This is a genomic window from Methylobacterium sp. BE186 (assembly GCF_031457035.1).
Classification (GTDB): Bacteria; Pseudomonadota; Alphaproteobacteria; order Rhizobiales; family Beijerinckiaceae; genus Methylobacterium; species Methylobacterium segetis.
Map to the genome: position 1 here is coordinate 1 of NZ_JAVDVV010000012.1, position 57,671 is coordinate 57,671.

Below are 57,671 nucleotides of genomic sequence, written 5' to 3' on the forward strand. Positions count from 1 at the left end.
CGTGCTCGAGGGTTGCGATGCCGGCCGAGTCGTAGCCGCGGTATTCGAGGCGGCGCAGCGCCTCGATGACCTGGCCTGCCACCGCGTCGCGCCCGGCGATGCCGACGATGCCGCACATCTCCCCACCCTCCCTGTTTTGACACGCAAGTTCGGTGACCGGACGGCGCCTTGCCGTCCGGTATCCTCTGATGGCCGCTCGCCGATCTCAGACGAGGTGCCAGCCCGTCTCAATGAAGGACATGAGGTGCTGGTGCGCCTCGTCGCTCTGGGCGATTCCCACCGCGATCGCCGCGCGGGTGTTGCCCTGTGCCAGCAGGCCCGTCCAGTAATCGTGCCCGCCGGTATCGGCCTGCCGCCCAAGGGCGTTCTGGTAGAGCGTGTCGACGAAGGCGGCGTCGGTCAGGCTCGCATATTTCTGCTGGTACTCGTTCGAGGTCAGCATGCCCTGCGCGGCGTCCCCATCGGCAAGGCCGCCCTTCAGCGCGCCCGTCCAGTATTCCAGGCCACCAGCATCCGGCGCCCGGTTGAGGATCCCGTAATAGAGCCGGGCCGCGTCGCCTGCATCCGCATCGGCCATGAAGATGCCGGCCGTATAGGCGGGTTGCAGGCCGGCCAGGTTCTCATCGGAGAAGGCGAAGCTGACGACCGCGTCCGCCCGCGACAGGCCCTGGTCGAGGGCGCTTGTCCACCATTGCACACCGGTCGCCTCGCCCTCGCGGTCGAGGGCCGTCCGGTACAGGGATTGGATGAAGGACAGGTTGTCGCCGGTGCCGAGATGCGACTGCCCCTCGGCGGAGTCGAGGAAACCCTGGGCGAGGTCGTGAAGCGACAGACCTGCGCTGTGCAAGCCGGTCCAGTAATTCTGGCCTCCGACGTCGGAGGGTCGGTGCAGCACCGCGTCGTAGAGGGCGTAGACCTCGCCGGCCGCGCTGTGCGGATCGTGGATCACGTCCCCGAAGTAATGCGCGTTCTGAGGCTGCGGGCCGCTGACGGTGCCGCCGCTGGTATTGCCCGTGAGAGTCAGGATGTTGCTCGCCAGCCCGCCGTTGCCGGTCGCATCGGCCCACGCGGACGTGCCGGTTCCGCTCGCCGCGACTTGGATCGAGGCCGACAAGCTGGCGGTCACAACCGGCGTGAACAGGGCGGTGTAGTGCGTGGCGTCGATCGAGGTGATCGCGCCCAGCGAGCCGCCGCTCAAGCTCAGGTCCTGCGCGTCGAAGCCGGTCACGCCCTCGCTGAACGTGAAGGCGATGTTCGCCGTCTGCCCAGCCGTCAGGGTCGATGCGTCGGCGGACAGCGTCACGGTCGGCGCCTTTGTATCCCCGGCGAGGCTCAGGACGGAACTGGCCGAACCGTTGTTGCCGGCCGCATCGACCCACGACGCCGTGCCCGTTCCGCTCGCCCCGACCTGGATCGAGGCTGACAGGGCGTCGGCTGCAACCGGCGTGAACAAGGCGGTGTAGTGGGTGGCGTCGATCGCCGTGAGCGCGCCCAGTGATCCGCCGGTCACGCTCAAATCCTGCGCGTCGAAGCCCGTCACGGCTTCGCTGAAGGTGAAGGCGACGGCTGCCGTCTGACCAGCCTTCAGGCTCGTCGGGTCGGCGGATAGCGTCACGGTCGGCGGCACGATATCCGCCGCCGGCGGCGTACCCAGTTTGACGACGACATCATGCGTGGTGAGGCCGGCGAGGCTCAGCACGAGGCGAGCCCCCGCCGTGTCCTGCGTTTGACTGACGATCGTCGCGCCGGTGACCGTGACCGGCTGACCGTTGGGATCCGCCAGATCGAGGGTGACCTGTCCATCACCCGTCACCTGGAACGAGAGATTGCGGCCGTCCCCGCTCAGAGACACCAAGTCTGCGCGCATCGGCAGCGAGGTGATGTGCGTGACGCGGCTGGCACTCGTTCCAAGCTGGATGTTGTAGCTCATATTGGTCGCAGACGCCGGCAGGAACACGCTGTCGTCGTCGTAGGCGTACCATTGCCCGGTATTCGTCGACACGCTCGCGATGTGGGAGCCGGCGTCGAGATCGAGAGCAAAGTTTCCGAGATTGCTTCCGTTGATGTTCGCCGTGACAGTATTGGTGGCGCTGTTGTAATTGTAGTCGAAGGTGGCCTTCTCCGACGCGGCGACGCGTTCGGCCAAGTCGGCCAACGTGACGAACTCACCGCCTTTGCTATACGCATAGTTGATGAAGCTCGTGTACATGTCGGTTGTGTAGGGCGACGTGGTGCCGGGTCCATTCGTGGGCCACATCGCCGCTCCGTAATCGTGCCAGGTCCAGATCGCGACAGGGAGATCGGAGTGGGAGCTGAGGTCGTCGAATTCCTTCTGCCACTCCGCTGTTGCCTGTAGCGCACTCATCCCGCCGCCGAACTCGGGCGCTGCCTCCACGAGGCTGAAATCCGCCTTCATGTTCGGTGCGAGGAAGATGTGCTGCGTGTCTGTCTGAGACGGCGTCAGATATCCGATGGCGCCGGGGTAATTCGAGCCGACGCCGGTGTATCGGCCCGTGATGTAGGAATAGCCGGGGGCCGCTGCGTAGATGTTCTCGTCCGTGCTCAGCGTTTCGGGAGCCCCGGGGAGTGCCGCCCCAACCACCGTATAGCCAGAGAGGTATTTCTCGATCAAAGTCTTGGAGGCGCCGAACTGATAGGCGAGATCGACAGTGGTGGCGTTCGTATCCTCCGGGTGCGTCATCGTGTGGCTGCCGATCTCGCCACCGAGCGCGATCAGCTGCTTATAAAACTCAGCCGACTTATTCAGCGACGCCGACGTCCCCGCGATCGTGTCGCTGGCATAGGTATCGGTTTGCCCATTACCGATATCGACGTAGTAAGATCCCGCGAAGTTGTAAGCCTGCTTCCATTGCTGAACGATCGGCAGAAATTTGTCATAGATGCCAGGCCCGGCAGTGGGTTCGACGTCTTCCGGATACATGGCCTGATCCATGTCGACGCGCGTGGCCACGATCGACGCGAAGCGGCTCATCTGCAGGCTCAGTTCGGGGCCGGCCGGCTTCTGGCTCTGGATGGTGTAGTCCAGCGCATGGGCGAGCATGTTGCTGTCGGCCAGCATGCCTTCCGTCGAGAAAAAGACGTTGTTGCTGCCCGTATGCGTGGCGAGAACGGCGTTGAAGGGGCCGGACGCCGCTCCGCCCGTCGTCGTTTGGGTCGCGACAACTTGAGCTGAGGGATCCACGCCGGAGAAATACGCAGTCCCGACCTTGGAGGTCGCGTTCTCAGTATAGGTGTGAATAGGGGTGCCGGCCGCGTAGCCGATGATTCCGGCACTATTCCCGGCCGCTGTCACTTGATCCGTCGATACGTTGTCGCCGCCGTCCCGCTGTACGCCCAGCAACAGCTTCATCCGGGCGTAGGAATCTCCGGCGAAAGCGGTATTGTTCTCATCATTGGTCATGAAATTGCCGGCCGCGATCAAGCTCACGCCGTATTTGTAGACGGCGTCCGACAACGTGTTCTGGATCGTGGAAAGTTCGGCCTGCTTGACGTTGGCAAACGACGGAAAAATCAAGGTGTCGTATTTCTTGAGCTTGTCGATGTTCGTAAGGTCGGCCTCGGAGAGGACATCATAGGGGATGCCCGCCATCGTCGCTTGGTTCTGAGCCGACATGAAGAGATCGGAATAGGCCGTCGTATTGAAATATTTCGCCGCGCTCGTCTCCGAATAGACGATGCCGACTCGCAGCTGACCATCGTTGATGTGCGCCGCCGGCGCTCGGATCGTGTATTGCTGGGCGAAACTGCTGGGAAGGAAGACGTTGCTGTCGTTGACGTCGAGAGCGATGCCCAGTCCCGGCAGAGTGCCCGGCGCAGAGGTCGTTCCGGGCGGCACGAGATTGCTTTGCGGGACGGCGAGTTCAACGGTTTGCTTGTTCGCAGAAAAAGCAAACTGAACTCCATTCTGGATCGGCGTTCCATTGCCCGTGGCCGGGTCGAGCGCGAAGAGGCTTGGATTGCCGTCCGCGCCGAACTCGATCTTGTACTCTGCTCCGACAGAATTGCCGAAAACCTGGTATCCGGTGGTCACGTTGCGATCGGCGTTCAGCCAAATCGTCGTATTCGGGCCAAACGACGTTTGCTGCGCTCCAGCGGCGGTACTCAGTTGGAGAGCGAGGAAGTAGATGTTCGTGCTCGCGTCGAATTTTCCGTAAACGCTGTAGCCAGCGACGGGAGCCGTCGTGTCAATGAGGTCGGAAGCCGTCCAGTCTTGCTGCAGGCTTCCATCAAGGGTGATGGTTGACACGGCGGTTTCTCCAATATTCTTTCATGAGCGGGATTGCGACGTGCTTGGATGGTAGCTGTCTTGACTATTGGCCGTGATTTTTGGTTCTCAGTTTTCGAGCTCTAGATATTTCTAAAATTAATTATCGGTTTTCAATGAAGTTTTGGCAGCAAATTTAATGTCACTATACTATATCTACGATTAATACGCATGCGCAGGAAAACAAGATTTACTTACAGACAAGACTAAATTGAGTTTTTTCGTATGAACTCACGACGTACTGAGATCGGCGAGTGGTAATTCACTCGGTGATCTCATCGAGACGGCTTCCATCACTCACGGGGGCATCTCGTTCTCCCTGAGCGGCGCCGGTTGCCAGGTCGCATTCGCTCGAGTGGGCAAAGAAGATCGTGCGCGCTGCTCTAAGAGAGCGCGTGAACGGTATTGTCGGGGACAAAGTGCGCCTCCGACCGGGCCGATTTGCCTATTTCTCGATCAAACCATAGTTTGATGACAACATTCCGCCTGAACCTCCGGCGTTATGTTTCTGCGCCTTAAATGGAATGCAAATTGAAGGAAACTTCAATCTAGCTCAAAGGTAGTAACTTATACTAACCACTATGAGCCCTGGCTTTGGATCCGGCGGCGGCTCTATCCAGAAATTGCAAAGGCGACGCTGCCCTGTGTTCGTCACGAGGGTCGACCGGACGGTGTCGACGTTCCCGCCGTGGGGCGAGAACTTCTCTAGCAAGGCGACCGGCACGTGGGATCGAGGCGCGGAGCGGCCCTGTCTGTTCTTCGGCGTAGGGTTGCGATCGCGTGCGCGGTCGCGGTGGCGGGCTTCGGCTGTGCCGTGCCACAGGTGCCGGCAGCGGCCGGACCGGAGGCCGGCCCCGTCGTTCCCCGCGAGATCCTGGCTCTCTACGACGGCGCCCTGGAACGGGCGGCCGCAGAGACGCGGATCCATCGCTACGCGGAGCTGCCGCTCAATCACCTCGGCTTCACCGTCACCTATCGCGATATCCGCGGGCCGCTGCCGGATCCGAGAGAGACCCGGCGCTATGCGGGCGTCCTGACTTGGTTTGCCGCGCCGCCCGCCTCCCGCGAGGCCTACCTGTCATGGTCGCGCTCCGCAGTGCGGACGGCCAGGCGCTGGGTCATTCTCGGGACGACCGGTGCCCCCTTCTGGACCGACGATGCCGAGACGGGCGACGCGCTGCTGGGCGAGATCGGGCTCAGGCACCGCCGCAAGGCGATCGACCTGACACTCGGCACCCAGATCGAATCGCGTGCGCCCGCTCTGACCGCCTTCGAGGGCGTGCCCGACCCCGTCTTGCCGACCTACGAGGTCGTGGAAGCCGCCGGACCCGATCTGGAGACGTGGCAGGAACTGCGCCTGCCTCAGCGCGACGGCGGTGGCCGCAGCGTGACCGTGGCGGTGAGCCCGCGCGGCGGCTACGCGGCAGGCGGCTTCGAGATCGTCGAGGATGCGGGTCAGGGCCTCGCCCGCTGGCTGATCGATCCCTTCGCCTTCTTCGCGCGCGCGTTCCGCGACGGGCCCGCGCCGATGCCCGATGTGACGACCCTGTCCGGGCGGCGGATCTACTTCAGCCACGTCGAGAGCGAGGGCCTCAACAACGTCGTCCTCACGCGCGAGAAGGAGCAGGTGCTCGTGGCACGGCTCTTCCTCGAGCGGGTCGTCGACGCTTTTCCGGACCTGCCCGTCACCTTCGCTCTGACACCGGGCGATCTCGACCCGACGATCGGTGGCAATGAGACGCCGCGCGACATCGTGCGGGAGATCTGGGCGCTTCCGCAGGTCGAGCCGAGCGTCTCGTCCTACACGCGGCCGTTCACGTGGCGCTTCTTCGACGGGTACAGCCGGGCCCGGGAAGAGGAACTCGTCGCCGCGACCCGCCCGCCCGGACGCTTCGGGCTCCGACGCCTGACCGACCTCGTCAGCAGCGCAGCGCGCGTCGACCGCTTCGTCGCCAAGGCCCGCGAGTTTCCCCGCACCTACCTGCTGACGCCCTTCGACCTCGGCCAGGAAACCACCACCGCGCTATCGGTCGCGAAGGATCTCGCGCCGCGCGCCAAGGGCGTGCACCTCTTCCAGTGGACGGGCGATGCGCAGCCTTCCGAAGAAGCCATTGCAGCGACGCGCAGCCTCGGGCTCCTCAACATCAACGGCGGGGAGGCGCGCTTCGATGCGACCTACCGGTCGGTCGCGCATCTGCCGCCGCTCACGCGCCCTGTCGGCGCGCAACGGCAGGTCTACGCTGTATCCGGCGACGACCTGCCCGTCAGCAAGCTCTGGCGCTCGTCCGTCGCGAGCCTGCGCGGCTTGCGGACGACACTTGCTGCGACCGAGACGCCGCGGCGTCTGACAGCCTTCAATCTGCATTACCGGCTGGCAGCCGTCGGAAACGCCGACGCGCTGGAGGTGATCGAGGGCTATCTGCGCGAGGCCGAGGGTTCAGACCTCATCCCGATCCGGACGGGCGCCTATGCGGCGCTCGCGGACGATTTCTCGCGCGTCGAAATCGCGCGCGCCGGGGCCCGGCGCTGGGAGGTGCGGAACCGGGGCAGCGTGCAGACGCTCCGGTTCGACGAAGCCGAGGCGATCGAGGCCGATCTCGCCGCCTCTCGCGGCGTGATCGGGCAGACACGCCGCGGCGGCGCCCTCTATCTGACCCTCGATTCGAGCGTCGAACCCGTGCTTGTGGCCCTGCGGGACGGTGCCGACGCCTCGCGCGTCGTCGGCCTCTCGGAAAGCCGCTGGCAGGTATCGAGCCTGTCGCGGGACGAGGCGGGGTGGCGCTTCGCGGCATCCGGGTTCGGCCCGGGCGTGTTCCGGTGGTCCGACGCGCCGCCTGGTCGGTACGCCGTCACGGTCCACCGCGCCGAACGGCTCCTGTGGTCGGGCATCGCCGAGGCGGACTCGGTGGGGCGCCTTGCCTTCACGGTACCGGCCGCGGGTGCCGAGGCAGTCCGGATCAGCGTCGAATCGCTCAACGACGAGGGAGGCGGCGGTGTCCATCGCTAGGCTCCTCGTCGGCGTCGCTCTCGTGATCTGCGCCGTCACCGCCTACCTGCTGCAATCGGGGCCGGAGGAGCGCATCGCCATGCTCGTCCGGGACGGCCGCAATGCGGAGGCCGTGACCGAGATCCAGCGCCTCCTGGCCACGGGGACAGCCAAGCCCCGCGTCCTCATGACCCTGGCGATGCTTGAGGATTCCGCCGGAGAGCGTTCCCGCGCCTCGGAGCTGATGGAGCTCTACATCCTCTCCCGGCCGCGGGATCGGGACGCCCTCGCCTGGCTGGTTCGGGCCTATGAGGGCGCGGACGACGTCGATGGCCTCTTGGAGGCGCAGGCCCGGCTCGCGGCCCTCGACCCGAGCCCGCAGCAGGTCGGCCGCCTAGTCGGGCTCTACCGCTACCACGGCCGCTATGCCGACGAATGCGCGGCCCTGGAGCGCTTCGCAGAATTAGGTGTCCTGACCGCCGACCAACTCGAGCGGCTCGGGCAGCTTCTCGCCGCCGAAGGCCGCGTCCCGCGCGCCGTCGAGGTCCTGCGTGGGCTCGACGAGCGGCTCGGTGACGCGGGGGAGCGGCCGCGCCGTCTCCTGTTCGAGTTGCTGATCGATTCGGGACGCTACGACGAGGCCGCCGAGCGGGCGGAGCGCTGGCTGAGCGCCTGGCGCAAGCCCTGGCTCGCCGCCCAACTCACCCTCCGACTCGCGGTGAAGGCGCCCCTTGCCGAGGCGCGCAAGCTTGCCGAGACGAGCGCCGCGCTCCACCCCGAAGCGCGGCTCTATCTCGCCAAGAGCCTCGCGGAGCAGGGCAACCGGCGCCTCGCGGTGTCGATGCTCCTCGGCTGGCCCTATGACGGCATGCCGCTGACGAAACCCAACATCGACGGCTACGTCGTCGCCTCGGCCGCGACCGGCATCCCGACTCTGATCTGGTCCCGATTCGCAATGCTGCGCGGCCGCCCGGCGGAGGGAGAGGCACAGGCGCTGTTCGCGGAGGCCATCGCGGCGGAGTACGGGCTCCCGGCGATCGCCATGCTGCAGCCGGCGCTGCCGGACGAGGTGCTTCGGCGGCGCCCGATCTTCGGCGCCCGCCTCGCGCTGCATCTCGGGCAGCAGATGCGGGCCCGCCACATCCTGGCGGAGGCCGATCTTGAGCTGCTGACCCCGGCCGAGCGCGGGCAATGGCTCGATCTCCTTCTACGCCTGAACACGCCGCAGGAGGCTTTCGCGACGCTCTCTCGCCTGGAGGCGCGCTCGCAGCTGCCGGGCAATCTGCACGCGGCCTGTCGCGCCATGGCGATCCGCCTCGGACTCACTGCGGGACCGGCGGTCACGGTCGCCGCGAACCGGCATTTGGCGGGGATCCCACGGTGATCGCAGCACGGACCACACGGGACCCTCTGACGGCCGCCGCACCGGAACGGGCTCCGGATGATGCGAGCTGGCTCACCCGCCGCCTGTCGGGCATGCGCGGCAAGTACGAGGCGTGCTTCCTCTTCCTGCTCCTGATGATCATCGAGTGGATCATCCCGGGGCCGGCCTCGCTCGCGCAGATCGCACCGCACCCGTTCTGGATCCCCGTGGTGCTGCTCAGCGTGCAGTACGGCAGCGGTACGGGCCTCGCGGTGGCCGCTTTGGCCGCCGGGCTGAGCTGGATGGCGGGATGGCCGCCCCAGACCTCGCAGGAGGATTTCTACACCTACTCCCTGCGGGTCTGGCGCGAGCCCGTCCTCTGGATCCTCTGCGCCATCGTGATCGGCGGCCTGCGCAACCGGCAGATCCGTGAGCGCCTCGCGCTGGAGGAGCGCCTCCGGATCACCGAGGAGCAGCGCGACACGATCGCGGGCTTCTGCCACGAATTGCAGGAGCATGCCGCGGTCAACGAGCGCCGGGCGGCCACCGCCCGCGCCGGATCGCTGGAAGCCGGGCTGGCGAGCCTCGAGCGGCTGCGCTCGGCGGGCGGGCGGGAGATCACGAGCGCGCTTCAGGGCGCGGTCGAAGCGTGGCTCGGGAACGCCCGCTGGACCTATTATCCGATCCAGGACGGCGAGCTGCGCCACGCCCATGCCGAGCGCGCCCGGCTCGACGCCTGCTTCCCGGTGCGCGCGGCCCTGGTCTACGCGGTCGCCTGCCATCGCCTGCGTGTCCTCAGCGTGTTCGACGAGACCGAGGCGAACCTCCTCGACGGGGTCGGCATCTTCGCCACGGCGGTGCGGACGGGTGACGCGGCCACGGGGCTCGGACTTCTCGTTCTGGAGACGGTGCCGCCCGAGCGGCTCGATGCGGCCAGCGCCGCCGCGGTGGCGGTGATCGCCGACGCCCTCGGCGAGGCGGCCGGCCGGGCGCGCGGGCGCGGCCCTTGCCACGATGTCCGGCATCCGGTTGGTCCGGATCCGGACACGCTCGAATTCCGGTTCCCGCATCCCGCCGCGGCGCACTCGATCTCCGCGGGAGACGCGCCATGAGCTCCCAGAGCTTCGCAGCGCGCCTGTCGGCCGGGCCTGTCCTCGCCCTTCTTTCCCTCCTCGCGGCAGAATCCGCATTGCTGACCGCATGGCTCCAGGAAGCCCTTTCGGAGGCGGCCGCACTCGCCGCGCACGGCGTGGTGCTGCTCGCCTTTCTCGCGCGGCGGGCCGTCTTCGCGGAGGACCTGACGATCCACGTCGTCGCATTGCTGCTCGCGGCGTGCAGCGGTCCGGCCGGCGCGGCGGCGGCCCTCGTCCTCTACGTCGTCCTCGCGCGGACGCCGGTCAGCCATCATGAATTGGAGAGCTGGTACCGGCAGATCTCAGGCGTCGGCGAGGCGAACCCGGCCGTCGCGCTCCATGCCCAGATCGTCGACGGTCGAGCCCGGCGGGCGGGCCGCGTCTCCATCGACCATTTTCCCAGCGTCCTCGAAGGTGCGCTCACCCAGCAACAGGCGCTCCTCGGGCTGATCGGCCTCGCCTACCACCCCGATTACCGGCCCCTTCTGGGCCAGGCCCTCCGCAGCGCCGAGCCGAGCATCCGGGTCCACGCGGCCGCGGTCTCGGTCAAGCTGCGCGCCCGCGCCCGGCTGGAATTCCAGAAGGCCCGGGGGCGCGATCACCGCGCGGAGCCGCCAGCCAGCTTGTTCTCCCGGGCCACGGAACTCGCTCGCCTCGCGGCGGGCGGCTTTCTCGACGAGGCCGACGCCCGGAACGCCCGAGAGGTCGCGGCCGGGCTCTGTGAGGAAACCCTGACGCTGATCCCGGAGCACCGCCCGGCACACGTGCTCCTCTGCACCCTGCTCGCACAGCTCGGCCGCTGGGAGGACGTGATCGCCCGATCCGCCGCGACACCCTTCCGTCGGGGCGATCCCCAGGCCGAGGCCCTGACGCAGAGCCTGATGCAACTGGGCCGGACGAAGGAGCTTCACGCAATCCTCGCCCGCACAGCGGGTGCGGAAGCCCTGGGAGGCGGCCATGCGCTTCCTGTCTAGGCCGCTGCCCGAGCCGCCGGAAGCGGATGTCTGCCTCGTGGTCGAGGGCTGCTATCCCTATGTGCGTGGCGGCGTCTCGACCTGGATCGACTGGCTGATCCGCGGCAATCCGAACCTCACCTTCTCCATCGTCGCGATCGTGGCCGGCGCCGGACCGCGCGAGATCCGCTTCAAGCTGCCGGAGAACGTCGTCGCGTTCTGCGATCTGCACCTGCACGCGGATTTTCGCGCCGAGCCCTGGCAGGAGGGCGTGCGCACGGCCGAGACCGAGGAGGCCCTCGCCGAGCAGCTGATCTCCCTCGTGCGAGGCGGCGGATTGGAGGCCTTCGATCGGCTGGTGCGTCTCGTGAACGACCCCGACCACGGGCTGTCGCACGCGAGCCTGATGGCCTCGCCGCTCTCCTGGCGCGTGACATGCCAGATGTACGAGCGGCTGATGCCGCACGCCTCGTTCCTGCACTTCTTCTGGGCGTGGCGTGCGCTGTTCGGCGGCCTCTTCGCCGTTCTCAAGGCCCCGCTTCCCCGGGCCCGGGTCTACCACACGATCTCCACGGGCTATGCGGGATTGCTGGCGGCGCGGGCCGCCCTGGAGACCGGCAGGCCGGCCATCATCACCGAGCACGGCATCTACACGAACGAGCGCCGCGTCGAGATCCTGATGGCCGAGTGGATCTGCGACACGGTCGACAAGGGGATTTCGCTCAGCGACGACCGCGTGGACCTTCGTGACATCTGGATGCAGATCTTCGATGCGCACGCGTTGATCTGCTATCAGGCCTGCCGCCGGATCATCACGCTCTACGAGGACAACCAGCGTCTTCAGATGGCGCTCGGCGCGTCACCCTCGCGGCTCGCCATCATTGCCAACGGCATCGATGTCGCGGGCTTCGCCGCGCTGCTTCCGGCGGCCGCGGAGAGCCGGCCGACGATGGCTCTGATCGGCCGCGTGGTCCCGATCAAGGACGTGAAGTCCTACATCGAGGCGGCCGGGATCCTGCGGCGGCGCCTGCCGGGCCTGCGTGCCCTGGTTTTGGGGCCCACCGACGAGGATCAGGTCTATTTCGAGGAATGCCTCGACCTCGTGCGCGAGCTTGAGCTCGGCGACACGGTCGAGTTCACCGGGGCTGTGAAGCTCGTCGAGTTTCTCTCCCAGATCCACGTCGTCGTTCTCACGAGCCTCAGCGAGGCGCAGCCGCTCGTCATCCTGGAAGCGGGGGCCGCCGGGATACCCTGCGTCGCCACCGACGTCGGATCCTGTCGCGAGATCCTGGAGGGACGCTCCTCCGAGGAACCCCGCCTCGGCCCCGGAGGCGCGGTCACGCCCCTCGTCAGCCCCACGGACACGGCAGGGGCCGTCGAGCGCCTGCTGCGCAACGAGACCCTTCGACGGCAGCAGGGCGAGACCCTGCGCACCCGGGTCCGCCGCTATTACGCCTCGGAGGACGCGCTCGCGGCCTATCGGGAGACTTACGCCCACTATCTCGCGCCCGCCCGGGCCGAAGATGCGCGTTCCGGGAGCTAGGGCACATGGCCGGGATCGGATTCGAGCTGAGGCGTCTGGGCAGCCGCGACGAGATCCTGGGGCCGGTGGCCGCCGTCGCGCATGCCGCGATCGTGGCGGCGGGGCCTTGGCTCTACACAGTCATGGCGATTCTCGTGATCGGAGAGGCGGCTGCGCCGCTGATCGGCGAGGACGCGATGGCGACCTTCCGCGTGCTGGTCGTCTATGTGTTCTCCCTCTCCCTCGTCGGTACGTCGCCGGTGGCGATGGTCGGCACCCGTGTGCTCGCGGATGCGCTCTACCGGCGCCAGTACGACGACGTGCGCTCCGTCTTCGTCCTCACGCTGCTCGCCGCGAGCGCCGCGACCGCCATCCTCTCAGTCCTCGCCTTCGTGCTGCTTCTGCGGGTTCCCTTCGACGTGGCTGTCACGGGGATCGCGGGCGCGCAGATCGTCAGCATGGTCTGGGTCGGGCTCGCCTTCTGCGGGGCCGTGCGCGACTATCTTCAGGTGACGCTCGCATTCGTCACGGGGCTTCTCGCGGGCGCGGGCCTCGCCGTCGTCGCCGCGGGACACGGCTACGGGCCGGTTCCGATGGTCTGGGGCCTCTCGGCTGGCTTCATGATCGTCTTTCTGTGGCTCACGGCGCGTTTCTCGGCGACCTTCCCCGCTCCCTGCCGAAGCCTCGCTTCGGTCCAGACCGCTTTCGTCTCGCGCCTGCGTTGCACCCCCTGGCTGGCGGTGGGCGCGACGGCCGGCGCGGTCAGCGTCTGGATCGACAAATGGATCATCTGGACGAGCGACTACGGTGAGCGCGTCGAGGCCGGCCTGATCCACGCGCCGATCTATGACGGCCCCATGTTCATCGCGAGCCTGACGGTGGTGCCGGCGCTCGCGCTCTTCGTCACCAGCCTCGAGACGACGTTCTTCGATCGCTACCGAGCCTACTTCCTCGCGATCGACACGCACGCGACCCTCAAGACGATCCGCGCGCAGGGACGCATCCTGGAGCGGGAGACGATCCGCACCCTCGCCAACATCATGGTGGTGCAGACGGCCCTGTGCGTGATCGTGGTGCTCACGGCGCCGGCCATCGTCGAGGCGGTGGGCCTCCAGTTCCGGCAGATCGGAATCCTGCGCATGGGCACGGTCGGCGCCCTGTTCCAGTACCTGTTCATGTCCTGCTCGGCGCTGCTGATCTTCTTCGACGCGACCCGCGTCTACGCCGCGCTTCAGATCCTCTTCCTGACGAGCCTCGCCATCCTCACGGCCGTCGTCTCGCAGTTCGGGCCGGGCAGCCTCGGCACCGGGTACATGCTGGCCTGCATCGTCTCCGGCTTCGCCTCGCTCTTCGCGCTCATCCGGGTGCTCGGGTCGATCGATTATCGCGTGTTCGTGGGCAGCGCGACGCAGGCGCGTCCGGTCTGACGGATCTTTGGGCAGGGAGGGGACGATGGGATTGCACCGGCCATTCGACGGACGCCGCGCCGGGTCTCGCGGATCGTGGCTGCTGCTGATCGCGGGGCTTCTCGCCCTGCTCGCCGCCCCCGCACGGGCCGCCGGTGACACCGTGCTGCGTGCCGGCGACCGGCTCAAGGTGATGATCTTCGAGACGATGGAGGTTCCGGAGCCACCCGAGGTCGACAAGCCGCGCAGCGGCGACGCGACCGCCGTCATGCAGACGGTCTACCCGCGGGTCGATCTCTCGGGCGAGTACGGCGTCGAGCCGGGCGGCTCCGTGGTGCTGCCCCTGTTCGGGGGCATCGAGGCGGCGGGGCGCACGACCGCGGCCTTCAGGGCCGATCTCGGTGACGCCTTCGACCGCATGTTCCACCGCCGCTGCAACATCACGGTCTCGATCCTGCAGCGGGCGCCCGTCTACGTCGTGGGCGCGGTGCGCAACCCGGGATCCTTCGCCTACGTGCCGGGGCTTATGGTCCTGCAGGCCGTGGCGCTCGCGGGCGGCGACAACCAGAATGGCCTGCCGGCCCAGGCGATCGAGGCGAGCCGCGAGCAGGAGCGGCGCGATGTGGCGCGCGACCGCCTCAAGCAACTCCTGCTGCGCAAGGCGGCGCTGGTCGCCGAGCGGGATGGGGCGCCGGTCGCCAAGGCCGCCGACGGACTGCGCCAGCTCGTCGGTGCGGACGGCTCGGCCTCGCTGATCGCGGGCGAGCAGCGCATGGCTCAGCTGCGCCTGCAGAATCTCGCGAGCGCGCGGGCGACGCGCGAGCGTGCGATCACCGCCACCCAGGATGAGATCGAACTCCTGAAGCAGCGGATGGCGAATTTCGACGCGCAGATCAGGGTGCGCGGCGAGAGGCTCAAGATGATGGAGGCCCTGTTCGCCCGTCAGGTGGTGGAGAACGAGCGGGTCGCCGACGTGCGCCGCGACTACGTCGACATGGAGGGCCGCCGCCGCGACATCGAGATCAGCCTCCTCCAGGCCGAGCAGCGGCTCGAGACCGCCCGCAAGGCCCTGGTCCAGGCAGACCTCGAGCGCCGCCTGACCCTGGAGCGGGATCTCGCGACCGTGGAGAGCGAGGCGGACGCCGCGGAGCGGGCCTATCACGCTCTCGCCGCGACGGCGACGCTGATGGCGCGGTCGAGCCCGACGGCCGGCCGGGAAGGGGGCGTGCTGACCTTCGAGATCGTGCGCCGCACGATCGAGACGACCGACACGCTGCGCGCCGGCGAACTCGACGCTCTGGAGCCCGGCGACGTGCTGCGCGTGCGGCTCTCGCCGCCCGAGACGAGCCGCCCCGCAACCGCGTCCGTCGAGAAGGAGGCGGCTCTCGGGGGAGCGCCATGAGCATCGCCATGAGCCGCCGCACGCTCCTGACCTCGGGTCTCTTCGGCTTCGCGGCGCTGGCCGGTCTCGGCGCAGCGCCCCTGATCGGGCGGCGCGTGTCGGCCCGCCTCGACGGCGTCGAGGTCTCGCGCTGGGGCTGCCAATATCAGCAGATCGATCTCGACCGTGTCGCGGCCTCCGCCCTCGACCTGATCGTCCTCGATCCGGTCGTGGATGGCGCGCGGATCAACATCGCCGAGAGCCCGAACCTGCGCGTCAGGCCCGATGGCGGCCGGCGCTTGGTGCTGGCCTATCTCAGCGTCGGAGAGGCCGAGAGCTACCGCTCCTACTGGCAGGCCTCGTGGCGCGAGGCGCCGCCGGACTGGCTCGGGCCGGAGAACCCGCGCTGGCCCGGCAGTTTCGCCGTGCGCTACTGGCACCCCTCCTGGCAATCGATGATCACGGGGGAGGGGGGTGCAATCGAGGCCCTCTGTGCCGCCGGCTTCGATGGCGTCTTCCTCGACCGCGTCGACGCCTACGGCGATTGGCGCGAGCGCGAGACCGCAGCTCGCCGCGAGATGATCGACCTGATCGCTCGGCTCTCGGCCCGCGCAAAGGCGCTCAGGCCCGGATTCGTCGTCGTCGCGCAGAACGCGGAGCCACTCCTGACGAACGACGCCTATTGCGGCGCGATCGACGCCGTCAGCAAGGAGAGCCTTCTCTACAACCTGCACGGGGCCGGCGTGGAGAACACGGACGACGATATCCGCTGGAGCCTGACCTACCTCGAGCGCGCGCGCGGCTACGGTCTGCCCATCCTGGCGATCGAGTATCTCGACGATGCGGTGACGCGGCTGCGTGCGCGGGCGCGCCTCAGCCGCCTCGGCTTCGTACCCTTCTTCGGGAACCGATTGCTCGACCGCCTCCCGTCTTGAGCCGCATCCGTCCGGCAGGGCGGTTACCCCGCCGGACGGCCCGCGGAGCTTATTTCGGGTAGATGCCGTGCTCGCGCGCCCAGATCGCGGCCTGCGTGCGGTTCTGGGTCTTGAGCTTGCGGAGGATGTTCTTGACGTGGATCTTCACGGTCGCCTCGGCGAGGTCGAACTTGAGGGCGATCACCTTGTTCGAGGCCCCGTCCGCGAGGCAGCGCAACACGTTGAGCTCGCGGCTCGAGAGCGGGTGGCAGGGCGCCGCCTCGGCCTCGTCCGCGCCCGCGACGATGATCTGCTGCCCGGGCAAGGACTCGGGGCCGATGCGCGCGCGATCGACCATCCACGAGAACAGGTTGGCCGACTGGACCGTCACGCCGGACATCACGGCGTCGAGCGCCTTAATCAGCGTCTCGCGCCCGATGTCCCGGTCGAGGACCGCCTGCGCGGTCAGGCAGAGGTCCCTTGGCAGTGAGGCCGGGGCATCGGGACGCCCGAAGATCACGAGGAGCGCGTCCGCGCGCGCGGCGCGAAGGGCCCGCGCCGTGTCGACGCTGGCGCCGTCATCGAGCGAGGCGAGAACCAGGAGGGGCTCGCCCTCCGGTCCGGACGCCGCATCGCTCGGGTGGATGGTCGTGACTTGAAAGCGTGTCCCGTTCAGGAAGGAGGTCAGACCCTCCCGCACGAACGAACTCGACGCCACGAGAGCCGTCGGAACAACATCACCGGATGACATGTCGGTGCTCCCCTCGCCAACGAGGTGTGGACGTTACTGGACGGTGCATCAGCACGAGCCTGTCTCGCCCTGGCTCGCGGGCGATCAGCGCACATGGAAAGCCCTTCTGTTCTTGCCGCTGCGAGACTTCATGCCGAAAAAGTCGGCGTCGCGGGAATAACGTTCTTCTCTAATCGAGCCGGATGTTTCATTCTTGCGCGCCATAGCGCGAGTGATCGATTGTCTCACGCCGTACATATCCAGGTACTAATCATTAACATTTGCAGGAATTAGTACCTTTTTGTCAACTAACTTACTGGATATCAACGAATAGTTAACCTTCTATACGAAATTCCTAGCGCTCAATATTGAGCGTTGCAACATCTTATTAGGATCGTGCGCTTTCGCGCGTTGCGGTGGGCGGAGATGAGACGTCTCGCCGGCAAGGCTTCTCCTGCGGCGCCGCTTCCCTCGCCGCGCCCTATCTGTGGCGGATCCTGATGCGCCGGATCTACTTCGATCTCACGGACGGGTTCACGGTGCTCTCGGACGAGACCGGCGTCGTCGTCGGCGATCTGGACGAGGCCCTTCGCCAAGCGATGACGGCCATCGAGGAGATGCGGCTCAGCGGTCAGCTACGGGGCGGGAACCGCTGGCGCATCGTGGTGCGGGATGCGAACCGCACCGTCCTGCATCTCCTGCCCCTGCGGTGAGCCGCTCAGCTGCGGCCCAGGATGACGAGCCACGCCAGGGTGGTCAGCGGCGCAGCGAGCGTGGAGACGAGGATGGAGGCTGCGACCAAGCCCGTCTCGGTCTTGTAGCGCGCCGCGAGCAGGTAGGCGTTGATGCCGACGGGCATCGCCGCGAACAGGGTGGCGACGCCGGCATAGGCCGCGGGCATGGAGAATACGTGGAAGGCGAGGAGCCACACCGCCAAGGGGTGTAGGATGAGCTTCAGACCGGCGATGACCGCCGCGCCGGGCAGGTCGAACAGCACGCGGTAGCGCGTCAAGCCAGCTCCGAGGGCGATCAGGGCACAGGTCGAAGCGGTGGCGGCAAGGGCATCGATGAGGGATTTCACGACGCCGACCGGGACGATCCCGCCGCTCTTCATGGCGAGCCCGACCAGGAGAGCGATGAAGATCGGGTTCTTGAGGAGGACGAGCGCCAGACTGCGAAGGCGGTGCAGGAGCGGTCGATCGCCCTCCGCCTCGATCAGGAAAGTGGCGCAACTCATCATCAGGGGCAAATGGACCGCGAGCAGGAGGAACAGCGGGAACGCGCCTTCCTCGCCGTAGGCCTGCAGGATCGTCGGGACGCCCACGAAGACCGTGTTCGATTGGCTCGCCGCGAACCCGTGCAGCACGGCGCCCTGTCGGCCGATACCGTGGCGGCGGATGGCGATCAGAGATCCGGCCGCCCAGGACAGGGCCGCTCCGCCGAAATAGGCGAACCAGTAGGACCAGGCGAGTTCGCCGCTGAGGCCCGGCCGCGTCAGCGTTCCGATGATGAGGGCCGGCACCGCGATGGCGAAGACGTATTCGGACAACCCGTCGCTGACCCGGTCCGAGAGCAGCCCGGCCACCGAAGCCGCCCAGCCGATCAGGATGACGCCGAAGATCGGGACGATGATCGTGACCGCGTTCATCGCACTCCTTCCGACCCTCGCGTCGGGAGGCCGCAGGGCTTGCAGGATCCGGTAACAGGATGAGCCGGAAATGGGAGACCCCGAACGCGGGGGCGGAGTTATCCCCAGCCTGCCGGTCCGCCCGACCCCGAATCACAAAACGGCCACATGCCGGGCGCCGACTGCCCGGATGGGGGGGCGTCAGGAGGGATTGATGGCGATCGTCATTCTCGACCCCGTATCCGGCAAGCCCGTGATCATCACGCTTCCGCCGCGCGACGAACAGGCGTGCTGACGAATCGGGCTACCGGTCGAAGACAGCTTGCAATGCTCCCGCGTCCTTCGACTGGGGCAGCGCGACGAGCCCGAGGATGCGGGCCTTGTCCGGCGTCAGGTCGCCGGCGAAGACCGCGCCCGCCTTCCGCAGGGTGCTGCCGCCACCCTTGAACCCGTAGACGGGCAGCGCGCGCCCGTCATAGACCTTCGTCGCGATGATGACGGGAACGCCCCGCTCGACCGCGGCCTTGATCGCGTCGTGCATCGGCGCATTGACGTTGCCCCAGCCATAGGCCTCGACGACGATGGCCTCCGCGCCGCTCTCGGCGGCGTGGCGAACCTGACTCCCGTCCGCGCCCGCGTACATCGCGACGAGGTCGATCCGCGGCATGCGCTCGGGCAGGGGCAGGGTCTGCCGGCGCAGCGACTTGCGGCTGAACACCACCCGATCCTCGTCCACGTAGCCGAGGATGCCCGCATCGCCCGAGTCGAAGGTCTCCACATTGCTCGTGTGCGTCTTGCGCACCTCGCGGGCCGCATTGATCCGATGGTTCAGCGTCACCGTGACCCCCATGCCGGTCGCGCCCTCCGCGAGGATCTGGCGGACGGCATTCAGGAGATTGCGTGGCCCGTCCGCGTCGTGGTCCGAGGCGTTGCGCTGGGCGCCGACGAGGACGACGGGCTTCTCGGTCTTGAGCGTGAGGTCGAGAAAATAGGCGGTCTGATCGAGGGTGTCGGTGCCGTGGAGGACGACTGCGCCGCGCGTTTCGGGATCGGCGAGCACCGATTCGACGCGACGGACGAGATCCGGCCAGCGATCCGGGCCCATATAGTCGCTCGGCACGTTGCTGAACTCGGTCACGGAGATCGAGGCAATGTCCTTGAGCTTCGGAACGGCCGCGACGAGATCCTCGCCCGAGAGAGCCGGCACAGGCGCCTGCGTCACGGGATCGAGCTTCATGGCGATGGTGCCGCCGGTCGCAATGATCGCGACCTTCGGTAGGTCGGCCGCAGCGGCAGGTATTGCGAGGAGAGCGAGACCGGCGAGGCCGAGCGTTCCTCCGCGGAGCAGCCGACGCGTTCCGTGCATGTTCATGGTGCCTCCGCCTTCCGGATCGTCGAGATCGCAGAACGGGAATCGCCCGGTGGCGGACCGGTTCCAGGACGAGGACCGGCCTCTCAGCGCGACCTGCCGGTTCGAACGTCCGGGCGGGATGCGCGCATCGCACGCGCTGCCTCTGCCGCGCTCGGCGGTAACTCGCCGCTGCCGTTGGACGGGCGGCCGGAAGCGGCATTCGGTGCTGAAGCGTCGATCTCCCGGTCCCGCCCGAAGGCGTAACCCGCATTCACGCCGGCGTAGAAGCCGGTGAAGTCCTCGGCTCGCGCTGCGGCGGAGAGAGCGAGGAGGATGAGCAGGACGGTGGCGAGGCGCATGACGCTCCTGCGAAACGAGAACGGCGGCCCCAGGGGGCCGCCGTCAAAGCGAGCGTCGTGAAGGCGGCAATCCTGTGGCCGCCTCCCTGACCGCGTCAGCGATCAGTCGTCGACGTTGATGCTCTGGGCCTCGCGACCCTTCTGGCCCTCGACCACGCCGAGCGTGACCTGCTGGCCCTCGGCCAGCGAATCGAGGCCGGCACGAGACAGGGCGGAGCGATGCACGAACACGTCCTTGCCGCCGTCATTGACGGAGACGAAGCCGAAGCCCTTGGCCGGATCGTACCACTTCACCGTGCCGGTCATCTCGACCGAGGGGCCGGAAGCGAAACGACCGCCACCGCCGCCGCCACCCCCGCCGAACCGATCGCCGCCGCCGCCGAAGCGGTCGCCGCCACCGAACCGCTCACCCCCGCCGAAGCCGGAGCGCGGCGGGCGCGCGTCGCGCCGGGGCGGAGCCGCCTCGGCCGTGGAGGTGTCGACGCTGGTCACATTCGTCACCTGCGGACCCTTCTGGCCCTGGGCCGTCTGGACCGTCAGCCGGGTGCCGGGCAGCAGGTCGGCATGACCGGCAGCCTCGACGGCGCGGATGTGGAGGAAGGCATCGCCCGAACCGTCGCCGAGTTCGACGAAGCCGAAGCCCTTCTCCTTGTTGAACCACTTCACCGTGGCATCACGCTCCGGTCCCGTAGGGACCGCTGCAGCACGCGACGGACCACGGTCGAAGCCGCCGCCACCGCCATATCCGCCGCCGAAACCGCCACCGAAGCCGCCGCTCGGCGGCGCCTGATCCGGCCACCGCGGCTCGCCACTCTCATCGAAGCCGCGCTTCTGCGGCCCCCTGAAATCACGACCACGTCCCATTAGAAAGCTCGCAAACCCGTCCCGCCGACCATCGTCTCGAATACCGCGTGCGCGCCATCCCAGACAGCCCACGCTCCGCACTATCATTACTCCTGGTCGCGGTAACCAAGAATAACGCCTCAGTCCTGACGCAAACCCGGCCGTACCGCAAGAACCTTCTGCCGCGCAGAGGGCCGGTTCCATCACTTTCCGGTGGCGAACTACCGAGACCCGGCGCCCGGGCGGTGCGGCGATCGTCAATTGTGAAGGCCGGAAGGTACGCAACGGAACCGGCACCCTGCAACCGCCGGTACCCAGATCGGGATGCGGGTCCGCGTTAGGGAACGGGAAAAGATGGTGGCGCTATCCTGTCTGCCGGCCGCTGCGCGCGGCCGTGTTCCGGCCCGATGATCGCGACCCCGACTTTCCCCGATCTCTCAGCCCTTGTCGTCGACGAGAGCCTCTACATTCGCCGCATCGTGCGGGACATGCTGATGCGTGTCGGCATCAAGCGCGTGCTGGAGGCGCCGGACGGCGCGGAGGCGCTGGGCGTGCTGGCCGAGAGCAAGCCGGACCTCACCATCATCGACTGGGACCTCGCGATCCTCTCCGGAGAGGAGTTCATCCGCCTCGCCCGGACACCCGCCACCTCGCCGTGCCCCACCGTCCCGATCATCCTCATGCTGGCACAGCCGCGCCGCAACGTGGTCGACAGGGCGATCTCGCTCGGCGTCAACGAGATCATCGCCAAGCCCTTCTCTCCCAAGACCCTGTGGTCGCGCCTCGACGAGGTGATCAATCGCCCGCGCCCCTACAGCCAGGTGAAGAGCCTGCTGCGCCCGACCCCTCGCATGGCCGGAACCGTCAAGGCCGTGGCCTGAGGGCATCCGGCGGGGGTCGAACTGCATTCGAGGCTTTGCAGTTCTCAGGCGAGCTTGTAGGTTCCTTGAGAATGATGGCCGGGCTTTCCGCCCGGGCCACGCGTTGAGGATCTCGGCACCGCCGATGAGGGACGAGAGTGCCGCCGCCGTGCCGGCCCGCCCTGCCGCGGCCGGCCCATCGGCAACCCGCGACGGGGCGCCGGTGACACGTTTCGCGGGCGACCCGCCGCGTGCTGCCGGCGCGGGCGCCGCGCCGCTGCGCCACGCCGGGCCGGCCCGACAGGGCCGCCGCAACGCCTACGCGGCCCTCGATCTCGGCACCAACAATTGCCGCCTCCTCATCGCGGAGCCCGCCTCGCATGGGTTCCGTGTCATCGACGCCTTCTCGCGGATCGTCCGCCTCGGTGAGGGATTGGGCAATTCCGACCGGCTCAGCGAGGCCGCGGTGGAGCGAACCGTCGAGGCCCTGCGCATCTGCCGCGCCAAGATGCAGTCCCGCGGTGTCGTGCGGGCCAAGATCATCGCCACGGAAGCCTGCCGGCTCGCCACCAACGGCGCCGACTTCGTCGAGCGCGTGCGCAGCGATGTCGGACTCGATCTCGAGATCGTTGATCGGCAGACGGAAGCCTACCTCGCCGTCACGGGCTGCGCCGCGCTGGCCGACCCGCGGGCGGAATCGGTCGTGATCTTCGACATCGGAGGCGGCTCGACCGAGATCGCGTGGCTCGACGGCGCGGCGACGAACCCGTCCGCCGATCCGACCCTGCGCATCCGGGCCTGGGACTCGCTGCCCGTCGGCGTCGTCACCCTCGCCGAGCGCCACGGCGGCGCCGAGGTCACGCGGATGATGTTCGAGGGCATGGTCGAGGAGGTGGCGGACCTTCTGGCGCGCTTCGCGATCCGCGCGGCAGCCGCGGCCACGGCGGCGAATTTCCACCTGCTCGGGACATCCGGGACGGTCACGACGCTCGCCGCCATGCATCTGCGCCTGGTGCGCTACGAGCGGCGCCGGGTCGACGGACTCTGGATGAGCGACGCCGAGGTGACGGACGCGATCGAGGATCTTCTCGATACACGGCTCGAGCAGCGAGCCGACAACCCTTGCATCGGCCGCGACCGTGCCGATCTGGTACTGGCGGGCTGCGCGATCCTGGAGGCGATCCGGCGCGCTTTCCCGTCGGAGCGCCTGCGCATCGCCGATCGCGGCCTGCGCGAGGGGCTCCTGATGAACATGATGCGCGAAGACGGCGTGTGGCGCCGTGGAGGCTACCGGTGAGCGACAGGCGTGGTGCCGGGGGAGGGGGAGGCGGCGTTCGGGGCGAGCTGAAGCAGCGGGTGAAGACCGGGCGCGGGCGCACCCTGTCCCAGAAGCGCTGGCTCGAGCGGCAGCTGAACGACCCCTACGTCGCCCGCGCCAAGCGCGAGGGTTACCGCTCCCGCGCAGCCTTCAAGCTCCTGGAGATCGACGAGCGCTTCGGCATCCTGAAGCCGGGCCAGCGGGTGGTCGATCTCGGCGCGGCTCCAGGCGGCTGGTCGCAGGTGGCGGCGAAGGTGGCCGGCCCCGAGGGGCGGGTCGTCGGTATCGACCTCCTCGAGATCGAGCCGATGCCCGGTGTCGAGTTCATCACCCTCGACTTCCTCGATCCGAGCGCGCCGCACCGCCTCACCGAACTACTCGGCGGACCGGCCGACCTCGTCATGTCGGACATGGCGGCCAATACGACGGGCCATAAGAAGACGGACCACCTGCGCATCATCGGGCTTGCCGAGACGGCCGCCGAGTTCGCGCGCGAGATCCTCGCCCCCGGCGGCAGCTACGTCGCCAAGGTCTTCCAGGGCGGGACGGAGGGGAGCTTGCTCGCGGACCTGAAGCGCGATTTCGCCGTGGTGCGCCACGTCAAGCCGCCCGCGAGCCGGGCGGATTCGAGCGAGCTCTACGTCCTGGCGACCGGCTATCGCGGCGCGGAGCGCGCGGACTAGATCCGGCAGGCGCCGGCGAGCGCCTCGTTCTCGGCAGCCGAGAACAGGCGCGAGCGGATGTGAAAGCGCTTCTCTCGGCCGTTCTCGAGCGAGAACATGCCGCCGCGGCCGGGCACCACGTCGAGCATGATGTGGGTGTGCTTCCAGACCTCGAATTGCGAGCGGCTGATGAAGAAGTCGGCGCCGCCGACTTGGCCGAGATGCACGTCGCCGTCGCTCGTGATGAAATCGCCGACGGGATAGCACATCGGCGAGGAGCCGTCGCAGCAGCCTCCGGATTGGTGGAACATGACCGGGCCGTGGTCGGCGCGCAGTTCCTCGATCAGCTCCAGCGCGGCGGGCGTGGCGGTGACGCGCAGGGGCGTGCCGTCGACGCCGGCTCGCTCTGCGGTGTTGGCCTGAAGGGTCTCGGGCTCGGACATGGGCGCATCCTCTCTGATCAGGTCCCGTCGCCGATGGTCGGCGGGGGCGCTCCCGTCCCATGTGGCGCGCGGCGGCGCGATCGGCAGGGGCCGGCACGGGGGGCTCGATACGAAAACGCCCCGGCCTGACGGCCGGGGCGCTCTCCTCGTGCGGGGCGAGGCTCTCAGAAGAAGCCGAGCTTCTTCGGGGAGTAGCTCACCAGCATGTTCTTGGTCTGCTGGTAGTGATCGAGCATCATCTTGTGGGTCTCGCGGCCGATGCCGGACTGCTTGTAGCCGCCGAAGGCCGCGTGGGCCGGGTAGGCGTGGTAGCAGTTCGTCCAGACGCGGCCGGCCTGGATCGCCCGGCCGAAGCGGTAGGCGCGGGTTCCGTCACGGGTCCACACGCCCGCGCCCAGGCCATAGAGCGTATCGTTGGCGATCGAGAGCGCCTCCGCGTCGTCCTTGAAGGTCGTCACCGAGAGCACGGGCCCGAAGATCTCCTCCTGGAAGATCCGCATCTTGTTGTGGCCCTTGAACACGGTCGGCTTCACGTAGAAGCCCTCCGCGAGGTCGCCGTCCTGCCGCTTGCGCTCGCCGCCGGTGAGCACCTGGGCGCCCTCCTGCCGGCCGATGTCGATGTAGCTGAGGATCTTCTCGAGCTGCTCGCCCGATGCCTGGGCACCGATCATGGTGGCGGGATCGAGCGGGGAGCCCTGCACGATCGCCTCGACGCGCTTGATCGCCTTCTCGATGAAGCGGTCGTAGATCGACTCGTGGACGAGCGCGCGGCTCGGGCAGGTGCAGACCTCGCCCTGGTTGAGGGCGAACATCGTGAAGCCCTCGAGCGCCTTGTCGAGGAAATCGTCGTCCTCGTTGGCGACGTCGGCGAAGAAAATGTTCGGCGACTTGCCGCCGAGCTCCAGCGTCACCGGGATCAGGTTCTGCGAGGCGTACTGCATGATCAGCCGGCCCGTCGTCGTCTCGCCGGTGAAGGCGATCTTGGCGATGCGCGGCGAGGAGGCCAGCGGCTTGCCCGCCTCGAGGCCGAAGCCGTTGACGACGTTGAGGACACCCGGCGGCAGAAGATCGCCGATCAACTCGAGCACAACGAGGATCGAGGCCGGGGTCTGCTCGGCCGGCTTGAGCACCACGCAATTGCCCGCGGCGAGGGCGGGGGCGAGCTTCCAGACCGCCATCAGGATCGGGAAGTTCCACGGAATGATCTGGCCGACGACGCCGAGCGGCTCGTGGAAATGGTAGGCCACGGTGTCGTGGTCGATCTCCGAGATCGAGCCTTCCTGCGACCGCACGCAGCCGGCGAAGTACCGGAAATGGTCGATGGCGAGGGGGATGTCGGCGTGGGTCGTCTCGCGGATCGGCTTGCCGTTGTCCCAGGTCTCGGCCAGGGCGATCAGATCGAGGTTCTCCTCCATCCGGTCGGCCATCTTGTTGAGGATGCGGGCGCGCTCGGCCGGGGAGGTGCGGCCCCAGGCGTCCTTCGCCGCGTGCGCGGCGTCCAGCGCCTTCTCGATGTCCTGAGCGTCGGAGCGCGCGACCTCGCAGACGACGCGGCCGGTGATCGGGGAGGTGTTCTCGAAATAGCGGCCGTTGGCGGGCGCGACCCACTGGCCGCCGATGAAGTTGTCATAGCGCGCCGCGAAGGGCGACTTCGTGGTCGAGCCCAGAAATTCCGGCTTGTTCATGGGGATCTCCTCCGGGTGGCGTTTCTTGTGCGGTGTTGATTTTCTCGGCCGCAGCCAATGGCAGATGGCCCCCCAAATCAAGTTGGACTTTTGGCCATAAGAATCTCGTACACAGGGCGTGGGCGGCTCGGGCCGGCCCGCTTCGTACGGGATCACAGCCTCGCGTCCATCCGGCGCCGCCGCTGAAGCCGTCCGCGGCGCATCTTAGCCTCGAACGGCCGGGATGGCGACTGCGGCCCACCCGCCGTCAGTGCTGCGCCGGCTCCTCGATCCGCTCGGCCATCCGGTCGGTCGTGCCCCGGCTCAGGATGAGGCCGGTGGGTCTTCCGTCGGGCTCCGTGTCCATCGTGATGCGGGTGTCCCGCTCCCGGGACAGGAAGGTCCGATCGCCTTCCGGCGCGAACGGGACGGCGGACTCGCCGGAGAGCGCGACCATGAGATGATCGCCCTCGCGCACGAGCGTCAGGATGGCCCCGTCTGACAGCCGGTAGCGCCCCGCATAGCGGTCCATGATCTCCGGCTCGAGCACGATATCGGATTTCGGCTCGAGATCGCCGAACCAGAGGGCCGCGATCTCGCGGGCCAAGGTCTGAACGGGAGCCGTCTCGGTGTTCGCGAGGACGAGAACGACCAAGTCGTCGTCGGGGTAGTTGTCCTTGATGGTCAGGAAGCCGTTGATGTTGCCGCCATGCGACCAGAGCCGGTGGCCATGAGCCGTTCCGAGGAACCAGCCGAGCCCGTAGCCGTAGCCGCCATCCGTGAACATCGCCCGGCGCGACGGCGCCGAGATCACCCGATCCGAGAACAGGGCGCGGTCCCAGGCGAGGAGATCGTCGAGGGTCGAGTAATGCGCGCCCGCGGCGTAGGGTATGCTGGAGGCGATCGGAAAGGCGTTGCGCCAGCGGCCGTTGGCGTGTCGGTAGCCTGCGGCCCGCCGGGGCAAGATCGTGGTCGCGTCGTCGTATCCGGTGTCGTTCAGGCCGAGCGGATCGAAGAACGTCTCGCGCAGGTAGCGCTCGTAGGGGAGGCCGGATGCCGCCTCGATCACGAGGCCCAGCAGGATGTAGCCGGTATTGTTGTAGTCGAAGCCGCGACCGGGCTCGAACAGGAGCGGCTTGTCCGCTGTCAGCGCGACGATCGCCTGCGGACTCAATTCGAGCCGCTGGATGCGCGCGTAATAGTCCGGCAGGTTCGTGTAGCTCGGGATGCCGGACGTGTGGTTCAGGAGCATCCGGATCGTGACGCCTGCCCAGGCTTCCGGTGCCTGCGGATAGAAGAGCCGGATCGGATCCTCCAGCGTGAGCCGCCCCGTCTCGGCAAGTTTCAGGATCGCGGCTGCCGTGAACTGCTTGGTGATCGAACCGACCCGGAACCGCGTCTCGGGTGTGTTGAGAACCTCCCATTCCCTGTTCGCGTAGCCGTAAGCGCGGCGGAAGACGGGCACGCCGCGATGCGCCACGAGGATCGCGCCGGAGAACAGACCGCTCCGCGCCAGCGGGCGGACGAGGGATTCCGCCCGGTCTGCGAAGTCCGGCGGCGCTTCGCCCCTCGCGGATCCGATCGAGAGACCCGTCCAGCCGAGAAGAATGAACGCGAGGAGGCGGACTCCGTGCATGCTGGCCCTCCGGAACGGGAGCGACGATCCCGAAGCTTGGCAGGTTGAGGGTTCATTGCGGCGTGAACGCGTCGGTGTGCGTCCACACATCGGCAGCCCGCCGCGCCGCCTAACCGGGCGGATTCCCGGCGGCGCCCAACCGGCCGCCCGCGCGTTCTCCGATCTCCAATCCCCAGCGAAGGCCGTCCGTGACCGCACCGCTCCGTCATTCAGAGGCTGCACCGCTGCGCGAGGCCCCAGCCTGGAGCGGGCCGGGCTTCGCCGAGTTCGTCGCCATCGTCGCGCTGATGATGGCCGTCACCGCGATATCGATCGACAATCTGCTCCCCGCCTTCCCGGCGATCCAGGCCCGGTTCGGCATCGATGATCCGAACAGCCTGCAACTTCTCGTCTATGTCTACATGATCGGGTTCGGGCTCGCGCAGATCGTCTACGGACCGCTGTCCGACGCGCTCGGCCGGAGGCCGGTGCTGCTCGCAAGCCTCGCGATCTACGTGGCCGGCTGCTTCCTCGCCATGGCGGCACCGTCTTTCGGCTGGCTGCTCGCCGCCCGCGTCATCCAGGGGCTCGGCGCGGCGGGCGGGCGGGTGCTCTCGACGGCGATCGTCCGCGATCGCTTCGCCGGGCGCGAGATGGCGAGCGTGATGTCGCTCATCATGATGGTCTTCCTGATCGTGCCGATGATCGCGCCCGCGATCGGGGGCATGATGCTGGCGCTCGGTTCCTGGACCTACGTCTTCGTCTCGATGCTGGTGCTCGCCGGCATTCTCGTCGTCTGGTTCACGGCGCGGATGCCCGAGACGCTGCACCCGGAGTTTCGCCGCCCGCTCTCCCTGAGGGCGACGGGGCAGGCGCTGCTTCTCACCCTGCGAAACCGGACCGCTGTCGGCTATGCCACGGCGCTCGGGCTCCTGACCGGGTGCATCATGGGCTATGTCGGCTCGGCCCAGCAGGTGTTCGATACGGGGCTCTATCACCTCGGCAGCCTGTTCCCGCTGGCCTTCGGCGCCGTCGCGGGCGCCATGGGCGCGGCGACCCTGGTCAACGCCCGCGCGGTGCGCCGGCTCGGCATGCGCCCGCTGTCGCATGCCGGCCTCATCGCCTTCGTCGTCGTCGGCATCGCTCAGGTCTGCACCAGCCTCGCCTATCACGGGCAGCCCCCGCTCGCCCTGTTCCTCGGCGTGCTGGCGCTCAACCAGTTCCTGATCAGCTTCGCGATGCCGAACTTCAACGCGCTGGCGCTGCAGCCCCTCGGCGCCATCGCCGGGACCGCTTCGTCCGTCCTCGGGTTCTACACGACCATCCTCGGCGCCTTTTGCGGCTACCTGATCGGCCGGGCATTCGACGGCAGCACCCTGCCGATCGGAATCGGCTACGCGGGGCTCGGCACCCTCGCTCTCATCGTCGTCGCCTGGACCGAGCACGGGCGTCTGTTCCGCGGCGGCGTCTCCGGTTGAGAACCCCGCATCCTTAACCCGGTCTTCATGCGGCCCCGCGAGCCTGCGGGCGACCCTTTCGAGACCGGAGTCTCTCACGTGATCGCCCGCGCCCAGGACGGTTTGCTACTCACCTCGCGCCTGCTGCTCGCGGCGGCTCTCCTGCCCACCGGAATCGCCCGGGCACTCAACGTCTCGGGTTTCGCCTTGACGCTCGCGGGCACCGGTCTGCCCTCTCCGAACGTGCTGGCCACGGCTGCGGTGATCGTTCAGGTTTTTGGTCCGCTGGCCATCATCCTGGGGGTGCTACCGCGGCTGACCGGCCTTGCGCTCGCGGGCTTCGTCGCGACGATGGCGTTCCTGCTACACCCGTTCTGGCACTTCGTCGGAGCGCCGTCGGTCGCCGAGCGCACGCTGTTCCTGGCCGACCTCGGCCTCGCCGGCGGGTTCCTGATTTACGCGCTGATGGGGCCGGGAGCCTGGAGCTGGCAGGGCTGGCGCATCGGGCGCGCCTCCGCGAAGCCGGCCAAAAATGCTCCGAAGGCTGCAGCTCGGACGCCCGCGCGACCGAAGCGGGCGTCCGCCGCGCGAGCAGCCGCTTAGCCGTCCTCCCAAAGCCGCTCCAGGCCGCCGAGTCAGGTGCGGCCCGGGGCGCCGGCGGGCTGTGCCCTCGCGATGCGCTGGCCGGAGACCTCGGCACCCGCATCCGGCGCGAGCCGGCGGAAGGCCAGGACCGAGGCGCCCGAGACCAGCGCGACCGCGAGGAAAGCCGGGGCGAAATCCTCGGCACGTATGGCATTCCGACCCTGCCAGCCGGCCGCCGCTTCCAGCGCCAGCGCGCCGATCGTGACGCCGAGGCTGAGCGAGATCTGCTGGGCGACGCTGGCGAGGCTCGTGCCCGCGCTCATGTCGCGGGATTCGAGATCGGCGTAGGCGATGGCGTTCACGCAGGTGAACTGGAGCGACCGCAGGCAGCCGCCGACGAAGAGCAAAGCCACGATCAGCCAGTGCGGCGTCTGGGCGGTGAAGAGGCCGTTCACGGCGAGAAAGCCGGCCGCGAGCACCGCGTTCGTCACCATCACGCGGCGGAATCCGAACGCCCGGAGGATCCGGGGTCCCACCGTCTTGACGAACATGGCTCCGGCCGCCGCCGCGAAGGTGATGAGGCCCGATTGCAGCGGATCGAGGCCGAAGCCGATCTGCAGCATGAGCGGCAGCAGGAAGGGAATCGCGCCCGTGCCGATCCGGAAGAGGCTGCCTCCGACGACGGAGGCACGAAAGGTGGGGTGACGGAAGAGGTCGAGCCTGAGCACCGGATGCGCCACCGCACGGGAATGCCGCAGATAGAGGACAAGGAGGGCCGCACCCACACCGAGGCAGGCCCAGCTCAGCCAGTCCGGAAGAAGGTGGCGCCCGGTCGAGGCGAGGCCCAGCATCAGGGTTGCGAGGCCGAGGGCCAGCATCAGGAAGCCGCTCAGGTCGAGGGGAGGGCGCTCGGGCTCGCGCAGATCCTCGAAGAAGGCGGTCGCGAGGCCGATCCCGATCAGGCCGATCGGGATGTTGATGAGGAAGATCCAGCGCCAGTCGAGCCAGGTGGTGATGAGGCCGCCGAGGGGCGGCCCCATGATCGGTCCGATCAGAGCGGGAATGGTGAGGTAGGCGAGTGCCGTGACGAGCTCCGCCTTCGGCACGCTGCGCAGGATCACGAGTCGGCCGACCGGCACCATCATCGCGCCGCCGATCCCCTGCAGGAAGCGGGCGGCGACGAACCAACCGAGGCCGTTCGAGGCCGCGCAGGCCAGCGAGCCTGCCATGAAGACAGTCAGCGCCGCGCGGAACACCGTGCGGGCGCCGTAGCGGTCGGCCATCCAACCGCTGATCGGAATGAAGATCGCGAGGCTGACGAGGTACGAGGTGAGCGCGAGCTTCAATGCGATCGGGTCCTCGCCGAGGCTTGCCGCAATGGTGGGCAGAGCCGTCGCGATCACCGTCGAGTCGGTGTTCTCCATGAAGAGGGCGGTGGCGACGACGAGGGGGACGATTCGGGACGTGCGCATCGGGCGGAGAATGGTCGAGGTGCGATCGAGGTTGCGTGGGGCGCCGACGTCGCGAAAGCCGCGGGATGAAGCGCGCGCCACAATCGTATGTTGCTGGTTCGTGTCGCCCGGGCCACACGGCCGGTCGTAAGTGCTTCGTTAACGGCGAATCCCGTTCCGGGCGAGCCGGAAGGCGCTTAAGCTCAGCCGCAACACGCCGGCCTGCCGCCGCTCCAGCCATCACTGCGCGACGGGCCTACCCCCTGCGCCGCGGGACGGTTGCGACGGGGGCTGTCGCCGTCGCACGAGACCTCGCCGCGAAAGTGACAGGATGCCTCTTCGGCTGAAAACGCCCCGTTCCCTGCCCCGCCTCACCGCCGGAATCACCCTGCTCACGGCCCTCGCCGCCTGCGGCACGGTGCTCCTGAACGAGACGGGCTCGCTGACCCGCTACGACCGTCTGGCCTCCAGCGAGGAGACGGCGAGCAGCGCCCGCATCTATCTCGACCGCGCAGCCCTGCCGCAGACCCGCACGGTCCGCATCATCCCGACGGAGTTCTCGCAGGCCGTGGCGCCGGGTCTCACGCCGGCCGAGCGCAAGCTCGTCGCCAATGCCGCCGACCGAGCCCTGTGCTACGAGCTGTCCCTGCGCTACGACGTGGTCTCGACCCGCAAGGCCGACCTGACGATCCGCGCCGCCGTCACCCGCGCCGAACTCACCAACGTGCCGGCCGCGGGCGCGACCATCGCGACCTCGGCCGCTGTCACCGTGGCCTCCCAGGTCGGGGTCGGCTTCGCCACCGCGGTCGGTCGCGTGCCGATCCCACGCCTGCCCATCGGCCTCGGGAGCCTCACGGTCGAGGCCGAGGCGCTCGACAGGCGCCACGATCAGCGGGCCGCGATGGTCTGGGGCGGGGCGGCGAACGCCTTCACGAACCAAGCGCGCTTCTCGCCGGCGAGCGACATCTACGATCTCGCGGGTGAGTTCGGGCAGGATTTCGGCTTCTTCCTCGCCACCGGGCAGGACCCGTTCAAGGCGCCGCTGACGCTCCCGACCTACGACCGCATCCGCATCACGGTGCTGGGTGAGGCGCCGCTCGATCCGGACTGCGAGGCCTTCGGCCGCGCCCCCGGGATCGACGGCATGATCGGCGACTACATCGGCCTGCCGCCCGACTGGACGGACAAGGGCCCTGCCGGCCGCTCGAACTGACACGGGATGCGGCGCCGGGCCGCCATGCGGCCGGCGCAGGGCGGGCCTGACCGTTTTCCTGTTGCCTCGCCCGCGTCCCGCTTTGCGCGGACCTGCCGCGCATGATACTGGCCCGTGCCAACCCAGTGACGCCGTTGCGCCGAATCCGGCCCGGCGCGATGCCCGTGAGGTAGTTGGCACATGGCCCGGATCAGCAGCGACTCCATCATCGAGGGCCTGACGTTCGACGACGTTCTGCTGCGGCCCGCCGCCTCCTCGGTGATGCCGACCGATGTCAATGTCGCGACCCGCCTGACGCGCACGATCGCCCTCAATCTGCCGATCCTCGCCTCGGCGATGGACACCGTGACCGAGGCGCCGATGGCCATCGCCATGGCTCAGAACGGCGGCCTCGGGGTCATCCACCGCAATCTGGAGCCCCCGGAGCAGGCCGAGCAGGTCCGTCTCGTCAAGAAGTACGAGTCGGGCATGGTGCTGAACCCCATCACCATCCACCCCGACGAGACGCTCGCCGACGCCTTCGAGGTGATGAAGGCGAACCGCATCTCCGGCATTCCCGTGGTGGAGCGGGGCCCCAACGGCTCCCGCGGCAAGCTCGTCGGCATCCTGACGAACCGCGACGTGCGCTTCGCGACCAATGCCGGCCAGCCCGTCGCCGAGCTGATGACGCGCGACCGTCTCATCACCGTGCGCGAGGGCGTCACGCAGGACGAGGCCAAGCGCCTCCTGCACCAGTTCCGGATCGAGAAGCTCCTGGTCGTCGACGACCATTACCGCTGCATCGGCCTGATCACCGTCAAGGACATCGAGAAGCGCGTCGCCTATCCGCACGCCGTCAAGGACGAGCAGGGGCGTCTGCGCGTGGCCGCCGCGACGACGACGGGAGACAGCGGCTTCGAGCGCGCCGAGCGCCTGATCGATGCCGGCTGCGACGTCATCGTGGTCGACACCGCGCACGGCCACTCGATCAAGGTGCTCGAGAGCGTGCGCCGGGTGAAGCAGCTCTCGAACGCGGTCCAGGTCGTGGCCGGCAACGTCGCCACGAAGGAGGGTGCGCAAGCTCTCATCGATGCGGGCGCCGATGCCATCAAGGTCGGCATCGGCCCGGGCTCGATCTGCACGACGCGGATCGTGGCAGGCGTCGGCGTGCCCCAGCTCACCGCCCTCATGGAGGCGGTCGAAGCCGCCTACGAGGCCGACGTGCCCGTGATCGCGGATGGCGGCATCAAGTACTCCGGCGACCTCGCCAAGGCGATCGCCGCCGGCGCCTCGGTGGCGATGCTCGGTTCGCTGCTCGCGGGCACCGACGAGGCGCCGGGCGAGGTCTTTCTCTACCAGGGCCGCTCGTACAAGAGCTACCGCGGCATGGGCTCGGTGGGCGCCATGGCCCGCGGCTCCGCGGACCGCTACTTCCAGGCCGAGGTCAGCGAGACGCACAAGCTCGTGCCCGAGGGAATCGAAGGTCAGGTCCCCTACAAGGGGCCGGTCGCCGCGGTGCTCCACCAGCTCGTCGGTGGCCTGCGGGCTGCCATGGGCTACGTCGGTGCCGCGACCGTGCCGGAGTTTCAGGAGCGGGCGCAGTTCATCCGCATCACCAATGCGGGCCTGCGCGAGAGCCACGTGCACGACGTGACCATCACCCGCGAGAGCCCGAACTACCCGAGCCGGACCTGAGGCTGACGCACCCGATCCTTCTTCTCAGGTGAGGGGGCGCACGATGGTGCGCGCCCCCACGGACTTCCTCATGACCGTCCAGGCCATCCTCGCGCCCGTCTTCGTGCAGGTGCTTCTCGTCTTCATCCTGATCGGCGTCATGGGGCGGCGACGCTTCGCCGAGATCGGGGCTGGGCGCGTCCGGATCGGTGACATCGCGCTCGGCGAGCGCAACTGGCCCCCGAAGGTCCAGGCCGCGGCCAACGCCTTCGCGAACCAGTTCGAGATCCCGGTCCTGTTCTTCGCGCTCGTGCCTCTGGCGCTCTACACCCGCAAGGCGGACCTCGTATTCGTCGTGCTGGCCTGGATCTTCGTGCTGTCGCGCTACGCCCACGCCTACATCTTCGTGACCTCGAACCACGTGCCGAGCCGCTTCCGCGCCTACATGGCGGGCGTCCTGATCCTCGGCCTGATGTGGCTCATCTTCGCCTGGCGCATCCTCTTCACGCCGCTCGGGCCCTGAAGCTCCGTTGCATCCGCGTGCCGTCGCGCGCATGGAGGGCCGGCACAGGGTCCTGGCGGCAGGAGAGGTTCGATGCGGGTGCTCGTGGTTGGAGCAGGGGCGACCGGCGGCTATTACGGGGCGCGCCTCGCCGAGGCTGGGCGCGACGTCACGTTCCTCGTGCGTCCGGCGCGGGCGGAGAAGCTCCGGACAGACGGTCTCGCCGTCCGTAGCCCGCTCGGCGACGCACATATCCCCGAGCCCCAGACGGTGACGGCCGACGCGCTCTCCGCGGGCAAGGGAGGCGCCTTCGATCTCGTTCTTTTCTCCTGCAAGGCCTATGACCTCGACGGAGCGATCCGCGACGTCGCGCCCGCAATCGGCCAAGCCACGAGCGTGCTGCCGATCCTCAACGGCTTGCGCCACCTCGATGCCCTCGACGCCCGCTTCGGATCCGAGCGGGTCCTCGGCGGCTCATGCGCGATCGTGGCGACCCTCGGTCAGGCGGGTGAGATCCGCCACATGAGCGAATTCTGCACCCTGACCTTCGGCGAGCGCGACGGCACGCGCTCGGCCCGTGTCGAGGCGATCGATGCCCTGATGGAAGGCGCGCGTTTCCAGCCGAAGCTCAGCGCGACCATCCTGCTCGAGATGTGGGAAAAGTGGGTCTTCCTCGCGACGCTCGCGGGCAGCACCTGCCTGATGCGCGGCAGCATCGGCGACATCGTCGGTGCGCCGGGCGGGAGAGACTTCGTCGAGGGGCTCTACGCCGAGTGTGTGGCGGTGGCCTCGGCGTCCGGCTTCGAGCCGCGGGCCAAGGTCGCGGCCGGTGCCCGCACGATGTTGACGCAGGAGGGCTCGCCCGTCACCGCTTCGATGCTGCGCGACATCGAGGGTGGTGGCCGGATCGAGGCCGACCACATCGTGGGCGACCTGATCGCGCGGGGGAGAGATGCTGCGCAGGGCGCCGCGCGTCCGCATCTTGAGCGGGCCTACACCCACCTCAAGACCTACGAACGGCGGCGCGCCCGCGAGGCGGCCTGAGCGGATGGCTCAGTAGCGCGGGCCGGGCGGCGGGGGCGGCGGGCTGCCGTATTCGAGCTGCGTCTTGGCATCGACCGGCCGGCGCGGCGGCGGCGTGAGGTCGGGCGCGGCCGGCGCCGTCGAGCAGGCGGCGACCGCGAGAGCCAGGAGGCCGGCGGCGGCAAGATGGATGACGGGCGACATGGCTGGCTTGTTGGCTCCGGCGTTGACGAAGGGCAGGCCCTCGCGTTCTGAGCCGGGATCGCGCCGGAAGCTCGGCCGTAATGTGGCCCGGCTGGGCGCGAAGCGTGGCCGTATCGCGGCAGCGTGAATCGTTTCTGAAGGAGAGTTCGACCTGACCCCCGCCGCACGCTGCTCCGCCGCCATCGAGGTTCTGGCCGACGTCACCGAGCGCCGCCGGCCGGCCGCCGATGCCCTGAAGGATTGGGGCCTCGCCCATCGCTTCGCCGGTTCGGGCGATCGCGCGGCGATCGCGAGCCTCGTCTACGACGCACTGCGCCGCCGCGCCTCCGCAGCCTGGATCATGGGCGCGGACAGCCCGCGCGCCGTGCTGATCGGCTCGCTGCGCCTGCAGCAGGGCCTCGCCGCGCCGACGATCGCCGGTTTGTTCAGCGGCGAGCGCTTCGCGCCGGCGCCGCTCACCGAGACGGAACGCGAGCGGGTGGAGGCGGGCAGCCTCGCCGGGGCGCCCCCGGAGATCGCGGGGGACGCGCCCGATTGGGTGCTGCCCTCGCTCCGGGCCATACTGGGCGACGAGCTGCTGCCGGAATTGCGCGCGCTCGGCCGCCGGGCGCCGCTCGATATCCGCATCAACAGTTTGAAGCGGAGCCGGGCCGATGCCCTCGCGAGCCTCGGCCACCTCTCCGCCGCGCCGACGCCGCACGCTCCCCAGGGCCTGCGCATCCCGATCGGCGCCGACGGGCGGGGTCCCGCGCTCCATGTCGAGCCGGAATTCCTCGAAGGCTGGTACGAGATCCAGGACGAGGGTTCGCAGATCGCGAGCCTGCTCGCGGGGGCGGGGCCCGGCGAGACGGTCGTCGATCTCTGCGCCGGGGGTGGGGGCAAGACGCTCGCCCTCGCGGCCGAGATGGGCAATCGGGGCCGCCTCGTCGCGACGGACGGTGACCCGCGCCGCCTCGCGCCCATCCACGAGCGGCTGCGCCGGGCCGGCGCCGAGGCGGAGGTGCGCACGCCCCGCACCGGGCGCGCCCGCGCCGACGTCCTCGAAGATCTCGACGGCACCGTCGATCGTGTCGTCGTCGACGCTCCCTGCACCGGCACGGGCACCTGGCGCCGCAACCCGGACGCGAAGTGGCGCCTGCGTCCGGGCAGCCTCGCGACCCGGCTGAGCGAACAGGCCGCGGTTCTCGACCGCGCGGGCCGCCTCGTCCGCCCCGGCGGGCGCATCACCTACATCACCTGCTCGATCCTGCCCGAAGAGAACGACGGCGCGATCGCGGGCCTGCTGGGGCGAAGCGGAGGCGCCTTCGCGGTTGTGCCGTCGCGGAGCGTCGTGGATCGGCTCCTGCCGGGTCTCGCGGACTTCCTGCGCTTCACGGAGCACGGATTGCAGATGAGCCCGGCGCTGACCGGCACGGATGGGTTCTACGTCGCCACGCTGGAGCGGTCCTGAAACGGCGAATGGCCCCGGAGCGGGGCCATTCGGAGGTCTTTCAGGATGTTCAGAAGCAGCGGCGCCGGCGTTCCACGACCACCCGGCCGTAGGGGCCGCGTCGCTTGACCACGACCGTCTTGCAGCGCGGGCCGCGGATGACGGTGCGCGAGACCACGCGCGCCTGCGCGATTCCGGTGGCGGGTGCCACGAGCGGGTTGCCGGCGATCGGCAACGCGGCGGCGGGAGTGATGCCGGCGAGCGCGACGGCGGTGAGTCCGAGGATCGTTGCTCTCATGGCGTGAGGCTCCTGAGCGTGTGGACTGGGCGGCCCCTTTCGCCGCCGGGGCGTGAACATCCCCTTAATGCTGCGGTCCGCCCGGATCGTCCTCGCGCTCCCGATCCCCAGCCTTCGAGCCGGTGCCTCCCAGCCCTGCGGGCAGGCGCGTTGCACGGGCGCGGGCGCTCGTCTAACTGCAGGCCATGACGACCACCGACCACGACAAGATCCTCATCGTCGATTTCGGCAGCCAGGTGACGCAGCTCATCGCGCGGCGCGTGCGCGAGGAGGGCGTCTACTGCGAGATCGTGCCCTTCACGAAGGCAGCCGAAGCCTTCGCGGAGACAAAGCCGAAGGGCGTCATCCTCTCGGGCGGCCCGGAATCGGTGACCACGGAGGCCTCGCCCCGGGCACCGCAGGTGGTGTTCAATTCCGGCGTCCCCGTCTTCGGCATCTGCTATGGCCAGCAGACCATGGCGGCCCAGCTCGGCGGCGAGGTCGAGGGCGGGCACCACGCCGAATTTGGCCGGGCCGAGATCGAGATCCTGGCCGAGTGCGCCCTGTTCAACGGCGTCTGGCACATCGGCGAGCACTATCCCGTCTGGATGAGCCACGGGGACCGGGTCACGAAGCTGCCGGACGGGTTCACCACGGTCGCGATCTCGAAGAACGCACCCTTCGCCGCGGTGGCCGACGAGGCGCGTAAGTTCTACGCGGTGCAGTTCCACCCCGAAGTGGCCCATACGCCGCACGGGGCGCTCCTGATCCGCAACTTCGTGCGCGACATCGCGGGCTGCTCCGGCGACTGGACCATGGGTGCCTATCGCGAGGAGGCGATCGAGAAGATCCGCGCGCAGGTCGGAAAGGAGCGCGTGATCTGCGGGCTCTCCGGCGGCGTCGACTCGGCGGTGGCGGCGGTTCTCATTCACGAAGCGATCGGCGAGCAGCTGACCTGCGTCTTCGTCGATCACGGCCTGCTGCGGGCGGGTGAGGCCGAGGAGGTCGTGCGCCTGTTCCGCGACCATTACAACATCCCGCTCGTCCACGTGGAGGCGCAAGACACCTTCCTCGGCGCGCTCGAGGGCGTCAGCGACCCGGAGGTGAAGCGCAAGACGATCGGCCGGCTCTTCATCGACGTGTTCGAGGCGGAATCGAAGAAGATCGGCGGCGCGGCCTTCCTCGCGCAGGGCACCCTCTATCCCGACGTCATCGAGAGCGTCTCGTTCACGGGGGGGCCGAGCGTCACCATCAAGTCGCATCACAATGTCGGCGGCTTGCCCGAGCGCATGAACATGCAGCTCGTCGAGCCGCTGCGCGAACTCTTCAAGGACGAGGTGCGGGTGCTCGGTCGAGAGCTCGGCCTGCCGGACGCTTTCGTCGGCCGCCACCCCTTCCCCGGCCCGGGCCTCGCGATCCGCTGTCCCGGCACGATCACGGCCGAGAAGCTCGATGCGCTCCGGAAGGCGGATGCGATCTACCTCGAAGAGATCCGGAAGGCCGGGTTGTACGATACGATCTGGCAGGCCTTCGCGGTGATCCTACCCGTGAAGACGGTCGGAGTGATGGGTGACGGCCGGACCTACGACCATGTCTGCGCGCTCCGTGCCGTCACCTCCGTCGACGGCATGACGGCGGATTTCTATCCCTTCGACATGGCCTTCCTCGGGCGGGTTGCCACCCGCATCATCAACGAGGTGAAGGGCATCAATCGCGTCACCTACGACATCACCTCGAAGCCGCCCGGCACCATCGAGTGGGAATGACCTGAAGAGGCGGCGGCCGCGCATCGCGGCGCCGCCATGCTTCATCGCCATCCTGCTGCGCGCGGCCACATCGGCCGTCACGGCCGGACCTGACCCGCATCGGAAGGCCGCGGCACAGGCCCCGATCCCAAAGCCCCCCACCTTCGCTGCAGAGTCGAAACCGCGCTCTGGCGCGCACGGCCTTCGCGGAGCGGACCTGCGGCACCTCGCTGCCTCATCGAACGCCGGATTCCCGTGAGCCGCGCTCCGGGGCGCCGCCCTCAGAACCGGAAAGTGCCGAGTTGGAAATCGGCGAGGTGCGGCGCGTTCGGCATGTCGAGGGCTGTCGGGAAAGTCTCGTCGCTGGGCTCGAGACGGCGACGGTCGCGCCTCAGAAGTGTCAGTTCGAGGACTGAGGGAAGTGGAATGCCGCCGAGGATGAAGTAAGGCGCGCAATTGTTCGCGTGCACGTGGACGACGCGGTGGTTCGCGGTCAGGGCAAGCACGCCTCGACGGAGCGTGTCGAGGAAAGCGTCGCTTCCGAGGCGATCGAGAAGATGGATCTCGATCACGATCTGCCGGAAGCAATCGAGCAGATTCGAGGAGAGATGGCTCAGCATCTCCCATTCGTGCCCCTCGATGTCGCATTTCAGCACGAGGTCGGTGCGGTCGCGATGGGCGTTCCGGGCCAGGATGTGGGTCAGCGTGTCGAGTTGCTCCTGCTCGCTCGACACGCCCTCGATTCCGAGCTTCGACCAGTGCAGACGCGGGTGCTCGACGGGGGTGTTCTCGATGGTGTGATCGAACTGGAAGACCTCGATCCCCCGATTGGCGAGGTCGAGATCCCAGGAGACGTCGTCGCTGATGCCGAGGGAATAGGCGGCTGCGACGCCATCGAGATCGTCCACCATCACGTACCCGCCGTCATGGTCGCGGCCGACTCGGATCTTGTCTGTGCCGACCGGCCGGTGCGGTCGCAAGCGGCGCAGAATCGGCAGGAGGCGGGGCTGCAACGTCGGTGACAGATCGTAGACGGCACCTCTGTGCGCACCCTGCCTGTTCGCGACGGCCTCGCTCGATTGGATCAGTCTATCCACAAGATGCCGGAGGTCGGTCGCGTTGCTGGACCAGAAGGCGCGTGCGTCGTCAGACTCTGCCGGCCGGCCGAAAGCCAGCTTATAGGCCCAATCAACTTCGTCTTCGGTCACGGGCATGACGTTTCCGGGCTGGCGTGAAGGGTTCGGTTCGGGCGAAGAAAAGAGTTCGCCACGCTTGGCGCTTGCAACTGCCGGTGGAAGCTAGCATCCGGCGCGGCGTGCAGGCCATCGAAAGCGATGCGGGGATGAAAGCGGATGCCGCGAAGGGTGCGTTCTACCGGTCGTTGATTGGCCTCGCTCATCCCGCGGCGCATCCCGACTTCCGAACCGGTCGGGCCGCAGGATCAAAGGCCTGACAGTGCGCATCCGTACCCTGGCATCCTGGCCATTGCCGTGTTGTTTCCGGCGTCGGACACAATGGCCCGCCCGGAATAGTGTTGCCGCCGAGGTTCGCGTCGCCGGGCCGCGTTTTGACGCGGCCTCCCGAGGATCGTACCGCATGTCTCCCGTCCCGTTCGAACGGGTGCCTCCCGACAGGACTTCCCTGGACCGCGCATGAAGAAAGCCCTCATCACCGGCATCACGGGGCAGGACGGCGCCTATCTGGCGCAACTGCTCCTCGGTAAGGGCTACGACGTCCATGGGCTCGTGCGCCGGTCGAGCACGACCGACGTCAACGATGTGCGGCTTCGCTGGCTCGGCATCGCTCAGGATGTGCGGCTCGTCGACGGCGACCTCGCCGACCTCTCGAGCCTCTTGCGAACCGTCCGGACCGTCCAGCCGGACGAAGTGTACAACCTTGCCGCACAATCCTTCGTGAAGACCTCCTGGCAGCAGCCGCTGCTCACGGGAGCCATCACCGGTCTCGGCTGCGCGAACATGCTCGAGGCGGTGCGGATCGAGAAGCCCGATGCGCATTTCTATCAGGCGTCGTCGTCCGAGATGTACGGTCTGGTCCAGGAGCCCCTGCAATCCGAGAGCACGCCCTTCTACCCGCGATCCCCTTACGCGGCGGCGAAGCTCTACGCCCACTGGATGACCGTGAATTATCGTGAGAGCTTCGGCCTGCACGCTTCCAGCGGCATCCTGTTCAACCACGAGAGCCCGCTCCGCGGCATTGAGTTCGTCACGCGGAAGGTCACGGACGGCGTCGCGCGGATCAAGCTCGGCCTCGCCGGTGATCTGAGGCTCGGCAACATCGACGCGAAACGCGACTGGGGCCATGCTCGCGACTACGTGAAGGCCATGTGGCTGATGCTGCAGCAGCAGATTGCCGACGATTACGTCGTCGCGACCGGGCGGACCGTGACCGTGCGCGACATGTGCCGGATCGCGTTCGAGCATTGCGGCCTCGCCGCCGAGGAGCACCTCGTCATCGATCCCGCACTGTTTCGTCCGGCCGAAGTCGACGTGTTGCTCGGCGATGCTGCCAAGGCGAAGAGCCGACTGGGCTGGGAGCCGGAGACGAGCCTCGAGGACATGATTCGTGAGATGGTCGACGCCGATCTGAAGCGGCTCTCCGCGCCCCGGTGACTCTGGCCGGGCCGGACGGCATGCGCGTCCTACGCGAGAGGCAGGCAAGCGTGAGCGAGCGCATCCTGATCACCGGAGCGGACGGCTTCGTCGGGCGGGCGCTGGTCCGCGCTCTCCGGCCCTGCCTCAGAGATCAGGATCGGCTCTTCGGCGCGCAACGCAGGGCGGACGGCTCGCTGGACGAGGGCCTTCAGGCCGTCGAGTTCGACCTCGTAGATGCGGGCCGCATCCGTCAGGCGATCCGCGAGGTGCGACCGACCTGCGTGGTCCATCTCGCCGCGATCACCGCGGTTCAGGACGCTTTTCTCGACCGGGACCAGGCCTGGGCGGTCAATTGCGGCGGGACCCGCGCACTCGGCGAGGCGATGCTCGGCGAGGTGCCCGATGCGCGCCTCGTCTTCGTGAGCACCTCGGAAGTGTATGGGGGGACCTTCAAGCTGCGCGCGAGCGGCCTCGACGAGGCAGCCCTGCTCGACCCAGCCAATCCCTACGCCGCCTCGAAGGCGGCAGCGGATCTCCTCGTCGGTCAGATGGTGCGGGACGGGCTCCGCGCCGTCAGGTTCCGCCCCTTCAACCACACCGGTCCCGGTCAGACGGAACGCTTCGTCGTGCCGGCCTTCGCGGCTCAGATCGCGCGAATCGAAGCGGGCCTGCAACCGCCCACGATCCGCGTGGGCAATCTCGACGCCTGCCGCGACTTCCTCGACGTGCGGGACGTGGTGGACGCCTATCGGCGCGCCGTTCTGCGGCACGATCTGCCGTCCGGCATCATCTTCAATCTCGCCTCGGGCGTGCCGCGACGGATCGGAGACGTCCTGACGGACCTGCTGGCCCGCGCGCAACGTCCCATCGCGGTCGAGCGCGATCCACAGCGCCTGCGCCCGAGCGATACCCCGGTCGCCTACGGGCACGCGGAGAGAGCGGCGGAACTCCTGGCATGGAGCCCGGCGATTCCGTGGTCGCAGACCCTCGACGACGTGCTCGACGATTGGCGCCGCCGGATCGCAGGCGGAGAGCTCGCATGATGGGGGCGACGTCCCGGCTCATCCTCCGATCGCCCCGCATGCTAAGCGCCGGCCCTGCCCGTCGCGATGATCGATCGCGCTGAGAGCCCGCGTTCTCCCGGCCCTGCCGGACTTCGATACATGATCCAAGGTTGGTAGCGTCTATGCCGAAGCGTTTCCTGATCGATATCACGACGAGCCGGCACTACATCGGTAAGCACGCCGTCGGGATCGTTCGAACCGAGCGGGAGATTGCCAAGGAATATCTCGCGAGCGAGAAGCGGACGGAGTTCTTCTATTACGACCATCTGAACGCGGAATTCCGCAGCATCGGTCGCGAGAAGGCCTGCGAGATCCTCTACCAGGACCCGAAACAGGTCCCCAAGCGGATGGATCCGCAGGGCGGGCCTCGCGTCCAGTATGGATCGAAGGTCAATTTGCAGAGTGGGGATGTCGTCGTCAGCGCGGGATTGCTGTGGGACTTCGATTATCTCAGCTTGCTCTACACGGCGAAGAAACGAAAAAACATCTTCGTCGCGCAGGTCATCTACGACATCATCCCGATCATGATGCCGGAATATTGTGTGCCCGGCATGGACAAGAAGTTCCCGAAATTCATTCTCGATGCCGCGTGGACGGCCGACATCCTGTTCTGCATCTCGGATTCAACCCTGCGCGACGTCGAATCCTACCTCGCGCGCCTGGAAACCCGGCAGCCCGCTCTCGCACGCATGGAACTCGGTGCCGACGTGCATCCGAGTTCCCCGCGCCCCGCCGAGAGTTGGCGCTCGCTCGCATCGGGCCGCTTCGTCCTCTACGTGAGCACGATCGAGCCGCGGAAGAACCACCAGATGCTCTTCAACATCTGGCGAGAGCTGCATGAACGCGCACCGGGCGAGGTGCTGCCGCTCGTCTTCGTCGGGCGGCCCGGCTGGAACGTCGAGAACCTCCTGAGCTGCATCGAGGGCTGTCACCGCCTCTTTCCCGACCGGATCCGGATCCTGGAGGACGTCTCCGACGAGGATCTGAGCTGGCTCTACGCGAACGCGCGCTTCACCGTTTATCCCTCGCTCTACGAGGGCTGGGGATTGCCGATCGCCGAGAGCTTGGCGGCGGGCACGCCCTGCCTCGCCTCCAGCAGCGCTTCGATGCCCGAAGTCGCCGGCGACATGGCCGAGCTCCTGGACCCGCTCGACTATGCCGCTTGGCGGGACGCAATCCATCGCTACACGATCGACGACGACCTCGTGCAGGCGAGGCGGGCGCGGATCGCCTCGACCTACGAGCCGCGCAAATGGGAGCAGGTCATCCCGCTGTTTCGTCGGAAGCTCGACGCCGTCCTGGCCGAACGCGGCTTCTGACGGGCAAATCCGAGGCGCTCGCCGGTGGCGAGCCACGTCCGGCGACCGCAGCTGAGATGAGGCGGCACGCCGCTGAATGGGATCCTTCGATGCGGTATCTCTCGCTCGCCACCTATCCGATCTCCGTTCCCCGGCACGGCGGCCAGATCCGGGTCAACGCGCTGCACCGCGTGCTGCGCGAGCGGGGATGGATCACGGAACACATTGCTGTCTACGAGGCGGCTGCCCAGCCTGAAGAGCCCGACAGCGAATTCCTGTTCCCGGTGAGCGCAGGTTTCCAACGTGAGCTGACACGGCGGGAGGGGCGGGTCGATGTCGATGCTTCCGACGTCCTCCTGCAGGATCCGGAGGCGTGGCAGAGGTTCTGCCGGGTCGTGGACGAGTTCCACCCCAACATCATCGCCTGCGAGCAGGCCTGGCTCTGGCCCGCGTTGCGCGAGTATCTGCGTCAGCGGCCCGGCATCGACGTGCGGATCCTCTACTCCTCGCACAACGTGGAAGGCCATCTGATCGAGAGCGTGACCGCGGGCCATTCGGCCGAGGGCCGCGCTCGGCTCGCCTCACGCGCGAGAGAGATCGAGGACGATCTCGCCTCGCGTGCCGATGCCATCATCGTCGTGAGCAAGCATGATCACGATCATTTCGCGCCTGTCGGCAAGCCCATCCTCGTCGCGCCGAATGGCGTCTGGCCCCTCGTCCCGCCTCCCGCGGAGGATCATTGGCGCCGCACCCTGTCGCTTTTCTCCACGATGGTGTTCGTCGGATCAGGGCATCCGCCGAACGCGGTCGGCTTCGCCGAGATGCTCGGTCCCCGGATGAGCTATCTCGCGCCCGACGAGCGCATCATCGTGGTCGGCAGTGTCGCGGGCCTGCTCGATCGCACGCCCGGCTATGCCGATTGGTACGGGTTGAACGCAGCCCGGCTGATCGTCGCGGGCGTCCAGGACGAGGCGGGCCTCAGCACGTTGTTCGACCTGGCGGGCGGCGTCGTCCTGCCGATCACGCTCGGAGGCGGCACGAACCTGAAGACGGCGGAGGCCCTCTACAATCGCAAGCGCATCGTCGCCACGACGACCGCGATGCGCGGCTACGAGGACTTCATCGGCTTTCCAGGGCTGACGATCCACGACGAGCCGGACGCCTTTAAGCAGGCGGTCCGGGCCTGCCTCTCGGAGCGCGCCGCGCCGCTCACCTACACGCTCGAGCAGATGGAGCTTCTGGACGGGCTTCTGTGGTCCTCGACCCTGAGGCGGGTCGGCCCCTTCCTCTCGCTTCTCCTCGCGGGCAGGCGCCCGGCCGTTCCGCGTGCCAGCAAGCCGGGTTCGGAGACAGGGCCGGATTCGCGACATTCGCTCACCCCCCATCTCTTCTCCGGCTGGTACGGGGCCGAGCCGAACGGCGTCTGGAGCAAGGAGACGGTGGCGATCCTGAGGATCGAGACCGAGCCGGGCCAGCCGATGCCGATGCGCGTGCGGTGCCTCGTGACCGGCATGGCCTCGAAGGGCAGACCGCAGGCCATCGACGTCTTCTGTCCCTCCGGGCACAAGGCCAACCTGACCTACCGTTACAAGGCGCGTGCGATCCCGGTCGCTTTCGAGGTGACCGAGGACGACATCGACCCGAGCGGCGTTCTGGAGATCTATTTCCAGGTGAACCGCCTCGTCTCGCCGCGGGACCTCGGCAGGAGCGCCGACGATCGAAAGCTCGGCCTCTGCCTGGTCTCGATGACGATCGATCGAGCGGTGGGGACGAGCGATGGCACGCCTCCGCCACGAGGCAAGGGCGTCATCCGAATGCCTCACCTGAATGCGGCGAGGCGGATCCAGCACGGTTCCGCCGCCTTCGTTCGGGCCATCGGGAAGCGGATGCGGCCGAAGGGCTGACGGGCCTCGGGCGCCGCGATCCCGCCGGAACCCTCGGTAAGGCAAACGAAATTCCCCGCTTTTCCAGTCTTGTGCCTCGGTCGCACGAGGCTAGGCAAGATATAGCCGATGCTTCGACGTACCTCGAAGCGACTAATCCCATATCGGCCCTGAAGAGCACCGGAATCTCGCTTCGGTTTGTCGACGTGCAAGCCGATAAGAGCCTCGACTGGAATTGCCGTTGGCGGTCCTGCTCTTCGCGCCTCGATCTGCCGAGGCCTGTCGATCGCGGCCCGTTGCGGATCAGGGAGGCTGCTCCATGGCACATGTCGTCGATGGCAATCTTGCGGACTGGACGATCGCGGAGCGGCTCGATACCGCCCGGACAGGTGCTGCGAATTACGCGCTCTACGCAACGCGAGAGGGCGACCAGTACCTCTTCGCCCTTCAATCACCGGTGGCCATCGCCGCCTTCACGACGTTCTGGCTGAACACCGATCGCAACGAGAGCACGGGTGCGCAGCCTTTTACCGGGGCTGGCACGGGCGCGGAATTCTACGTCGATTTCGCGACGGACGGACTGCCCTACCTTTTCAGCGGGACGGAGGTCGGGACGAATCTGTCGGTGACGCCGCTGGCCCATGTGTTCAACGCGGACAAGACCATCGTCGAATTTGCCGTCCCGATCGGCTTGTTGAACGGCATCACGAGCGGATTCGACCTGAAGGTCGATGTCAACAACGCGACGTTTCTGCCGAACGATTACAACCTCTACAAATATAGTGTCGCGCCAAATTTCATCTACACCTTGTACGGGAATTCCACGCACGACGTTCACAGCATCGGCGGGCAGGTCTACTCGCTCTACGCCGGCCTTCTCGGACGCGCACCCGATGATCTCGGGCTGGAGTTCTGGGCCGACCAACTGGAGCACGGCGCTTCGGTGCGCGACCTCGGTCAGCAACTGCTCTTCTCGGCCGAAGGCCAGGCACGCGCCGGTGCGCTCGACAATGCGGCCTTCGTGGAGCAACTGTACCAGAGCACGTTGCATCGGTCTGCGGATAGCGGCGGCCTCGCCTTCTGGACCGGACAGTTGAACCAGGGCGCCGCGCGCGTCGATGTCGCCAGTGGGTTCGTGTTTTCGGACGAGCATCTGAGCAGCCTGCAGAGCGTCTTCGACGCGGGGCTGTTCGTCCCCGACAGGCAGGCGGCGGACGTGGCCCGCCTCTACTACACGATGCTCAACCGGGCTCCGGACGCTGGAGGCCTGGAGTTCTGGACCCAGCAACTCGATCAGGGCGGGAATCTCAGCGTGCTCGCGCAAGGCTTCCTCGCGAGCGCCGAGAGCCAAGCCAAGTACGGGTCCCTCTCGAACTCGGCCTATGTCGAGGCGCTCTACATGAGCGCCCTCGGTCGGCCGGCGGAGGCGGAGGGTTTGCAGTTCTGGACCGCCCGCCTCGACAGCGGCGTCTCCCGGGCCGATCTCGCCGTTCAGTTGACGGACAGCGCCGAAGCACACAGCGCGCACGTCGCCCAGATCGAGCAGGGCTGGTTCCTGTCCTGAGGGTGATGAAACCGGAATACGCCGCGAGGCGGCCTCTCACAGATTCCGATGCGCGGTGGTTCCATCCTCCGCTGCGGGTCGGTGCTCACGGCGGTTCGGTGAGCAAGGCCGCCACGATCACCGGTTCGAGATCGCGTCTTTTCCGTCCTTCAGCGAGTTGACCGCTCCAATACGCGAGGCCGCCCGCATCGATGCAGCGGTGCCCCTTCGAGAAATAGATATGATGCAGCCATTCCTCGTCGGTGAGGCTGTAGATTTCGCTCGAGAGGCGAAATTCGAGTTCGAAAAGCCAGAGATCCCGAATCCACGCGCGGCTTACGATCAGCCCGGCTTCCCTGGCATTGGTCGTCACCGTCCAAGGCGTGTACCCGCAGAGATGGTAGTCTCCGGGATAGGCCTGCGTTCCATAGGCCATCTGCACGAGGTATTGCTGGCGCTCCTCGTTCTGCCAGTCGGGGTGTTTGGCAAGTTTCGCCAGATCGTGAAAGCTGGGGACGCGAACGCTCAACACGCCGCTCGGCGAGAGAAGGCGCCCCCATTCGATCAATGTGGAGACCTGCCGGGTCCTCGGTATGTGCTCCAGAACGTCCTGCGCGACGATCTCGACGAAATGCCGGTTGGGAAGCATCGGCAGATCGGTGATGTCCGCGATCATGTCGGGATTGTGCCAATCGCCGCTGTCGACGTTCAGCCATCCCTCGCGGATGTCGTGCCCGCATCCGACGTTGAGGCGGTCCGGGATCGGATCTGGCGGCACGGCCCTCGCGCTCACTGTCGCCGCGACCTCGCTCATGATTCCACTCCGCCGCTTAGGATGGCGAGTGCGTCTACCAGAAGTCGCAAATGAGCGCCATTTCTCGCGGGAGGCGTGACTGGCCGGTCTCAGGTTGCAAAAGCAGGCTGATTGGCGACGATTCGGGTGCGGGTATTGATCAGGCGCACGATCACCCGGTCGTCTCGACCCGCCAGACCGACGTACCGGCCGGATACCCGGCACGACCACACATCTTCGCGGCAGCCGCGCGTCGTCACGCCCGTACTCGGCGGGGACAGGTTCAGTTTCCGGCGGGCGAGAGAGGCGTTCGCCAGGGCCGCGAGCGGCAGAGGCACCTCTCCCGGAAGGGCGGGACGGAGCGGCAATGGGCGCGTGCTGGACTTTGTGCGATCGCCCGTCATCATGACCCGCTCCGCCGTTATGGATCTGCGCAGCGTGCGCCGGTTCGAGCCGGCAGTTCGGCCAATGTCCGGAACCGGACGAAGGTCCCGCAGACCTGCCCGGCCTATAGGGTCGACGTCCATCCGGTCGGTTTGCGGCGTGGCGAGATTGGGCAGGGGTCGAGATGCGCTACGGTGAGATGAAGAAGGTTCTGGTCACCGGCGGTGCCGGCTTCCTCGGTTCTCACCTTTGCGAACGGCTCCTCGCACAGGGTCACGAAGTCCTCTGCGTCGATAATCTTTTCACGGGATCGAGGCGCAACATTGCACATCTTCTCGGGGATAGCCGCTTCGAGTTCCTTCGCCACGACGTGACCTTCCCACTCTATGTGGAGGTCGATGAAATCTACAATTTGGCCTGCCCGGCTTCGCCCGTCCACTATCAATTCGACCCCGTTCAGACGACCAAGACGAGTGTCATCGGCGCGATCAACATGCTCGGCCTCGCCAAACGTCTCAAGGCCAAGGTGCTCCAGGCATCGACCAGCGAGGTCTACGGGGATCCCGAAATCCATCCCCAGCCGGAGGAGTATTGGGGGCGCGTCAATCCGATCGGTTTCCGTTCGTGCTATGACGAAGGCAAGCGTTGCGCGGAAACGCTGTTCTTCGATTATCGGCGGCAGCACGACATGCCGGTGAAGGTGGTGCGCATCTTCAATACCTATGGCCCGCGAATGCATCCGAATGACGGGCGCGTGGTGTCGAACCTGATCGTGCAGGCGCTGCACGGCGATCCGATCTCGATCTACGGCGATGGATCGCAGACCCGGTCGTTCTGCTACGCCGATGATCTGATCGACGCGATGATCAGGATGATGGATACCGGGCCGGATATCGTCGGACCGATCAACATCGGCAACCCCGGAGAGTTCACGATCCTCGAACTCGCCAAGCTCGTCATCGAGATGACGGGCTCGAAGTCCCCGTTGGTCTTCAAGGATCTTCCGCCCGACGACCCGAAGCAGCGCCGCCCCGACATCACGAAGGCGCGCGAGATTCTCGGCTGGGCGCCGAAGATTGCGTTGAGGGACGGACTCGCGAAGACGATCGACTATTTCGACGCCTTTCTGACCGAGCAGCGGAAGACGATCGCGGGCGGGGCCTGACCGGGCCGCTGTGCCACCCCCACGCCCGTTCGCGACGCGTCGATCCGGAGCGGATCGGTGCGGATCGTACTTGGCTTGACACGGGGCCGACCGGGGGGCAGGCCCCGCGGCGAGGAAGAGGGTGCGCGAGCGCCGCGGAACGAGTCTGCCGATGCGTGTGATCGACACCGAGATCCCAGCCGTCAAGCGGCTGCTGCCCCAGCGCTTCGGGGACGCCCGCGGCTGGTTCTCGGAGACCTACCGCGCCGACCGCCTCAGCCAGCACGGCCTCGACATCGCCTTCGTCCAGGACAACCAGTCCTTCTCCGCCCCGCAGGGCACCGTGCGCGGCCTGCACTTCCAGATCCCGCCCGCCCCCCAGGCCAAGCTCGTGCGCGTGCTCGCCGGCGCCATCCTCGACGTCGCCGTCGACCTGCGCCGCGCCTCGCCCACCTACGGCCGCCACGTCGCGGTCCGCCTCGACGCCGAGACCGGCGAGCAGCTCCTCATCCCGCACGGCTTCGCCCACGGCTTCTGCACCCTCACCCCCGACGCCATGGTCGCCTACAAGGTCGACGCCTATTACAGCCCGGAACACGACCGGGCGCTCCTCTGGAACGATCCCGACCTGGCCATCGCCTGGCCCGTCACGCCGCAGACCGCCATCCTCTCCGACAAGGATCGCGCCGCGCCCCGGCTCGCCGACCTGCCGCCCCTGTTCGACTGACCGCCCGCTGCCCCACCGGCGACACGATCCTCGGCCATCCGGTCGCGCCTCGGCTTTCGAAACGCGATCCCGTGATCCCGAGCAGACCCGATCCTGAGCGAGACTGACCCCATGCGCATCCTGGTGACCGGCGGCTGCGGCTTCATCGGCTCCGCCCTCGTCCTCCACCTCGTCGAGGATCTCGGCCACGAGGTGCTCACCCTCGACGCGCTCACCTACGCCGCCAATCCCGTCTCGCTTGCTCCCCTCGCCGGCGACCCGCGCCACCGCCTCGTCGAGGCCGACATCTGCGAGGCCGCGGCGGTGGCGGCGGCCTTCTCCGCCTTCGCGCCCCAGGCCGTGATGCATCTGGCCGCCGAGAGCCATGTCGACCGCTCGATCTCCGAGCCCGGCGCCTTCATCCGCACCAACGTCACCGGCACCCAGGTCCTGCTCGACGCCGCCCGGCGCCACTACGAGGGGCTGGCCGGGGCCGAGCGCGCGGCCTTCCGCTTCCTGCACGTCTCGACCGACGAGGTCTACGGCTCGCTGCCGCCGGGCGGCTTCTTCACGGAAGACAGCCGCTACGACCCGCGCTCGCCCTACTCGGCCTCGAAGGCGGCCTCCGACCATCTGGCCCGGGCCTGGCACGAGACCTACGGCCTGCCGGTGCTGGTGACGAACTGCTCGAACAATTACGGGCCGCGCCACTTCCCCGAGAAGCTGATCCCGCTGATGATCCTGAATGCGCTCGAGGGCAAGCCGCTGCCGGTCTACGGCGACGGGCTGAACGAGCGCGACTGGATCCACGTGGAGGACCATGCCCGGGGCCTCGTGGCGGTGCTGGAGCGGGGCCGGGTCGGCGAGACCTACCTGCTCGGGGGGCGGGCGGTGCGCAACAACCTCGCGGTGGTGCGGGCGCTGTGCGCGGCCTTCGACCGGCTGCGGCCGGAGGCCGGCCCGCACGAACAGCTGATCACCTTCGTGGCGGATCGGCCGGGGCACGACCGGCGCTACGCGATCGACCCGGGCAAGGCGGAGGCCGAGCTCGGCTGGGCGCCGACGAAGCGGTTCGAGGCGGCGCTGGAGGAGACGATCCGCTGGTATCTCGAGAACGAGGCGTGGTGGCGGCCGATCCGGGAGGGCCGCTACCGGGGCGAGCGGCTGGGGCTGGCGCCCAACCGGGCGAGCTGAGGGCGGCATGGAGATCCTGATCCTCGGTGGCGCGGGCCAGGTCGGCACGGAGCTGCAGGCGCTCGACTGGGGCGGGGCGGGCGTGCGGCTGCACGTGCCGGGCCGGCTTGATCTCGACATCACGGACGAGGCGGCGCTCGGCCGCCTGTTCGGCGCGCGTGCCTATGCGGCGGTGGTGAACGCGGCCGCCTACACGGCGGTGGACCGGGCCGAGAGCGAGGCGGCGGCGGCTTGGCGGCTCAACGCGCTGGCGCCGGCCTATCTCGCGGCGGCGACGAAGGCGGCCGGCATCCCGCTGGTGCAGGTCTCGACCGACTACGTGTTCGACGGGAGCAAGCCGGGCGCCTACGAGCCCGAGGACGCGATCAACCCCCAGAGCGTCTACGGCGCCTCGAAGGCGGCGGGCGAGCTCGCCGTGCGCACGGGCAACCCGCGCCACGCGATCGTGCGCACGGCCTGGGTGGTGAGCCCGCACCGGGCCAACTTCGTCAAGACGATGCTGCGGCTGGCCGGCGAGCGCGAGCGCCTGAGCGTGGTGGACGACCAGCACGGCTGCCCGACCTCGGCCGCGGATCTCGCCGCGGCCCTGCGCACGATCACCCTGCGGCTGATCGCGGACGCGCAAGCGCCGACCGGGACCGTGCATTGCGTGAACGCGGGCGCGACGACGTGGTGCGGCTTCGCCCAAGCGATCGTGGCGGGGGCGGCCCGGCGGGGCGGGCGCGCGGTGCCGGTCGAGGGCATCGCGAGCTCGGCCTACCCGACGCCGGCCAAGCGCCCGGCGAACTCGCAGCTCTCGACCGCGCGCCTGACGGCGGCCTACGGCATCCGGCCGCGGCCGTGGGAGCAGGCGCTCGAGGAGATCCTCGACCGGCTCGTGGGGCCGGTCGCGGCGGAGACGACACGATGAAGGGCGTCAGATCATGAAGGGCATCGTTCTGGCCGGCGGCTCGGGCACGCGCCTGCACCCGGCGACGCTGTCGATCAACAAGCAGCTTCTGCCGGTCTACGACAAGCCGATGATCTACTACCCGGTCTCGGTGCTGATGCTGGCGGGCATCCGCGAGATCCTGATCATCTCCTCGCCCGAGCACGTGGACAATTATCGGCGGCTGTTCGGCACCGGCGAGCAGTTCGGGGTGAGCTTCTCCTACGCGGTGCAGCCGCGGCCGGAGGGGCTGGCCCAGGCCTTCCTGATCGGACGAGAGTTCGTCGGCGGGGACGACGTGGCCCTGATCCTGGGCGACAACCTGTTCTTCGGGGCGGGCATGAGCGAGTTGTTGGCGAGCGCGGCAGCGCGGCGCGAGGGGGCGACGGTGTTCGCCTACCATGTCGACAACCCGCAGGCCTACGGGGTGGTCAGCCTGGACGCGTCGGGGCGGCCGACCCGGATCGTGGAGAAGCCGCAGGAGCCGGACTCGACCTGGGCCGTGACGGGTCTGTACTTCTACGACAATCAGGTTCTCGACATCGCGGCCGCGGTTCGGCCGTCTTCGCGGGGGGAGCTTGAGATCACGAGCGTGAACGAGGCGTATCTGGAGCGCGGTCAGCTGCACGTGGAGCGGATGAGCCGGGGCTATGCCTGGCTGGACACGGGCACGCATGACAGCCTTCTGGAGGCGTCGGAGTTCGTGCGGACGATCCAGCACCGGCAGGGCCTGCAGGTGGCGTGCCTGGAGGAGATCGCGTATCTGCAGGGCTTCATCGGTCGCGAGCAGCTGGTGGCCCGCGGCGAGCTGTTCTCGAAGACCAACTACGGACAAAACCTGCTTCGATTGGCGCGAGAGCACTGAGCCTGCCGGGTCCGGAGCGCCGCGCCGGTGTCGTTCCCGAGCCACAGCTCGGTACGATCGAAACCGTTCGGCAAACGAATGGTTAACCCTGTCGGCTCTATGTCCTAACCGGAGGCATCCGGAACAGTCGCCAAAAGATGCTGACACGCGCTCGCCTGATTCGATCCTGCTGTCTGGCTCTCGCTCTCGTCGCGATGAGCCCGGCCGGCGCACAGGATGGCGACAGGAGCCGAGGAGGCGCGGTCGCGATCGCGGCGGACGTGTCCGGTGCGCCAGGCGGCTCCACCAAGCTCACCCTGACCCTGTCGAAGCCCGTCGAGGCGCGCGCCTTCGTGATGGAGCGGCCGGACCGGGCCGTGATCGATCTCGCCGAGGTCAATTTCCAGCTCGACCCGGAGAGCGGGCGCCGGCGCGAGGGACTGATCCAATCCTTCCGGTACGGCCTCTTCGCCCCGGGCCGCTCGCGCATCGTCATCGATCTGGCGAGCCCGGCCACGGTCGTGCGGGCCGAGACCGTGACGCGCCCCCGCGACGGGGCCGTCCTGTTCACGATCGAATTGCAGCGCACCGATCGGGAAGCGTTCCGCAAGGCGGCGGTGGCGAGCGATCCGGCGCCGTCGCAAGCCAAGAGTGCCGCGCCGACCGACACGGGCGATCTCCGCCCGCTCATCGTGGTCGATGCCGGCCACGGCGGCATCGACCCGGGAGCCATCGCGGCGACCGGGGTCTTCGAGAAGGATATCGTGTTCGGCTTCGCGCAGGCGCTCGGGAAGCGCCTGGAGGCCGCCGGCCGCTATCGCGTCCGAATGTCCCGTGACCGCGACGTCTTCGTGCCGCTCGGCGAACGGGTCCGGATCGCGCGGGAGGCCAAGGCCGACCTGTTCGTCTCGATCCACGCCGATTCGATCTCGGCCGCTCCGCAGGTGCGGGGCGCCACCATCTACACCGGCTCCGAGAGGGCGACGGACGCCGAATCCGCCCGGCTCGCCGATCGCGAGAACAAGGCCGACGCGGCGGCCGGCACCGATTCGAGCGAGGCGCCGGCGGACATTGCCGACATCCTGCAGGAACTCACCCTGCGCGAGACCCGCGGCTTCTCCTCGTCCTTCGCCCGCACCCTGATGGGCCAACTCGGCCCGGTGATGGAGATGAGCCCCAAGCCCCACCGCGAGGCGGGCTTCCGGGTGCTTCGCTCGCCCGACGTGCCGAGCGTGCTGGTCGAACTCGGTTATCTGTCGAGCAAGCGCGACCTCGACCTCCTGCAATCCGAGGAGTGGCGCGAGACGGTGACGGGCTCGATGGCGAAGGCGATCGACCTGTTCTTCACGAACCGCGCGAGCCTGACGCGCCCCGGCCCGAGCGCGCGCAAGGCCGCGTCGATCGCCCCAGTTTCACCATAGATCCGGTGTCGATACGGGGCCCATGAGAGCCCCGCACGCGGCGTCGAGACATCGACATTCGCCAGGGGGCGTGACACCACCGCCATGAGCCTCGGACAGTGCCCGCGAGGCGGGTCGCTGCCCAGGGGCTTGGCGCGGCCCGCCGCGGCGGCAGAGCACTCGACGGACGGGACACCGGATGCGCTTCATCCTTCGATTCTTTGCCTTTCTGTTCAGCGCGGGCGCCGTGGTGTTCGTCCTGCTGGCGGCGGCGGGCGCCTTCTTCTACTGGAAATACAGCCAGGACCTGCCCGATCACGCTGCCCTGGCGAATTATGAGCCGCCGGTGATGACGCGCCTGCACGCGGCCGACGGTTCGCTGCTCGCCGAGTATGCCCGCGAGCGGCGGCTCTATCTTCCGATCCAGGCGATGCCGAAGATCGTCGTGGCGGCCTTCCTCTCGGCCGAGGACAAGAACTTCTACAAGCACGGCGGCATCGATCCGGAGGGCATCGTTCGCGCGGTGCTGACGAACGCCAAGAGCGGCAAGAAGCAGGGCGCCTCCACGATCACGCAGCAGGTCGCCAAGAACTTCCTGCTGACGAACGAGCAGACGATCGACCGCAAGGTGCGCGAGGCGCTGATCGCGCTGCGGATCGAGGCGGCCTATTCCAAGGACAAGATCCTCGAGCTCTACCTGAACGAGATCTTCCTCGGCACGATCGTGCCGGGCCGCAACCTTCACGGCGTCGCGGCGGCCGCGCTCGATTATTTCGGCAAGTCCGTTCACGAATTGACGATCAACGAGGCCGCCTATCTGGCGGCCCTGCCGAAGGGGCCGAACAACTACCATCCCTATCGGCAGACCCAGAAGGCGCTCGACCGGCGCAACGAGATCATCGGTCTGATGGCGCAGAACGGGTACATCACCCGCGAGGAGGGCGATGCCGCGAAGAAGATGCCGCTCGGCGTCAACCCGCGCGTCGCCTTCCCCAACGCCGCCAATGCCAACTACTTCACGGAGGAGGTCCGCCGCGAGATCTCCGAGCGCTACGGCGAGAAGAAGCTCTACGAGGGCGGTCTCTCGGTGCGCGCCACCCTCGATCCGAAGATGCAGGCCTGGGCCCGCAAGGCCCTGGTCGACGGGCTGATCCGCTACGACCAGCAGCATGGCTGGCGCGGGCCCCAGACCCGGGTCGACCTGACCGGCCGCGACTGGGGCATGGCGGTGGCCGAGGTGCCGGCGCTCGGCGACGTCGCACCCTGGCGGCTCGCGGTGGTGCTCTCGACGGCGGGCGGTTCCGTGCAGGTCGGTCTGCAGCCGCGGCGCGAGGCGTCGGGCGCGGTGACCAAGGAGCGCGAGACCGGCACGATCCCGCCCGAGGGCATGCGCTGGATCGGGCGCGGCGCGGGCGCGCTCTCGGCCGGCGACGTGGTCTACGTCGAGGCCATGGAGGGCGGGCGCGGCCAGTTCCGCCTGCGCCAGAAGCCGGAACTCTCCGGCGCCATCGTGGCGATGGACCCCTATACGGGCCGCGTCCACGCGATGGTCGGCGGCTTCTCCTTCGACGAGAGCGAGTTCAACCGGGCGACGCAGGCGCAGCGCCAGCCGGGTTCGTCCTTCAAGCCGATCGTCTACTCGGCCGCGCTCGACAACGGCTACACGCCGTCCTCGATCGTGCAGGACTCGCCCATCACCATCGAGGCGGGGCCGGGCCAGGAGGCGTGGACGCCCTCGAACTACGACGGCAAGTCGGGCGGCCCGCATACGCTGCGCTACGGGATAGAGCATTCGAAGAACCTGATGACGGTGCGACTGGCGAAGGATGTCGGCATGCCGCTCATCGCGGAGTATGCCCGCCGCTTCGGCGTCTATGACGACATGCTCCCCGTCCTGCCGATGTCGCTCGGTGCCGGCGAGACGACGGTGATGCGCATGGTCACCGCCTACTCGATGCTCGCCAATGGCGGCCGCCGCATACGCCCGACGCTGATCGACCGGATCCAGGACCGTACCGGCGAGACGATCTACCGGCACGACAACCGCAAGTGCGTCGGCTGCGACGCGGAGAAATGGTCAGGCCAGGACGAGCCGAAGCTCGTGGACGATTCCGAGCAGGTGCTCGATCCGCTCACCGCCTACCAGATGGTCTCGATCATGGAGGGCGTGGTTCAGCGCGGCACGGCCACGATCCTGAAGCAGATCGGCAAGCCGCTCGCCGGCAAGACCGGCACGACGAACGACGCCAAGGACGCGTGGTTCGTGGGCTTCTCGCCGGATCTCGCGGTCGGGATCTATCTCGGGTTCGACAAGCCGCGCTCGCTGGGCGACCGGGCGACCGGCGGCGGCCTCGCCGCGCCGATCGCCCTCGATTTCCTGAAGAACGCGCTCAAGGACAAGCCGCCGACGCCGTTCCGCGTGCCGCCGGGCATCAAGCTGATCCGCGTCAGCGCCTCCTCCGGCATGCGCGCCGGCTCGGGCGAGGGCGCTGGTACGATCCTCGAGGCCTTCAAGCCCGGCACCGCGCCGCCGGACGCCTACGTCGCCCAGCCCGCCGCACCGCCGCCGGGCGCCGTCCCGCCCGACGCGGACCGGGCCGCACAGGCCGGTGGGCTGTACTGAGGGCAGGATTCGGGAGGCCGCGTGCGGCCTCCCGGACCGGGCGCATCAGAACGAGGCCCGCACCCCGCCGAAGATCGCCCGACCGACGCCGGGATAGAAGGCGACGAGCGGCCCCGCGCTCGCCCTCGCATCCGCGACCACGGAGATGTCCGACACGTAGCGCGCATCCGTGAGGTTCCGGGCATCGACGAAGAGCGACACGCCGTTGGCGAAGTCGATTCCGGTCTGGATGTTGAACAGGGCGTAGCCCGGCACGCGCAGCGTGTTCGCGTGGTCGGCGAAGGCGCCCTGGGGAACCCAG

General features: G+C 68.1%; 48 protein-coding genes (1 of these 48 running past the window's edge). 32 read left to right on the forward strand and 16 right to left on the reverse strand.

Going from position 1 to position 57,671, the window contains the following annotated elements:
- Positions 1–205: 205 nt before the first annotated feature.
- Positions 206–4,267 (reverse strand): DUF4214 domain-containing protein, encoded by a 4,062-nt coding sequence (locus J2X36_RS13870; RefSeq protein ID WP_310350582.1) that lies wholly within the window; start codon positions 4,265–4,267, stop codon positions 206–208.
- A gap of 841 nt (positions 4,268–5,108) precedes the next feature.
- On the opposite strand from J2X36_RS13870, the gene J2X36_RS13875 reads away from it, so the two are divergent.
- From J2X36_RS13875 to J2X36_RS13910, 8 genes are read left to right on the forward strand one after another with little or no spacing between them, the layout of a single operon-like run.
- Positions 5,109–7,292 carry a hypothetical protein gene (locus J2X36_RS13875; RefSeq protein WP_310350584.1) on the forward strand — a complete coding sequence of 728 codons (2,184 nt, stop codon included), beginning with the start codon at positions 5,109–5,111 and terminating at the stop codon, positions 7,290–7,292.
- A complete protein-coding gene (locus tag J2X36_RS13880; RefSeq protein ID WP_310350586.1) occupies positions 7,279–8,655 on the forward strand; it encodes a hypothetical protein in 1,377 nt (458 codons plus the stop codon). Before J2X36_RS13875 ends, J2X36_RS13880 begins: the two co-directional genes overlap by 14 nt.
- A complete protein-coding gene (locus J2X36_RS13885; protein WP_132249335.1) occupies positions 8,652–9,746 on the forward strand; it encodes a hypothetical protein in 1,095 nt (364 codons plus the stop codon). The genes J2X36_RS13880 and J2X36_RS13885 overlap by 4 nt, the downstream gene beginning before the upstream one ends.
- Positions 9,743–10,741, forward strand: a complete 999-nt coding sequence (locus J2X36_RS13890) for a hypothetical protein (RefSeq protein ID WP_310350589.1) — start codon at positions 9,743–9,745, stop codon at positions 10,739–10,741. The genes J2X36_RS13885 and J2X36_RS13890 overlap by 4 nt, the downstream gene beginning before the upstream one ends.
- A complete protein-coding gene (pelF, locus tag J2X36_RS13895) occupies positions 10,725–12,263 on the forward strand; it encodes a GT4 family glycosyltransferase PelF (RefSeq protein WP_310350591.1) in 1,539 nt (512 codons plus the stop codon). Before J2X36_RS13890 ends, pelF begins: the two co-directional genes overlap by 17 nt.
- A gap of 5 nt (positions 12,264–12,268) precedes the next feature.
- Positions 12,269–13,669 carry an exopolysaccharide Pel transporter PelG gene (pelG, locus tag J2X36_RS13900; RefSeq protein ID WP_310350593.1) on the forward strand — a complete coding sequence of 467 codons (1,401 nt, stop codon included), beginning with the start codon at positions 12,269–12,271 and terminating at the stop codon, positions 13,667–13,669.
- A 25-nt stretch (positions 13,670–13,694) separates the two neighbouring features.
- Positions 13,695–15,050, forward strand: coding sequence for a polysaccharide biosynthesis/export family protein (locus J2X36_RS13905; RefSeq protein WP_310350595.1), 1,356 nt, complete (start codon positions 13,695–13,697; stop codon positions 15,048–15,050).
- Positions 15,047–15,964: an MJ1477/TM1410 family putative glycoside hydrolase gene (locus J2X36_RS13910; RefSeq protein WP_310350598.1), complete on the forward strand. Its 918-nt coding sequence runs from the start codon at positions 15,047–15,049 to the stop codon at positions 15,962–15,964. The genes J2X36_RS13905 and J2X36_RS13910 overlap by 4 nt, the downstream gene beginning before the upstream one ends.
- Before the next feature lie 49 nt (positions 15,965–16,013).
- Here the strand turns inward: J2X36_RS13910 and J2X36_RS13915 are convergent, their stop codons facing one another.
- Positions 16,014–16,661 (reverse strand): response regulator transcription factor, encoded by a 648-nt coding sequence (locus J2X36_RS13915; RefSeq protein WP_310350600.1) that lies wholly within the window; start codon positions 16,659–16,661, stop codon positions 16,014–16,016.
- 512 nt (positions 16,662–17,173) lie between these two features.
- Between J2X36_RS13915 and J2X36_RS13920 the strand changes: the two genes are divergently transcribed.
- Positions 17,174–17,386: a DUF6894 family protein gene (locus J2X36_RS13920; protein WP_132249347.1), complete on the forward strand. Its 213-nt coding sequence runs from the start codon at positions 17,174–17,176 to the stop codon at positions 17,384–17,386.
- A gap of 5 nt (positions 17,387–17,391) precedes the next feature.
- Here the strand turns inward: J2X36_RS13920 and J2X36_RS13925 are convergent, their stop codons facing one another.
- The 4 genes from J2X36_RS13925 to J2X36_RS13940 all read right to left on the reverse strand — a co-directional run bounded on the left by J2X36_RS13925 (position 17,392) and on the right by J2X36_RS13940 (position 20,874).
- On the reverse strand, positions 17,392–18,321 hold the full coding sequence (locus J2X36_RS13925) for an AEC family transporter (protein WP_310350603.1): 930 nt from the start codon (positions 18,319–18,321) through the stop codon (positions 17,392–17,394).
- A gap of 283 nt (positions 18,322–18,604) precedes the next feature.
- Complete coding sequence (locus J2X36_RS13930; protein WP_310350605.1) at positions 18,605–19,672, reverse strand: asparaginase; 1,068 nt, start codon at positions 19,670–19,672, stop codon at positions 18,605–18,607.
- 83 nt (positions 19,673–19,755) lie between these two features.
- The gene (locus J2X36_RS13935) at positions 19,756–20,010 is read right to left on the reverse strand and encodes a hypothetical protein (RefSeq protein WP_132249351.1); all 255 of its coding nucleotides are present in this window, start codon (positions 20,008–20,010) and stop codon (positions 19,756–19,758) included.
- A 102-nt stretch (positions 20,011–20,112) separates the two neighbouring features.
- Positions 20,113–20,874 (reverse strand): cold-shock protein, encoded by a 762-nt coding sequence (locus J2X36_RS13940; RefSeq protein ID WP_132249353.1) that lies wholly within the window; start codon positions 20,872–20,874, stop codon positions 20,113–20,115.
- 386 nt (positions 20,875–21,260) lie between these two features.
- Here J2X36_RS13940 and J2X36_RS13945 point away from each other — a divergent pair, with 386 nt between their 5' ends.
- The 3 genes from J2X36_RS13945 to J2X36_RS13955 all read left to right on the forward strand — a co-directional run bounded on the left by J2X36_RS13945 (position 21,261) and on the right by J2X36_RS13955 (position 23,714).
- Positions 21,261–21,734 carry a response regulator gene (locus J2X36_RS13945; protein ID WP_132249355.1) on the forward strand — a complete coding sequence of 158 codons (474 nt, stop codon included), beginning with the start codon at positions 21,261–21,263 and terminating at the stop codon, positions 21,732–21,734.
- Positions 21,735–21,858: 124 nt separating this feature from the next.
- Positions 21,859–23,010: a Ppx/GppA phosphatase family protein gene (locus J2X36_RS13950; protein WP_132249357.1), complete on the forward strand. Its 1,152-nt coding sequence runs from the start codon at positions 21,859–21,861 to the stop codon at positions 23,008–23,010.
- Positions 23,007–23,714 carry an RlmE family RNA methyltransferase gene (locus J2X36_RS13955; protein ID WP_310350608.1) on the forward strand — a complete coding sequence of 236 codons (708 nt, stop codon included), beginning with the start codon at positions 23,007–23,009 and terminating at the stop codon, positions 23,712–23,714. Before J2X36_RS13950 ends, J2X36_RS13955 begins: the two co-directional genes overlap by 4 nt.
- Here J2X36_RS13955 and J2X36_RS13960 read toward each other — a convergent pair.
- From J2X36_RS13960 to J2X36_RS13970, 3 genes are all read right to left on the reverse strand, one after another.
- Complete coding sequence (locus J2X36_RS13960; RefSeq protein WP_132249361.1) at positions 23,711–24,136, reverse strand: DUF779 domain-containing protein; 426 nt, start codon at positions 24,134–24,136, stop codon at positions 23,711–23,713. The two genes, J2X36_RS13955 and J2X36_RS13960, sit on opposite strands and share 4 nt — an antisense overlap.
- 164 nt (positions 24,137–24,300) lie before the next feature.
- Positions 24,301–25,821, reverse strand: a complete 1,521-nt coding sequence (gene adh, locus J2X36_RS13965) for an aldehyde dehydrogenase (protein WP_132249363.1) — start codon at positions 25,819–25,821, stop codon at positions 24,301–24,303.
- Positions 25,822–26,068: 247 nt separating this feature from the next.
- Positions 26,069–27,436, reverse strand: a complete 1,368-nt coding sequence (locus tag J2X36_RS13970; RefSeq protein WP_310350613.1) for a serine hydrolase — start codon at positions 27,434–27,436, stop codon at positions 26,069–26,071.
- A gap of 287 nt (positions 27,437–27,723) precedes the next feature.
- Between J2X36_RS13970 and J2X36_RS13975 the strand changes: the two genes are divergently transcribed.
- Together J2X36_RS13975 and J2X36_RS13980 are read left to right on the forward strand one after the other, a co-directional pair.
- Complete coding sequence (locus J2X36_RS13975; RefSeq protein WP_405029789.1) at positions 27,724–28,893, forward strand: multidrug effflux MFS transporter; 1,170 nt, start codon at positions 27,724–27,726, stop codon at positions 28,891–28,893.
- Between the two features lie 78 nt (positions 28,894–28,971).
- Positions 28,972–29,475, forward strand: a complete 504-nt coding sequence (locus J2X36_RS13980; protein WP_310350618.1) for a DoxX family protein — start codon at positions 28,972–28,974, stop codon at positions 29,473–29,475.
- Between the two features lie 32 nt (positions 29,476–29,507).
- Here J2X36_RS13980 and J2X36_RS13985 read toward each other — a convergent pair whose 3' ends face one another.
- Positions 29,508–30,929, reverse strand: coding sequence for an MFS transporter (locus J2X36_RS13985; RefSeq protein WP_132249369.1), 1,422 nt, complete (start codon positions 30,927–30,929; stop codon positions 29,508–29,510).
- A gap of 310 nt (positions 30,930–31,239) precedes the next feature.
- Here J2X36_RS13985 and J2X36_RS13990 point away from each other — a divergent pair, with 310 nt between their 5' ends.
- The 4 genes from J2X36_RS13990 (at position 31,240) to panE (ending at position 35,320) form a co-directional block, all read left to right on the forward strand.
- The gene (locus J2X36_RS13990) at positions 31,240–32,121 is read left to right on the forward strand and encodes a DUF3313 domain-containing protein (RefSeq protein ID WP_132249371.1); all 882 of its coding nucleotides are present in this window, start codon (positions 31,240–31,242) and stop codon (positions 32,119–32,121) included.
- Between the two features lie 180 nt (positions 32,122–32,301).
- Entirely contained in the window at positions 32,302–33,795 is a 1,494-nt protein-coding gene (gene guaB / locus J2X36_RS13995) for an IMP dehydrogenase (protein ID WP_132249373.1), read from the forward strand.
- 70 nt (positions 33,796–33,865) lie between these two features.
- Complete coding sequence (locus J2X36_RS14000; protein WP_405029790.1) at positions 33,866–34,297, forward strand: MAPEG family protein; 432 nt, start codon at positions 33,866–33,868, stop codon at positions 34,295–34,297.
- A 72-nt stretch (positions 34,298–34,369) separates the two neighbouring features.
- Positions 34,370–35,320, forward strand: coding sequence for a 2-dehydropantoate 2-reductase (gene panE, locus J2X36_RS14005; RefSeq protein ID WP_310350627.1), 951 nt, complete (start codon positions 34,370–34,372; stop codon positions 35,318–35,320).
- Positions 35,321–35,329: 9 nt separating this feature from the next.
- On the opposite strand, the gene J2X36_RS14010 is transcribed toward panE, so the two are convergent.
- Positions 35,330–35,503, reverse strand: coding sequence for a hypothetical protein (locus J2X36_RS14010; protein ID WP_165937744.1), 174 nt, complete (start codon positions 35,501–35,503; stop codon positions 35,330–35,332).
- A 151-nt stretch (positions 35,504–35,654) separates the two neighbouring features.
- Between J2X36_RS14010 and J2X36_RS14015 the strand changes: the two genes are divergently transcribed.
- Positions 35,655–36,953 carry an RsmB/NOP family class I SAM-dependent RNA methyltransferase gene (locus J2X36_RS14015; protein WP_310350861.1) on the forward strand — a complete coding sequence of 433 codons (1,299 nt, stop codon included), beginning with the start codon at positions 35,655–35,657 and terminating at the stop codon, positions 36,951–36,953.
- Positions 36,954–37,002: 49 nt separating this feature from the next.
- On the opposite strand, the gene J2X36_RS14020 is transcribed toward J2X36_RS14015, so the two are convergent.
- Positions 37,003–37,230: a hypothetical protein gene (locus tag J2X36_RS14020; protein WP_310350631.1), complete on the reverse strand. Its 228-nt coding sequence runs from the start codon at positions 37,228–37,230 to the stop codon at positions 37,003–37,005.
- 185 nt (positions 37,231–37,415) lie between these two features.
- Between J2X36_RS14020 and guaA the strand changes: the two genes are divergently transcribed.
- Positions 37,416–38,975, forward strand: a complete 1,560-nt coding sequence (guaA, locus tag J2X36_RS14025) for a glutamine-hydrolyzing GMP synthase (RefSeq protein WP_310350635.1) — start codon at positions 37,416–37,418, stop codon at positions 38,973–38,975.
- A gap of 260 nt (positions 38,976–39,235) precedes the next feature.
- Here the strand turns inward: guaA and J2X36_RS14030 are convergent, their stop codons facing one another.
- A complete protein-coding gene (locus J2X36_RS14030) occupies positions 39,236–39,967 on the reverse strand; it encodes a hypothetical protein (protein WP_310350638.1) in 732 nt (243 codons plus the stop codon).
- Between the two features lie 639 nt (positions 39,968–40,606).
- On the opposite strand from J2X36_RS14030, the gene gmd reads away from it, so the two are divergent.
- The 5 genes from gmd (at position 40,607) to J2X36_RS14055 (ending at position 47,375) form a co-directional block, all read left to right on the forward strand.
- A complete protein-coding gene (gmd, locus tag J2X36_RS14035) occupies positions 40,607–41,584 on the forward strand; it encodes a GDP-mannose 4,6-dehydratase (protein ID WP_310350641.1) in 978 nt (325 codons plus the stop codon).
- 50 nt (positions 41,585–41,634) lie between these two features.
- Positions 41,635–42,609, forward strand: coding sequence for a GDP-mannose 4,6-dehydratase (locus tag J2X36_RS14040; protein WP_310350644.1), 975 nt, complete (start codon positions 41,635–41,637; stop codon positions 42,607–42,609).
- A gap of 143 nt (positions 42,610–42,752) precedes the next feature.
- Positions 42,753–43,949 (forward strand): glycosyltransferase family 1 protein, encoded by a 1,197-nt coding sequence (locus J2X36_RS14045; RefSeq protein ID WP_310350646.1) that lies wholly within the window; start codon positions 42,753–42,755, stop codon positions 43,947–43,949.
- An 89-nt stretch (positions 43,950–44,038) separates the two neighbouring features.
- Positions 44,039–45,832: a glycosyltransferase gene (locus tag J2X36_RS14050; protein WP_310350649.1), complete on the forward strand. Its 1,794-nt coding sequence runs from the start codon at positions 44,039–44,041 to the stop codon at positions 45,830–45,832.
- Between the two features lie 220 nt (positions 45,833–46,052).
- Positions 46,053–47,375 (forward strand): DUF4214 domain-containing protein, encoded by a 1,323-nt coding sequence (locus J2X36_RS14055; protein ID WP_310350652.1) that lies wholly within the window; start codon positions 46,053–46,055, stop codon positions 47,373–47,375.
- A gap of 85 nt (positions 47,376–47,460) precedes the next feature.
- On the opposite strand, the gene J2X36_RS14060 is transcribed toward J2X36_RS14055, so the two are convergent.
- Together J2X36_RS14060 and J2X36_RS14065 are read right to left on the reverse strand one after the other, a co-directional pair.
- Positions 47,461–48,168: a hypothetical protein gene (locus J2X36_RS14060; RefSeq protein ID WP_310350655.1), complete on the reverse strand. Its 708-nt coding sequence runs from the start codon at positions 48,166–48,168 to the stop codon at positions 47,461–47,463.
- An 89-nt stretch (positions 48,169–48,257) separates the two neighbouring features.
- Positions 48,258–48,554 carry a hypothetical protein gene (locus tag J2X36_RS14065; protein WP_310350657.1) on the reverse strand — a complete coding sequence of 99 codons (297 nt, stop codon included), beginning with the start codon at positions 48,552–48,554 and terminating at the stop codon, positions 48,258–48,260.
- A gap of 161 nt (positions 48,555–48,715) precedes the next feature.
- Here J2X36_RS14065 and J2X36_RS14070 point away from each other — a divergent pair, with 161 nt between their 5' ends.
- From J2X36_RS14070 to J2X36_RS14100, 7 genes are all read left to right on the forward strand, one after another.
- Positions 48,716–49,696: an SDR family oxidoreductase gene (locus J2X36_RS14070; RefSeq protein ID WP_310350659.1), complete on the forward strand. Its 981-nt coding sequence runs from the start codon at positions 48,716–48,718 to the stop codon at positions 49,694–49,696.
- A 151-nt stretch (positions 49,697–49,847) separates the two neighbouring features.
- Positions 49,848–50,402, forward strand: a complete 555-nt coding sequence (gene rfbC, locus J2X36_RS14075) for a dTDP-4-dehydrorhamnose 3,5-epimerase (RefSeq protein WP_310350662.1) — start codon at positions 49,848–49,850, stop codon at positions 50,400–50,402.
- Between the two features lie 111 nt (positions 50,403–50,513).
- Entirely contained in the window at positions 50,514–51,575 is a 1,062-nt protein-coding gene (gene rfbB, locus J2X36_RS14080) for a dTDP-glucose 4,6-dehydratase (protein WP_310350664.1), read from the forward strand.
- A gap of 7 nt (positions 51,576–51,582) precedes the next feature.
- Entirely contained in the window at positions 51,583–52,485 is a 903-nt protein-coding gene (rfbD, locus tag J2X36_RS14085; RefSeq protein ID WP_310350667.1) for a dTDP-4-dehydrorhamnose reductase, read from the forward strand.
- A 13-nt stretch (positions 52,486–52,498) separates the two neighbouring features.
- Entirely contained in the window at positions 52,499–53,368 is an 870-nt protein-coding gene (rfbA, locus tag J2X36_RS14090; RefSeq protein ID WP_310350671.1) for a glucose-1-phosphate thymidylyltransferase RfbA, read from the forward strand.
- 137 nt (positions 53,369–53,505) lie between these two features.
- Positions 53,506–54,768 carry an N-acetylmuramoyl-L-alanine amidase gene (locus tag J2X36_RS14095; protein ID WP_310350673.1) on the forward strand — a complete coding sequence of 421 codons (1,263 nt, stop codon included), beginning with the start codon at positions 53,506–53,508 and terminating at the stop codon, positions 54,766–54,768.
- A 178-nt stretch (positions 54,769–54,946) separates the two neighbouring features.
- Positions 54,947–57,370, forward strand: a complete 2,424-nt coding sequence (locus J2X36_RS14100; protein WP_132249411.1) for a penicillin-binding protein 1A — start codon at positions 54,947–54,949, stop codon at positions 57,368–57,370.
- Positions 57,371–57,415: 45 nt separating this feature from the next.
- On the opposite strand, the gene J2X36_RS14105 is transcribed toward J2X36_RS14100, so the two are convergent.
- Positions 57,416–57,671: the final stretch of a TonB-dependent receptor family protein gene (locus J2X36_RS14105; protein ID WP_405029791.1), read on the reverse strand. Its footprint extends 1,805 nt past the window's final position; 256 of the gene's 2,061 nt are visible here — the last part of the coding sequence; its start codon lies off the right edge, out of view — the gene reads right to left on this strand; its stop codon occupies positions 57,416–57,418.

Excerpts from the sequence above, each read along its gene's own strand:
- J2X36_RS13890 (WP_310350589.1), top strand. The coding sequence starts at position 9,743 with ATGAGCTCCCAGAGCTTCGCAGCGCGCCTGTCGGCCGGGCCTGTCCTC.
- pelF (WP_310350591.1), top strand. The coding sequence starts at position 10,725 with ATGCGCTTCCTGTCTAGGCCGCTGCCCGAGCCGCCGGAAGCGGATGTC.
- pelG (WP_310350593.1), top strand. The coding sequence starts at position 12,269 with ATGGCCGGGATCGGATTCGAGCTGAGGCGTCTGGGCAGCCGCGACGAG.
- J2X36_RS13905 (WP_310350595.1), top strand. The coding sequence starts at position 13,695 with ATGGGATTGCACCGGCCATTCGACGGACGCCGCGCCGGGTCTCGCGGA.
- J2X36_RS13910 (WP_310350598.1), top strand. The coding sequence starts at position 15,047 with ATGAGCATCGCCATGAGCCGCCGCACGCTCCTGACCTCGGGTCTCTTC.
- J2X36_RS13920 (WP_132249347.1), top strand. The coding sequence starts at position 17,174 with ATGCGCCGGATCTACTTCGATCTCACGGACGGGTTCACGGTGCTCTCG.
- J2X36_RS13925 (WP_310350603.1), bottom strand. The coding sequence starts at position 18,321 with ATGAACGCGGTCACGATCATCGTCCCGATCTTCGGCGTCATCCTGATC.
- J2X36_RS13930 (WP_310350605.1), bottom strand. The coding sequence starts at position 19,672 with ATGAACATGCACGGAACGCGTCGGCTGCTCCGCGGAGGAACGCTCGGC.
- J2X36_RS13935 (WP_132249351.1), bottom strand. The coding sequence starts at position 20,010 with ATGCGCCTCGCCACCGTCCTGCTCATCCTCCTCGCTCTCTCCGCCGCA.
- J2X36_RS13940 (WP_132249353.1), bottom strand. The coding sequence starts at position 20,874 with ATGGGACGTGGTCGTGATTTCAGGGGGCCGCAGAAGCGCGGCTTCGAT.
- J2X36_RS13945 (WP_132249355.1), top strand. The coding sequence starts at position 21,261 with ATGATCGCGACCCCGACTTTCCCCGATCTCTCAGCCCTTGTCGTCGAC.
- J2X36_RS13950 (WP_132249357.1), top strand. The coding sequence starts at position 21,859 with ATGAGGGACGAGAGTGCCGCCGCCGTGCCGGCCCGCCCTGCCGCGGCC.
- J2X36_RS13960 (WP_132249361.1), bottom strand. The coding sequence starts at position 24,136 with ATGTCCGAGCCCGAGACCCTTCAGGCCAACACCGCAGAGCGAGCCGGC.
- adh (WP_132249363.1), bottom strand. The coding sequence starts at position 25,821 with ATGAACAAGCCGGAATTTCTGGGCTCGACCACGAAGTCGCCCTTCGCG.
- J2X36_RS13970 (WP_310350613.1), bottom strand. The coding sequence starts at position 27,436 with ATGCACGGAGTCCGCCTCCTCGCGTTCATTCTTCTCGGCTGGACGGGT.
- J2X36_RS13975 (WP_405029789.1), top strand. The coding sequence starts at position 27,724 with ATGATGGCCGTCACCGCGATATCGATCGACAATCTGCTCCCCGCCTTC.
- J2X36_RS13985 (WP_132249369.1), bottom strand. The coding sequence starts at position 30,929 with ATGCGCACGTCCCGAATCGTCCCCCTCGTCGTCGCCACCGCCCTCTTC.
- J2X36_RS13990 (WP_132249371.1), top strand. The coding sequence starts at position 31,240 with ATGCCTCTTCGGCTGAAAACGCCCCGTTCCCTGCCCCGCCTCACCGCC.
- guaB (WP_132249373.1), top strand. The coding sequence starts at position 32,302 with ATGGCCCGGATCAGCAGCGACTCCATCATCGAGGGCCTGACGTTCGAC.
- J2X36_RS14000 (WP_405029790.1), top strand. The coding sequence starts at position 33,866 with ATGACCGTCCAGGCCATCCTCGCGCCCGTCTTCGTGCAGGTGCTTCTC.
- panE (WP_310350627.1), top strand. The coding sequence starts at position 34,370 with ATGCGGGTGCTCGTGGTTGGAGCAGGGGCGACCGGCGGCTATTACGGG.
- J2X36_RS14010 (WP_165937744.1), bottom strand. The coding sequence starts at position 35,503 with ATGTCGCCCGTCATCCATCTTGCCGCCGCCGGCCTCCTGGCTCTCGCG.
- J2X36_RS14020 (WP_310350631.1), bottom strand. The coding sequence starts at position 37,230 with ATGAGAGCAACGATCCTCGGACTCACCGCCGTCGCGCTCGCCGGCATC.
- guaA (WP_310350635.1), top strand. The coding sequence starts at position 37,416 with ATGACGACCACCGACCACGACAAGATCCTCATCGTCGATTTCGGCAGC.
- gmd (WP_310350641.1), top strand. The coding sequence starts at position 40,607 with ATGAAGAAAGCCCTCATCACCGGCATCACGGGGCAGGACGGCGCCTAT.
- J2X36_RS14045 (WP_310350646.1), top strand. The coding sequence starts at position 42,753 with ATGCCGAAGCGTTTCCTGATCGATATCACGACGAGCCGGCACTACATC.
- J2X36_RS14050 (WP_310350649.1), top strand. The coding sequence starts at position 44,039 with ATGCGGTATCTCTCGCTCGCCACCTATCCGATCTCCGTTCCCCGGCAC.
- J2X36_RS14060 (WP_310350655.1), bottom strand. The coding sequence starts at position 48,168 with ATGAGCGAGGTCGCGGCGACAGTGAGCGCGAGGGCCGTGCCGCCAGAT.
- J2X36_RS14065 (WP_310350657.1), bottom strand. The coding sequence starts at position 48,554 with ATGATGACGGGCGATCGCACAAAGTCCAGCACGCGCCCATTGCCGCTC.
- J2X36_RS14070 (WP_310350659.1), top strand. The coding sequence starts at position 48,716 with ATGCGCTACGGTGAGATGAAGAAGGTTCTGGTCACCGGCGGTGCCGGC.
- rfbC (WP_310350662.1), top strand. The coding sequence starts at position 49,848 with ATGCGTGTGATCGACACCGAGATCCCAGCCGTCAAGCGGCTGCTGCCC.
- rfbB (WP_310350664.1), top strand. The coding sequence starts at position 50,514 with ATGCGCATCCTGGTGACCGGCGGCTGCGGCTTCATCGGCTCCGCCCTC.
- rfbD (WP_310350667.1), top strand. The coding sequence starts at position 51,583 with ATGGAGATCCTGATCCTCGGTGGCGCGGGCCAGGTCGGCACGGAGCTG.
- rfbA (WP_310350671.1), top strand. The coding sequence starts at position 52,499 with ATGAAGGGCATCGTTCTGGCCGGCGGCTCGGGCACGCGCCTGCACCCG.
- J2X36_RS14095 (WP_310350673.1), top strand. The coding sequence starts at position 53,506 with ATGCTGACACGCGCTCGCCTGATTCGATCCTGCTGTCTGGCTCTCGCT.
- J2X36_RS14100 (WP_132249411.1), top strand. The coding sequence starts at position 54,947 with ATGCGCTTCATCCTTCGATTCTTTGCCTTTCTGTTCAGCGCGGGCGCC.